Source organism: Kitasatospora aureofaciens (genome assembly GCF_019192735.1).
Lineage (GTDB): Bacteria > Actinomycetota > Actinomycetes > Streptomycetales > Streptomycetaceae > Kitasatospora > Kitasatospora aureofaciens_A.
This window is the reverse complement of record NZ_JAHTKP010000049.1, coordinates 1-56,375: the sequence shown is the minus strand read 5'-3', so window position 1 is coordinate 56,375 and position 56,375 is coordinate 1. Positions and strand designations below refer to the sequence as shown.

The window sequence follows — 56,375 nt, the reverse complement described above, 5'->3', positions numbered from 1 at the left end:
CAGGCAGTTCAGTGACCCCGATGCAGTGGTGGATGCCCTCACCGAAGACGTCGTCCACTGGACCGAGGGCAAACGCAACGACGACATGGCCATCCTGGTGGTCACCCGGCGCCACCGCCCTCCCCGCAGCGCCTGATCAGGAAGCGAACTCCCACAGCGCCGCCTCGCCCCACGGCTCCAATACGGGAGAGGTGTGCCGCGGCCGGGGGTGGTCAGCGGCTGGTCGGCGGCGTAAGGAGGGCCCACGAGGCCGACATGATCCTCGCCCGGCTCGGCGACTGCACCAGCCTCCAGGACCACCTCCGCCACGCAGGCTCTACAGCAACATCGCCTCGAACTGGAACTCGGGTGCGGTCAGCGGTTGCTCCGACCAGATGACCTTGCCGCGGGCCGTGTATCTGGTCCCCCATCGTTCGGCCAGCTGGGCCACCAGGAACAGGCCCCGGCCACCCTCGTCCGTGGCGTCGGCGTAGCGCAGGTGGGGGGCGGTGCTGCTGCCGTCGGAGACCTCGCAGACCAGGCTGGTGTCGCGCAGCATGCGGACGCGGATGGGCTCGGTGCCGTAGCGGAGGGCGTTGGTGATCAGTTCGCTGAGGATCAGCTCGGCGGTGAAGCTCAGTTCCTCCAGGCCCCAGGCGGTCAGCTGGTTGCCGCATGCGTTGCGGATGCGGGAGACGGCGGCGAAGTCGTCGGGTACGTCCCAGGTAGCCACCTGAGACGGCTCGAACAGGCGGGTGCGGGCGACGAGGAGGGCGATGTCGTCACTCGGGTGTGGCGGGACCAGCGCGTCGAACACGGCCCGGCAGGTCTCCTCCGGGGATGCGTCGGCATGGGCCTCCGCCAGGGAACGGCGCAGCGCGGCGAGTCCGGTCTCCAGGTCGCGCTCGCGGTTCGTGACCAGCCCGTCGGTGTAGAGGACCAGTGTGGTGCCGGGTGCCAGCTGGAGTTCGGTGGTTTCGAAGGGCAGGCCGCCCACGCCGAGTGGCGGGCCGGCGGGCAGGTCGACGAACTCCACGCTGCCGTCGGTGTGTACCAGGGCGGGCGGGGGGTGGCCCGCCCGTGCCATGGCGCAGTGTCCGGAGACCGGGTCGTAGATCGCGTACAGGCAGGTGGCGCCCGTGACCGTCCCCGTCTTGTCGTCTTCTGCGGGTTCGCCCTGGTCGAGGTGGGCGACCAGTTCGTCGAGGCGGGCGAGCAGTTCGTCCGGGGGCAGGTCGAGGGCGGAGAAGTTGAGGACGGCGGTGCGCAGCCGGCCCATGGTGGCGGCGGCGTGCAGGCCGTGGCCGACGACGTCGCCGACGACCAGTGCCACGCGGAAACCGGGCAGCGGGATGACGTCGAACCAGTCCCCGCCCACCCCTCGCTGGGCCGGCCGGTAGCGGTAGGCCGCCTCCAGGGCGCTCTGCTCGGGCAGTCCCCGGGGCAGCAGGCTGCGCTGCAGCGTCTCGGCCATCCGGTGCTCACGGGTGTAGCGGCGGGCGTTGTCGATGCTGATCGCCGCGCGGGCGACCAGTTCCTCGGCGAAGGTGACGTCCTCCGGCCCGAACGGCTCGGACTCCCCCGCGCGCCAGATCGTGGCCGTGCCCAGGGTCAGGCCGCGCGCCTTGAGCGGCGCGGAGATCAGCGAGTGGACCCCGTACGCGAGGATCCGGTCGGCGGTCTGCGGGTCGCGTGCCCGCCAGGCGTGTGCCTGACGCAGATCGGCCGCCAGCGTGGCCCGCCCGCTCTCCAGGGCAGTGGCCTCCGGTGTGCCGGGCAGCGGGCTGATCTGCGAGCCCACCGGGTAGAACGGCCGGTCCTCGCGGATGCCGCCGGCGGCCACCCGGCGGATCCGCGGGCCTCCCGCAGTGCCCGTGCCCGGGAGCGGCTCGTCACCGCGCAGCACCGACTCGGCCAGCTCGACCGTGGCGAAGTCCGCGAAGCGCGGCACCACCGCGTCGACCAGCTCCTGGGCGGTCCGCTCCACGTCCAGGGTGGTGCCGACCCGCAGCCCCGCGTCGTAGAGCAGCTTCAGCCGGGCCCGCGCCGCCTCGGCCTGCCCGGCCAGCGCCCGCAGCTCGGTGGTGTCCCGGATCGTCGCGACGCTGCCGGGCCCGCCGCCGAACGGCGCGGTGGGGCGGTTGTTCACGGCGAGCAGCCGGTCCTCGGCCGGGTACACCTCGTCGGTGGCGGCCCGCCCCGACACCAGCAGTGCCGCCAGCCCCGGATCGAGCCCCAGCTCGGTGACCGGCCGCCCCTCCACCTCCGGAGGCAGCTCCAGCAGCCGCCGGGCCTCGTCGTTCGCCAGCACCACCCGCCCGTCCCCGCCGACGATCAGCACGCCCTCACGTACCGCGTGCAGCACCGCGTCGTGGTGCTCGTACATCCGCGTCATCTCGGCCGGGCCCAGACCGTGCGTCTGGCGGCGCAGCCGCCGACGCACCAGCACCGCCCCGCCCGTGCCCACGGCGACCGCGGCGACCGCGCCGCCGAACAGGACCGGCAACTGCCGGCTCACCGCGCCGCCTGTGTTCTTGACGTAGTACCCCACCGAGAGAAAACCGGCGACCGAACCATCCGGCCTGGTGATCGCCACGGTGGTGTCCACGTCGGGTCCCAGCGGTATGTTCTCGGTCACGGTGTACGGGCCCTTCAGGGCCGGCTGGTAGTTGCCGTAGACGTGCTTTCCGATCAGCTCGGGATGGGCGGTCTGGGCGTAGCGGGTCCCGTCGGTGCCGAAGATCACGATGTAGTCGAAGCCGCCACTCTTCTGCACGTCCACGGCCAGCGGCTGCAGCACCGCGGTCGGATCGGCGCTGTCGAGAGCAGCCGCCAACCCGGGATAGCGCGACAACGTGACGGCCGCAGCGCGCGTGCTGTGCGCCGCATCACTCGTGGCGAAGCCGTGGGCCTGCAGGATAAGCGTCGTCAGGGCCGCGCCGACCAGCAGCACCACGACGACCAGCAGCCACAGGAACACCTGCCCAGCGACACTGCGTACCCGCAGCCGCGAGCGCAGCCGCCCCCAGGCGGACCGGTGTTCCCCCGGTCCGTCCTGTGCCTTGCTCAAGGGCATGCTCCCTGTGTGCATCCGGGCTGTCCCCGCGCGCATCCGGGTCCCCTCCTCCACGCTGCCACCCTGCCCGAAGATGCGCACGCGCGAGGCCCACGGCGGGCAGGACGGATCGCCGGCCAGGAACTGGTGGCTGCGGTGAGGACACCACCGAGGACGCCCCCAGGGGGGAGGTGGACTGTCTGCGTCATCGTCGCGGATCCGGCCTGACCGGGAACCGTGTGCAGAACCCCGACCGCCAGCTCCGCGCGTGGTCTCATTTTTGGTCTCGTACACCGCCGTTCAGGCTGGTTCAATCGCCACCCCAGCAACTAGAAAACCGCAGGTCAGAATGTATGCGAACGCTCCCGGACAGTACCGAGGAGAATTGGAAAGCGTGTTGGGGGCAACCCCTCACGAGTTCGAATCTCGTATCCTCCGCACCCGCCCACCAGGGCGGACGAGGGCCCCGACCGGTTTCCGCTCGGGGCCCTCGTCGTTCCGCAGATGCGGTTGCGCTTTCGGCGCCGCGGTGGGGGTCCGCCCTCCGTTGGGGGGCGAGGCCTCGGCCGGTCATTCGGGCCGCTCAGGTCCGCCGCGCCGCCCGCTTCGACTCGGTGGCACCGACGCAGCGGATCACCACCGGTCGTGGACCTGCGGACGGATCAGTTCGTCGTAGAGGTCCTGCACGGTCCAGCCATCGGCCCATCTTCGTCGCCACGGTCGGCGCCTTGGCGCCCGTCCGTGCGAGCGACCGCAGGACCGAGCCGACGATCTGCTCGCTGCGTCCGTCCCCGTACTCGTCGGCGGTGTCGATGAAGTTCACGCCCGCTTCCAGCGCAGCGTGCCGAGGGTGTCCGCCTCGTCCACCCGCCCCCAGTCCGCGCCGAACTGCCAGGGCCCGAGCCCGATCACCCCGACCTGCCGATCCGTACGTCCCAGTCTCCTGTTCTCCATGACCTCTTCTCCCTGAGAGCTAGGGCCGGACCCGGCGCACCCGATGGGTCCCCGTCACCGCCATGACGAGCGAGTACACCGAGGTGGACGCGGTGATGAAGAGGCGGTTGTTCTTCGGCCCGCCGAAGGCGAGGTTCGAGACGGACTCGGGGACGAGGATGCGTCCGATGAGCGTGCCGTCTGGGTCGTAGCAGTGGATGCCGTCGCCGAATGCCGCCGCCCAAAGCCGGCCGCCGTCGTCGAAGCGGATGTTGTCGAAGCTGCTGTCCGGCGCCTCCGCGAAGACCTTGCCGTCTGAGAGGGTGCCGTCCTCGCGGACGTCGAAGACGCGGATGTGCCGGGCGCGGCTGTCCGCCACGAACAACTGCCGCTCGTCGAGTGAGAAGACGAGTCCGTTGGGGCCGGTGAAGCCGTCCGCGACGAGCTGCACCTCACCGCTGCCGGGGTCGATGCGGTAGACGTTGCAGGCGCCGATCTCGCTGTCGGCGCGATGGCCCTCGTAGTCGCTGGTGATGCCGAAGTCCGGGTCGGAGAACCACACCGAGCCGTCGGAGTGCACCACCGCGTCGTTGGGCGAGTTGAGCCGCTTGCCCTGGTAGCGGTCTGCGAGCACGGTGACCGAGCCGTCGTGCTCGGTACGGGTCACCTGGCGGTTGCCCTGCTCGCAGGTGATGAGGCGGCCCTCGCGGTCCAGGGTGTTGCCGTTGCTGTGGCCGGCCGGGGCGCGGAACTGACCGACCCTCCCCGTGGCCTCGTCCCAGCGGAGCATCCGGTCGTTGGGGATGTCACTGAAGACGAGTTGGCGCCAGGCCGGGAGGTAGACCGGCCCTTCGGCCCAGCGGCAGTCTCCGTACAGCTTCTCCAGCCGGTGGTCGCCGTTGGCGCACTTCCCGGCACGGAAGCGCTCGTCCAGGATCTCGTACAGGCCATGCTTGATCTCACCAGACACAGTCCACCCCTTGAAGCCATTATGCCGAATGTCATTCGGTTCTTCTTGAGTATGGCAGAAGCCGATATGGTTGCTACATGGCATCGGAGAACCTCGACGAGATCGACCGCGCGCTGGTCGCGCTGCTGCAGCAGGACGCCGGGCAGGCCTACGCCACCCTGGGCAAGGCGGTCGGGCTCTCGGCCGGCGCCACACACGAGCGGGTCCGCAAGCTCCGAGAGCGCGGGGTCGTCCGGCGCACAACGGTCGAGGTCGATCCGAAGGCGCTCGGGCTCGGCGTGCTCGCGTTCGTGATGGTCGAGTCCTCGGCCTGGATGGGGGACTCCGCCGCGGCCTTCGCCGCGATCCCGGAGATCGAAGAGGCCCACGTCATCGCCGGCAGCGCCTCGGTCCTGGTGAAGGTGCGCTCGACCACTACGGAGCAACTACAGGACGTGCTGCGCCGGTTGTACGCGATCGACGGGGTGAGCGGCACCCAGGCGACAGTCTCCCTGGAGACCTTCTTCGAACGCCCGCCGTCGCCCACCCTGTAGAACCTTCGATGCCGCCCAGCGAGCAGGGTGGCATCGGCAGGTCCTCCCGTCCTGCCGGCCACTGCACCGCGCGGGGCAGGAGCGCTGCAGGCGTCCCGGATGGTCAGCGATGGCGGGTGCCCTGCGGCGCTGCTCGGCGTCGGTCGGGGCGGGTGGGCTGCGGTCGATGTCCGCAGGGTTGAGAGTGACACCGGGCGGGACGTACTACCTTCTCGGTGGTCCTGCTTCCGATCCGGCCTGTCGTCGAACGGCGACCGTCGGACGGCCACGAGACGGACGCGATCACCGCAGAGCTCGGCCATGCCGTCGATGTCCGAGGTCAGCACGACGACCGGCCGCTGCTGCCGCAACGCCATCTCGGCCACTGCCGCGTCGATCGCGTACTTGTGGCTGTGGAGACCTGCGGCGATCAGCATCGCGGAAGCCGCTCGGGCCTCCTCGTCCCCCACGTGCACGATCCGCAGTCCAGAGAGAATCCACCGGAGGCGAGGGCGGCCAGGACGGCCGGCAGGGTGGCGAAGGGTGGGCGAGGCCGCCGACGGCGCCGACGCGGTCGAACTCGCCCGCCGACCAAGCCCGGACGTGTGCCTGGTCGACATCCGGATGCCGGGGCTGGACGGCATCGGCGTCACCCGCGCCCCGTGTCGGGATCGCCGCCCGGGCCTGGGAGAGCGGCCTCCTGGACTCCCCCGAACCACGCCAGTGCAACAGACCCGGCTCGGGCGATCATTCCCCTCAAGCCGGCCCCGCTCTCAGGAGGCCAGGGCTGCGAGCCAAGGATCAGCCGGACAGAGCCCTCCACACGCTCCAGCTCACCGGGAGCCTTGTCAGCGGACGACCTCGAACACGTTCTTCTGCAAGCCGTTGGCGTAGGCCTCGTGCTCGACCAGCTTCAGCTTCTGGGTGTCCTTGTCCGTGGTGCTGAACAGACGCTTGCCCGCGCCGAGCAGGAGTGGGAAGACGAGCAGGTGGTAACGGTCGATCAGGCCGGCGTCGGCGAGGCTCTGGTTCAGGGCGGCGCTGCCGTGGACGATGATCGGGCCGCCCTCGGTCTCCTTCAGCGCGGCGACGTCGTCGAGCGAGCGCAGGATCGTGGTCTCGCCCCAGTTCGTGACCAGGTCATCCTCGGTGAGCGTGGAGGAGACGACGTACTTCGGCATCACCTTGTAGTCGGCGAAGTCCGCCATGTCCGGCCACACCGGGCTGAACACCTCGTAGCTGGCCCGGCCCAGCAGCATCGCGGTGGCTTCCTTCTGCTCCCGACCCTTGATGTCGAATGCCTCGGGGAGGAACTCGACATCCTTGAAGGTCCACCCGGAGTTCCGGTAACCGGGCTCACCGCCCGGGCCCTCCACGACACCATCGAGCGAGATGAAGGCAGTGCTGATCAGGGTACGCATCTAAGGTTCCTCGGTGTCTCGATCTGGTTCTCAGCAGGTCAAGTCGGTGCACGCTTCGACCGTACTCGCGACCCGCAGCGTACCTACCACTGTTTCTGACTGTGGATCACGGAGAAAGTCATCGGTCCTCGCCCAATCCTTTTCGGCGGCCTCGACCACCGACCACCTCGGGGAGCCTCACACCCGCCCGGCTGCGGGACCTACCAGCAGCGCAACAGCGACGAGCGTGACATGACCCGCCCCAACCGGTGAGTCGGGCGCAGTGATCCAGACGAAACGGCCTAGCGCGGGGTGGAGTCGTCGGCCTTGAACGGGCCGCCGTGGCCGGGCACGATCAGGTCTGCCTCAGCCAGCACACGCAGCCGGGAGGCGCGCAGCACTTCGCGATCGGGTGCTACCGGATCGTCCGCCGGGCCGCTCGCGTGCCACCACAGGTCGCCGGCGAAGGCGACCACGCCCGAGTCCGTGCCCGCCAGCAGCGTGATGTCCTCGGGGCTGTGGCCGGGGGTGCGGATCAGGCGCAGCGAGGGGGTGAGTTCGTAGCCTTCGGCGTCCCGGTTCGTCCACTGGTCACCCTGGTACTCGACCTTGTGGTCGTGCACCCGGGCGCGGCCGAAGAGGCCGACGTTCATGGTGTTGTCCGGGTGGTGGTGGCTGAGCACCACGTCGGTGATGTCCTCGGGGCCGAGGCCCAGCTCCGCGAGCGGGGCGAGGATGTGGTCGGGGCTTGCCACCATGCCAGGGTCGAAGATCACGTGCCGTCCTGCGTCGGATACGTAGGAGACGGTCGCGGCGACCCCGGGGCCGGTGGAGCCCACGTAGCCGGTGGTCAGGACCTTGTATACGGCGCTGCGGCCGAGCGGTGCGTCTGTCATGGCCTCAATCCTTCCGGGCACGGTGGCGGTTCACGAGTGGCACTACTGCCCTTGATCGCAGGATTCGTGCCACCCGTGTGCCACACTGCCGCCGTGCCGCCTTTCAGAACCGTCGCCGCGTACGCCCCTCCCGGCGTCGGCATGCTCGCTGCCGGCATCGTCACCGAGGTGTTCGGTCCCCACGGAGCGGAGCTGCCCGGTTTCGACTTCGTCCTGTGTGCCGACCGGCCCGGACCAGTGCCCACGGACTGCGGCGTGCCGCTGTCCCTCGCGCACGGACTGGACCGGCTCGCCGGCGCCGATCTGGTCATTGCCCTGCCCGGGGCCGGATTCCGCACACCGCCGGCCCCCGCCGTACTCGACGCGCTGAGGGCCGCGCACGAGCGCGGCGCCGTGGTCGCGGCCCACTGCGTCGGCACGTTCGCGCTCGCCGCCGCCGGACTGCTCGACGGCCTACGGGCGACCACCCACTGGCGGTTCGCCGCACTCCTCGCCGACCGCCACCCGCAGGTCACCGTGGAAGCCCACGCGCTCTACATCGACGAAGGGAGCACCGTCACGGGCGCCGGAGCAGCTGCGGGCTTCGACCTGTGCCTCCACCTGCTGAGGCGGGAGTACGGCGCCGCGCTCGCCAACGCCGTCGCCCGGGACATGGTGCTGCCCTCCCACCGCGACGGCGGGCAAGCCCAGTACCTGGCCGCGCCCGTTCCCGAGGACGGCCGGGACGAACGGCTCGCAGGGGTCCTCGGCTGGGCCCGCGAGCACCTCCACGAGCCGCTGCCCGTCACGGAACTGGCCCGCCGCGCCATGATGAGCAAACGCTCCTTCGCCCGCCGCTTCACCGCCGCGACCGGTACCACCCCGCACGCCTGGCTGCGAAGCCTGCGACTGAGCAGAGCCGAGGAACTCCTCGAAACCACAGACCTCCCCGTCGAGGAGATCGCCCGCCGGGTCGGTTACGCAAGCGCGGCCGTGCTGCGCGAGCAGTTCGTGCGGCGCCGAGGTGTGCCTCCCCGCTCCTACCGGCGCGCCTTCACCAGCACGCCGTAGCGAACCGGGCAAGCCATCGCCGGCCAGGCCCGTGCGGTGGTCGGTCATCTGGTGGGGGACTCCGTTCCGGGTGGGGGTGGCAGGAAGTCGGTGAGTGTGGCGTCGGCGGTGGTGAGGGCCTGGGGGCCGGCGCTCAGCGAGTTGTGGACGAGAGACACGGTGGCGTCGTCGATGCCGCAGAACTCGGATATTCCGACCCGGAGTTGGCGGTCGAGCAGGGAGTCCCAGCCGAGCTGGGCGAACTGCTCGTGGGAGTAGCTGGACAGTCCGAGCCAGAGCATCCGTTTGGCGCTCAGGCGGGGGCGGCTGCGGCCGTAGGCGAAGCCGTAGTTCCAGACCCGGTCGATCCAGCCCTTGAGGATGGCCGGGAGTCCGAACCACCAGACGGGGAAGACCACAACCAGGGTGTCGGCGGCGTCGATCCGGTCCATGTGGGCGCGGACCTCGGGCGAGTACTGCTTCTCCCGGTCCGTCCAGTCCGGCTCGTCCTCGGGGCCGGTGCGCGGGTCGAAGTCCTCGGCGTAGAGGTCCAGCAGGTCGACGGTGTATCCGGCGGCGGCCAGGCGTTCGCGGGTGCGGTGGGCGATCTGCGCGGTGAGGGAGTCGCCGCGCGGGTGGGCGAGGACCAGCAGAGCGTGCTGCTTCATGGCGGTCAGCCCTCCAAGCGGACGAGCATCTTGCCGGTGTTGGCGCCGCGCAGCACGCCGAGGAAGGCGGCCGGCGCCTGGTCGATGCCCTCGAAGACGGTCTCGGCGGAGCGGAGCGTGCCGTCGGCGAGCCAGCCCGCGGCGCGCTCGATCCACTCGGGGAAGAGGTGGAACTGGTTGCTGACGAACATGCCCCGCAGGGTCAGCTCCCGGGAGACCGCCTGGAACAGGTTGTCGGGGCCGGGAGCGGGCACGGTGTCGTTGTAGCCGCTGATCGCGCCGACCAGGGCGATCCGGCCGCTGCTTCGCATCGCGCCGATGGCCGCCCGCAGGTGGTCGCCGCCGACGCTGTCCAGGTACACGTCGATGCCGTCCGGCGCGGCCTCGGCGAGCTGCTCGTCCAGCGAGCCCGCGCGGTAGTCGATCGCGGCGTCGTACCCGAAGTCCGTCACCAGCTTCTTCGCCTTCTCCGGGCCGCCGGCCGAGCCGATCACCCGGGAGGCCCCGAGCTTGCGGGCCAGCTGGCCCGCGATGCTTCCCACGGCGCCGGCGGCGGCGGAGATGAACACCACGTCGCCCTCGCGCACCGGGGCGGTCACGGTCAGCGCCGCGTACGCGCTCAGGCCGGTGGTGCCCAGCGGGCCCAGGTACGCCGGCGCCGGGGCGATGCCGGTGTCGACGACGGTCGCGGCGGAGGCGTCCAGCACGGCGTACTCGCGCCAGCCCAGCCAGTGGGAGACGGTCGCGCCGACCGGCACCGCCGCGGAGCGCGAGGCGACGACCACGCCGATCGAGCTGCCCTCCAGCGCCTCGCCGATCCGGAACGGCGGGAGGTACGAGGGGACGTCGTCCATCCGGCCGCGCATGTACGGGTCCACCGACATCCAGGTGTTGCGGACGACGATCTCGCCCTCGGCCGGCTCCGGCACCGTGGTGCGGACCAGTTCGAAGTTGTCAGCGGTGGGCTCGCCGACCGGGCGCGAGGCGAGGCGGATCTCGGCGGAGACGATGGTGGTCGGGTTCGTGGTCGGGTTCGTCATGATGGGCTTCCTCTTTCGTTCCGTGGTGCCGTTCTCGGTCACGGGGAAGACTCTGCCGGGAGCCGCGCACGATCGGCTGACGGTCCGCGCACGGGCTCCCACGACTGCCGTGTCGGGGCGGGAGTTAACGTGGCGTCATGCGCTTCGAGGTGTTGGGTTCGCTGCAGGTCCGTACCGACGCGGGGGCTCCGGTCGCCGTCCGCGAGCCGAAGGTCCGCGCCCTGCTGGCCGATCTGCTGGTGCACCACGGGCAACCGGTCTCGACGGACCGCCTGGTCGACGACCTGTGGGGCGAGGCGTTGCCCGGGAACCCGGCCAACACGCTCCAGACCAAGGTCTCGCAGCTGCGCCGGGCCCTGGAGTCGGCCGAGCCCGGCGGCCGGGAGCTGGTCGCCCACCGGCCGGCCGGCTATCTGCTGCAGGTGCCGCAGGAGGCGGTGGACAGCGCCCGGTTCGCCGCGCTGATCATTCAGGCACGCCGCACCGCGGACCCGCGCGCCCGGATCCCGCTGCTCTCGGACGCCCTGGCGCTGTGGCGCGGGCCGGCCTTCGCCGAGTTCCGCGACCACGAGTTCGCCGCGGCGACCGCCACCGGACTCGACGAGCAACGGCTGACCGCACTGGAGGACCTGGCCGACGGGCGCCTGGAGCTGGGCGAACACCTGGCGCTGGCTGACGAGTTGGGTGGACTCACCCGGGAGCACCCGCTGCGGGAGCGGCTGCGGGCGGTACACATGCGCGCGCTCTACCGCTCCGGCCGGCAGACCGAGGCGCTGGACGGCTACCGCGCGCTGACGGAACGCCTGGCCGAGGAACTCGGGCTGGACCCCGGCCCCGAGCTGGTTGCCCTGCACCGCGCGATCCTCCGTCAGGACCCGGCACTGACGCCCTCCACCGTCACCCTCGCGGCTCCCCCACCAGACCAGCCCGACCCGCCACGTACCAACCTGCCGGCCGGGTTGACCGATCTGATCGGGCGAGGCCGGGACGTCGCCCGGATCGGTGAACTGCTCGAAGCCTGGCGATTGGTGACCCTCACCGGGCCCGGCGGCGCCGGCAAGACACGGCTCGCCCTGGAAGCCGCCGCCCGGGCTTGCGGCGCGCTCTCCTTCCCCGACGGGGTCTGGCTGGTCGAACTCGCGGCCGAAACGGGCGGGAACACCGGTACGGCCGAGGTTGCCTCGGCCGTGACCGCCGCGCTGGGCATCCGCGACCACGCCGGCGCCGGCCCGGCAGCGGACCGGCTCACCCACGCGCTCGGCCCCCGGCGCATGCTGCTGGTCCTGGACAACTGCGAGCACCTCGTCCAGCCGGTCGCCGAACTGACCGAGCGGCTGCTGCGGCACGCGCCCGGCCTGCGTGTCCTGGCCACCAGCCGGGAGCCGCTGGCGATCTCCGGCGAGGCACTGCACGCGGTCGAGCCGCTGCCGGAGTCCGACGCGGTGCGACTCTTCGCGGCGCGGGCGGCGGCCGCCGCCCCGGGATTCGCCCTTGGCCCCGCCAACGCCGACGCGGTGGCCTTGGTCTGCGAGCGCCTCGACGGGATCCCGCTGGCGCTGGAACTCGCCGCCGCCCGGGTGCGGGCGCTGGGCGTCCACGAGCTGTCCGAGCGCCTGAGCGACCGGTTCCGCCTGCTGAACGCGGGGCGCCGGGGCGCACCCGCCCGACAGCAGACCCTGCGCGCGGTGATCGACTGGAGCTGGGAGCTGCTGACCGACCCCGAGCGCGCCGTGCTGCGCCGACTGGCCGTCTTCGCCGGCGGCTGCACGCTGGCCGCCGCCGAGGAGGTCTGCTCCGCACCGGACGTACCCGCCGACGCCGTCCTCGACGTGGTCACCCGCCTGGTGGACCGCTCGCTGGTCACCGTGCAGGACGACGAGGGCGGCCCGCGGTACCGGATGCTGGAGTCGGTCGCCGCCTATAGCCTCGAACAGCTCGACGATGCAGGCGAGTTGCGGCTCGCACGGGAACGGCACCGGGTTCACTACACCGAGCTGGCCGAACGGGCGCAGCCGTGGCTGTACGGACCCGACCAGCGCCGATGGCTGCGTCGACTCGACCACGAGAGCGCCAATCTGCGCGCCGCGCTCGCCGACGCGGCCGCCGACGGCGATGCCGCGCCGGCCGTGCGGCAGGTCAACGCACTGGCCTGGTACTGGTTCCTGCGCGGACGGCTCGGCGAGGCCCGGCGTTCGTTCGGTCTGGCGCTCGGCACCGGCCCGCTCGGTCGCGACGACGGCTCTGCGTCGCATGACTCCACAGCCCGGGCCGGCGCGCTGGTCAGGCAGGCGGCGTTCGCGCTGCTGGCCGGCGACCGCACGCGACCGGACCATCCGATCGACGGTGCGGACACCCGGGCCCGGTGGTTCCTGGCCCTCGCCCGGTGCGGGTTCGCAGAGGCGTCCGACGAGGAGCACACCGCCGGCCTGGTGACCGAGTTCCGTGCCTGCGACGACCGTTGGGGCATAGCCGCGACGCAGAGCACCCTCGCCACCCTGGCCATGTACCGGGGCGACCTGGGCGGCCTGAGGCGGCACGCCGTCGACAGCGCGGAGCGCTTCGCCGAGCTCGGTGACCGATGGGGGCAGCTGCGGGCCGCCGAACAGCTGGGCGTGCTGGCCGAGATCGCCGGCGACTACCAGGAGGCCGCCCGGCTGCACCGCGACGGCGTGCGCATCGCGGAGGAACTGGAACTCTGGACGGACGTCTCGTTCTTCCTGTCCAGGCTCGGCCGGATCGCGCTGCTCACCGGCGAGTTCGGCCCTGCCAGGGAGCTCCACGAGCGGGCGCAGCGGCTGGCCGCCGAGCAGTCCCACCGGCCCGCGGAGCAGTTCGCCGAGACCGGGCTCGCCCTCGGGGCCCGCCGGCAGGGCGAGCTCGAAGCCGCCGAAGCGCATCTGCGACCCTGGCTGGACTGGAACCGCAGGCTGGGCGTGGATTCCGGCATGGCCCTGATCCTCGCGGAACTCGGTTTCGTCGCCGAGCAACGCGGTGACGCCCGGCAGGCGCGCGAGCTTCATTTGGAGGGCCTGACCGCCGCCCGCCGGACCGGCGATCGCCGGGCGATCGCGCTCGCGCTCGAAGGGCTGGCCGGTGCGCAGGCCCTCACGGGCCGACCCGACCACGCCGCCCGGCTGCTCGGCACGGCCGCCGCCGTCCGGGAGTCGGTCGGCGCACCGCTTCCCCGGGCCGAGCGCGGTGATGTCGACCGCGTCACCGAGCGCGCGAGCGAAGTCCTGGGCGAGGACGCCTTCGCAGCGGCCTTCCAGCAGGGTCGCGAGCTGGAACCCGCCGACCACCTGCGGGAGTTGCCCGTACCCGCCGCGAGCGGCCCAGACGCCGCGGCGGCGGAGCCGTTCAGTACTCGCTGAGGGCTCAGTACTCGCTGAGGGTGATGGCGGTGGCCGCCTTGTGGATGGGCTCGATGAGCTTGGCCATGATGCGCTCCTTGCCGGGCAGCCGCGCCATCAGCGAGAGCATCACCATCGAGAACCGGACCTGGCCGCTGGTGCGCATGACCATCCGCTTGACGTTCGCCGGCCCGAGCTTCTGGTTCTGCTCGGCGAAGGGCCGCAACTGCCGTTCGTAGCCTGCGAACCCGGCCTCGTACTCACCGCCGGCCGCGGCCAGTTCCCCCGCCAGGACGTAGGCGGCCACCAGGGCGAGACCGGTCCCCTGCCCCGACGCGGGGGAGGCGCAGCAGGCCGCGTCTCCGACCAGGGCCACGCGCCCCTGGGACCAGCGGTCCATGTGCACCTGGCTGAGCGAGTCGAAGTAGAAGTCGGGGGCGCTCGCCATGCCTTCGAGCAGGCCGGGCACCTGCCATCCCTCTCCCGCGTAGGCGTTCGCCAGCAGGCGCTGCTGCTCGGCGCGGTCACGGTGGTCGTAGGTCAGCGGCTCGGAGGCGAAGAGGAACATCGCCTTGGCTCCGGTGTCCCGGGCGGTGCTGTAGGTCAGTACCGTGCGGCCGGCACCGACGTAGGTGAGCTCCTCGCGGTCCAGGTCCAGCCGGTTGGGGACACTGAAGATCGAGATGTAGTGGCCGAGGTCGCGGACGAACCGGCTCTCCGGGCCGAAGACCAGGCCACGGGTCCGGGAGTGCAGCCCGTCGGCGCCGAGGACGAGGTCGAAGACCTCGATGCGGCCGCTGTCGAAGGTGACCTTCACTCCGTCGGAACCGTCGGTGAGCGAGGCGATGGAGTCGTCGAAGAGGTACTCGACGTCGTTCTTGGTCAGCTCGTACAGGATGCGGTTCAGGTCGCCGCGCAGGATCTCGGCGTCGCCGTGGACGCGCCCTCCGAAGGTGTCGCCGTCCATGCTCGCCACCCGCTTGCCGGTGGCGTCGACCACGGACCCCGCTCGCACGTCGGTGCGCAACTGACGGATCTCGTCCAGCACGCCCATGCGTCGGACCACCTCCAGCGCCGCGCCACGGATGTCGACCTTGTAGCCGCCCTCCCGGATCTCGGAAGCCCGCTCCACCACCGTGGGAGTGAAACCGTGGCGTCGCAGCCAGTAGGCAAGGGCCGTACCCGCGATGCCGGCACCGGAGATCAGGACATTCGTGTTCTTCATCTTCTTCATTGGAAGCCCCCCGAGTCAGGTCTGAACCGGCACTGACAGTACGCCAGCATCAGACGCTTGTGCAAGACACTTGTTCAAAGCGGGGTTCGGGCGATAGCTTCGGCGAGTCGCTTACGGCCCACCTGACGGGCCGGCGGCTTTCTTGACCGTGGACGTCGTGCTGTAGCGCGCACTTGATCACGGTTCAGTTCACCGTGGGGCGCCGCGACCATTGGGGTGGCGCGCGCGAGGGAGAAGGGGGAAGTGCCATGTCGCAGTCGCAGGAGTCGCTGGCCGCGTTCGTCGAGGCGACGGCCGAGGAGTACGGTCTGCCCGGCGTCGCCGTCGGGGTATGGGCCGGCGGGAGGGAGATCTACGCCTGCCACGGCGTGACGAGCGTCGACAACCCGCTGCCCGTCGACGAGCGGACGCTGTTCGTACTGGGCTCGGTCTCCAAGACGTTCACGGCGACCGTGCTGATGCGTCTGGTCGCCGAGGGGCGCGTCGAACTGGACGCGCCGGTGCGCCGCTACGTGCCCGAGCTGGTGCTTCCGGACGAGCAGGCCGCGGCCGAGATCACCGTCCTCAACCTGCTCAACCACACCGCCGGGCTGGACTGGCGGATGAACGTCGACACCGGCGAGGGAGACGATGCCCTGGCCGCGTACGTGGCGAAGATGTCCGAGTCGCAGCCGATCGCGCCGCCCGGCGCCCGGGCCTCCTACAGCCAGATGGCGTTCAACCTGGCCGGGCGGATCATCGAGAAGGTCACCGGCCTGACCTACGAACAGGCCGTCACCTCGCTCCTGTTCGAGCCGCTCGGGCTGTCGCACACCTCCTTCACGGCCAACGACGTCATGACCCGGCGCTTCGCCGTCGGACACACCGTCGGCGAGGACGGCACGCCCACCGTCGCGCGGAAGTGGAAGGACACCCGCGCCAACAACCCCGGCGGGGGCGGCGCGTCCTCGGTGGCGGACCTGCTCCGCTGGGCCCGCTTCCACCTCGGTGACGGCCGCGCCCAGGACGGCACCCAGGTCCTGCCCGCCGAGGCCCTGCAGAGAATGCGGCAGCAGACCGTAGAACTGCACGGCAGTACGCTCGGCGACGCCTTCGGCATCTGCTGGTTCCTGCGTGACGTGGACGGCGTGCACACCATCGGCCACGGCGGCTCCACCAATGGCCAGTTCGCCGAACTCCTCATCGTCCCCGAACACGACTTCGCCGTCGCCGCCCTGTCCAACGCCGGCCCCGACGGCGGCCTCGCCTTCAACCGGGCCGCCCTCCGGTGGGCGCTCGAACACCACCTGGGGGTGGTCGAGCAGGACCCGGAGCCTCTCCCCTTCGACGAGGCCCGAGCCCAGGAGGTCGCCGGGACCTACGAGAACGACGTGATGGCGCTCACCATCGCCACCGACGGCGCCGGGCTGACGATCGCCTGCAACATCAAGCCGGAGATCCGTGCGGCGGCCGACACCGAACTGCCCGCGGACCTGCCCCCGGCCGACCTCGGCCTGCTGCCAGGCAACGGAGACGAGTACATCGTCACCAGCGGCGGCCTCACGGGACAGCGCGGCTTCTTCACCCGCGACGACACCGGCACGATCACCGGAGCCGACCTCGCCGGCCGCCTCTTCACCCGGGCCCCGGCAGACCGGTAACCCGACCGCAACAACGTCGCCCCGGCCGGTCAGGCCACATGGCGAGCCGGACAGCGACCAGCCGCCAGGCCGAACCCAGTCGGCGCTGGTTGCAGTTCTGGTTGCAGTCACCCCTGTCCAGCTACGTTCAGAGCCGGAGCACGGGACCGCTCAGTCGCAGGTCAGAACGCCTGTGGCCGTCCCCGGACAGTCGGACGAACATTTGGAAAGCGTGTTGGGAGCAATCCCTCACGAGTTCGAATCTCGTATCCTCCGCCACGGCTGACCAGCCGAAACGAAGACCCCGACTGCGATGCGGCCGGGGTCTTCGCCGTTTCCTGGTCTCAGTAGTCCGCAGGCTTGCTCCCCGCACTCAGGATGCGGACTACGGGACGGGGGCGGGCTCCTCCGGCGCTCGGGTGTCGGTGGGTGTTTCGTCGGGGCCGACGGTGATGCTGCGGCGTTTGGAGATCCACACTGCGGTGATGACGACGGCCAGGGCCACCAGGGCGATAGTCAGCCGGAGGCCGAGGTTGGCGTGCGAGCCGAAGCTGAGTTTGACGATGGCTGGGGCGACCAGAAGGGAGACCAGGTTCATCACCTTCAGCAGCGGGTTGATGGCGGGTCCTGCGGTGTCCTTGAAGGGATCCCCTACGGTGTCACCGATGACGGTGGCGGCGTGGGCGGGGCTGCCCTTGCCTCCGTGGTGGCCGTCCTCGACCAGTTTCTTGGCGTTGTCCCAGGCGCCACCGGAGGTGGCCAGGAAGACGGCCATCAGGGTGCCGGTGCCGATGGCGCCGGCCAGGTAGGAGCCGAGCGAGCCGACGCCGAGGAGGAAGCCCACGGCGATCGGGGCCAGCACGGCGAGCAGACCCGGGGTGGCCAGTTCGCGCAGTGCATCGCGGGTGCAGATGTCCACCACCCGGCCGTACTCGGGCCGCTCGGTGCCGTCCATGATGCCGGGGCGGGTGCGGAACTGGCGACGGACCTCGTAGACCACTGCGCCGGCGGAGCGCGAGACGGCGTTGATGGCCAGGCCGGAGAAGAGGAAGACGACGGCAGCGCCGAGCAGCAGGCCGACCAGGTCGTTGGGCTGGTCGATGGACAGGCTCAGGCTCGAACCGTGGGCGGCCGGGCCGATCTGCGCCTCGGTGGTGTTGATGGCGTCGGTGTAGGAGCCGAACAGCGCGGTGGCGGCAAGCACCGCCGTGGCAATGGCGATGCCCTTGGTGATCGCCTTGGTGGTGTTGCCGACCGCGTCCAGCTCGGTGAGCACCTGCGCGCCGACGCCGGTGACGTCGCCGGACATCTCGGCGATGCCCTGGGCGTTGTCGGAGACGGGGCCGAACGTGTCCATGGCCACGATCACGCCCACGGTGGTCAGCAGCCCGGTGCCGGCCAGCGCGACCGCGAACAGGGACAGGATCAGGGAGCCGCCGCCGAGGAGGTAGGCGCCGTAGACGGCGGCGCCGATGGCCACGGCGGAGTACACGGCCGCTTCCAGGCCGAGCGCGATACCGGAGAGCACCACGGTGGCCGGCCCGGTGAGTGAGGTCTTGCCCACGTCCCGCACCGGTCGGCGGGTGGTCTCGGTGAAGTAGCCGGTCAGCTGCTGGATGGCGGCGGCCAGCACGATCCCGATGGCCACCGCGGCCAGGGCGAAAAGCCGCGGACTGCCCGCGTGCCGGGTGATCTCGGCCGGTACCCCGTGCAGACCGGAGAAGTGGGCCGGCAGGAACGCGAAGACCGCGCCGGCCACCAGGGCGAGCGAGACCACCGCGGAGGCGAAGAACCCGCGGTTGATGGCGGTCATGCCGCTGCGGTCCCCGGGCCGCGGGGAGACCGCCACGATGCCCAGCACTGCGGTGAGCACCCCGATCCCGGGTACTACCAGCGGGAAGGCCAGCCCGAGGTCACCGAAGGCGGCCCTGCCCAGGATCAGCGCGGCGACCAGGGTCACCGCGTAGGACTCGAACAGGTCGGCCGCCATCCCCGCGCAGTCCCCCACGTTGTCGCCCACGTTGTCGGCGATCGTCGCCGCGTTGCGCGGATCGTCCTCCGGGATTCCCTGCTCCACCTTGCCCACCAGGTCCGCGCCGACGTCTGCGGCCTTGGTGAAGATCCCTCCGCCCACCCGCATGAACATCGCCAGCAACGCCGCACCGAAACCGAACCCCTCCAGCACCTTCGGCGCGTTCGTCTGATAGATCAGCACCACTGCGGCCGCCCCCAGCAATCCCAGCCCCACGGTGAACATGCCCACCACCCCGCCGGTGCGGAAGCCGATCCGCATCGCGCGATGCGAGACCGTACGCACCAGCGGTGCCGCCGTCGGCCCCTCCCAATCGCCTGCCGCAGGAACCGGCGGTGTTCCCGCCCGCGCCGCTGCTGCTACCCGCACATTGCTGCGTACGGCCAACTGCATCCCCACGTACCCGGTCGTCGCCGAGAACGCCGCCCCGACCAGGAAGAACACCGAACGCCCCACCCGCTGCCCCCAGTTGTCCGCCGGGAGCAACAGCAGCACGAAAGGCACCACCCCGGCGAACACCCCCAGGGTGCGGAACTGGCGCGCCAGATACGCGTTCGCGCCCTCCTGGATCGCCGCGGCGATCCGCCGCATCGCCGGCGTGCCCTCGTCCGCGGCCAGCACCTGCCTCACCAACACCCAGGCCACCACCAGTGCACCGGCCGCGATCAGCGCGACCACCACCACCAGGGTTCGGCCCGACCCGGTCAGCACAGGTGCCACTTCGGCTGGAGCACCGAGCCGGCTCCGCCCAGGGACAAGCGCGGCGGTGTACTGCACAGCGGATGCGCCGGCGAGATCGAACCCAGCCATTCCGTCCTCCTCGACGTCGTGCTGGTGCGCCGGGCGCACTGAACCGCTCGGCTGCGCGGGCGAGTCGCGCGATCTGCGAATAGCCTGGCTCACTTCGACCGGATCGCTGCCGGAGAATCCCTCGGTGTCGACTCCTGCGGAGTGGCTCTGGCGAACGCGCCGCCCGGGGACAAAGCGGACGAAGCCCTGTTCAGACAGAGGCTAACCCGGGGCGTTGAAGGTCTGCAGAGCTGGAGAGTGCAACCGGGTGGCCGCGATGCGGCCGCGGCTGATCCGCCGGAGAATGAAGACCTGGAGTCGTCGCGGCACCGGACGCCCGGGATCGCGGGAGGAGGCCGACATGGACTTCGAGGTGATCGTCGAGATCCCCCAAGGCTCGCGCAACAAGTACGAGATGGACCATGCAGCCGGGCGGATCCGCCTGGACCGGATGCTGTTCACGGCCACCCGCTACCCAGCGGACTACGGGTTCATCGAAGACACCCTCGGTGGGGACGGCGACCCTCTCGACGCCCTCGTCCTCGTCGGCGAGCCCACCTTTCCGGGATGCGGCATCACGTGTCGCGCCATCGGCATGTTCGTCATGACCGACGAGAAAGGGCCGGACGAGAAAGTGCTCTGCGTGCCCGCTCACGACCCGCGCTTCGCACGGCTGCAGGACATCGACGACATGCCTCCGTTCGACCTGCAGGAGATCACCCACTTCTTCGAGGTCTACAAGGACCTCGAACCCGGAAAATCCGTCGAGGGCTCCCACTGGGAGAACAAGGCCGGCGCCTACGCCGAGATCGAAGCCTCCCGTTCCCGAGCCGCCGCCGCGTAGCGGGTGATCTCCGCCGGTGTCACGGGGAAGCTCTCTGGGTCCTCGGTTCAGCAGCCCGGCGGGCTTGTGCACGGCCGGAAATCTCGTATCCGCCGCCTTTGATCGAAGGCCCGGACCGCTACTTGCGGTCCGGGCCTTCGTCGCTAGTGGCGGGTGATGAGGGCCTGGACGCCGTCGAGGATGCGGTCGAGGCCGAATTGGAGGGAGTCGGTGGCGGCCGGGTCGGCGGTGTCGGGGGCGAAGGCGCCGCCGGTGATGGCGGCGGTGAGGGCGGGGAAGCGGTCGGGGTGGCGGGCGAGGAGGTCGCCGGTGAGGCGGGCCCACTCGCGGCTGTGTTCCTCGTCGAAGTCGAGCAGCTGCTGGACGTGGGTGCGGACGAAGCCGGCGACGAGGACGAAGACCCGGTGCTGCTGGGGGGCGGTCAGGCCGGTGGGGGCGAGGGCGGCGAGGGCGGCGTCGAGCCAGCCGAGCTGGTTGGGGCCCATGAGTTGACGGCGCATCGCGGTGGCGGCGAGCAGCCAGGGGTGGGCGCGGTGGACGGCCTCGGAGCGGCGGGCCCACTCGACGATCTGCGGGCGCCAGCCGGGGCCGGCCGCTGACAGGTCGGGAGCGTCGGCGAGGACGGCCTCCACCATCAGCTCGACCAGTTCGGCCTTGCCGGGCACGTAGCGGTAGAGCGCCATGGCGGACACGCCGAACCGGGCGGCCACCTTGTTCATGGAGACGGCGTCCAGGCCTTCGGCGTCCGCGAGGGCGACCGCGGCCTCGGCGATCCGTCCGGGGGTCAGGCTCGGCTTGGGGCCGCGGGTGGGCCTCTCCTGTTCTCCCCACAGCAGTGCGACGCCCGCGCGCAGGTCGCGCGCCTTCTCCTTGGGCATGAGGCCCTCCCTCTCTGTTCCGGTCCGCCGGGTCCGTTGACACCGACGAGAACTGTATATACCTTAAACGCATCGAACTGCTGACGCCATAAACAGTTGGGGGAACCACCATGCTCGCCACCGTCCTCACCGCCTCCGCCGCCGCCCTCGCCGCCCCGGTCGCCGGTCTGCTCGGCTACCGCGCGCTGAAGCGCCACGCCAACGCCGAGCGGCTGCGCATCACCACGCCGAACGGCATCGACGAGTCCGGGTTCGTCCGCATCGGCGGCATCGACCAGTGGGTCTCGGTCCGCGGCGAGAGCCTCGACAACCCGGTGATCCTGGAGATCCACGGCGGTCCCGGCGCCTCCAACCTGCCCTTCGTCCCGCGGACCCGCGCCTGGGAGCGGCACTTCACGATCGTGCGCTGGGACATCCGCGGCGGCGGCAAGACCTTCGGCCACGGCGGTCCGGCCGGGCAGGGCGAGATGACCCTCGACCGGGTGTACCGGGACGCCCTGGAGGTCACCGAGTACGTCCGCGCCCGGCTCGGCGTCCCGAAGGTGCTGCTGGTCGCCAACTCGATCGGGACCGTCCTCGGCCTCCGCCTCGCCCGCAACCACCCCGAGCTGTACTCGGCCTACGTCGGCACCGACCAGAACGTCCTCGCCGGGGGCCACCGGCACCCCGCGTACGACGCCCTGCTCGACCGCCTCCAGCAGGCCGGCAAGCGCAAGGAGCTGGCCGCCGTCACCGCGATGGGCCCGGACGCCACGGCCTGGAGCACCCACCAGTGGTCGGAGTTCAACAAGCTCGTCGTCACCACCGACCCGCTGACCTTCGACACCATGAAGACGGTGGTGGTCCGCTCGCTCTGGTTCTCGCCCCTGCACACCCTGCGCGAGCTGCGGACCTACCTGAAGGGCATGACCTTCGCCGAGCAGCTCGGCCCGCAGGCGGTGGCGGTCGACGAGTGGGCCGAGGGCACGGAGTTCGCGCTCCCGTTCTTCGTCTTCCAGGGTGACAGCGACGTCCTCACCCCGCCGGAGCCGGCCCGCCGCCTCTTCGACGCCGTCCGCGCCCCGGTCAAGGACTTCGCGCTGATCCGGAACGCCAGCCACTTCGCGTCGTTCCGGGAGCCGGAGCAGTTCCTCGACCTCATGCTCGCCAAGGTCCGCCCGGTCGTCACCGGTGAGCTCGCGGCCCGCTGAGGCAGGGCCGGCCGGAGGGCGCGGGTGTCCGTTTTCTTCAAGACGGACACCCGCGCCCTCCCTACGCTGGCGATCATGAACGCCACACCAGCACCGCAATTCGCCGTCGTCGGCCTCGCCGTCTCCGACCTGGCCGCCTCGATCGCCTTCTACCGGCGGCTCGGGATCGAGTTCCCCGAGGGCGCGGAGCACGAGCCGCACGTCGAGGCCGAGCTGCCGGGCGGGCTGCGCCTGACCCTCGACCCCGAGTCCACCATCCGCGCCTTCCACCCGGCCTGGCGGGCGCCGACCGGCGGCGGGCGGGTCGGACTGGCGTTCCGGTGCGAGAGCCCGGCGCACGTGGACGCGGTGTACGAGGACCTCGTCGGTGCCGGGCACCACGGGGAGTTGAAGCCGTGGGACGCCTTCTGGGGCCAGCGGTACGCCTCCGTGCACGATCCGGACGGCAACGGCGTCGACCTGTTCGCACCGCTGCCCGAGACGGCGGGGTGAGGCGGCACCACTACCCGAGACGGCGGAGCGAGCCGGCGCCGCACCTAGCCCCGCACCAGCGCCGTGAGCGTCATGCCGGCCGACTCCCGTACGTCCCGCGCCAGATGGGCCTGGTCGGCGTAGCCCGTCCGAGCCGCCGTCTCCGCGAAGGGCACGCCGGACCGGGCCAGCGCGAGGGCCCGTTGCAGGCGGAGGATCCGGGCCAGGGTCTTCGGCTCGTAGCCGAAGGCGGCCAGCGAGCGGCGGTGCAGCTGCCGCTCCCCGAGGCCCACCCGCTCGGCCGTGGCCGTGACGGAGCGGCCGGCCGCCAGGGCCGCGACGACCGCCCGGACCAGCGGGTCCGCAGGCTCCGCGTCGGCCGCGAGTCGCAGGGCCAGTTCCTCCAGGGCGGCGGCCGGGTCGGGCGCCGCGTCGATGCGCCCGGTGAGGCGACGCACCTCGGCGCCGGGCCGCAGGTCCGCCAGATCGACCCGCCGGTCCCGCAGCTCGTGCGCGGGCACGCCGAGCAGCGCGGGGGCCGTACCGGGGTAGAAACGGACGCCCGCCCACGGGCCCGGCAGCCCGGGTCCGGGGCGGTACGCGCGGGTGTCCGGCCCGGCGACGAGGAGCCTGCCCTCCGTCCACAGCAGGTCCATGCAGCCGTCGGGCAGCACGGTCGGCCCGGTGTCCCCGGCCGCCCCGCCGTCCGTGCGCCCGACGGCTCGGCGCGTCCACACGACCGCGCCCGGCAGCCGGGACGCGCGCTCTGCGTACGCGGGGGCGCGCTCGGGGACGTACTCGGGAGGCACGTGTCGAGGCTATCCCCGACACCCGCCGGTCAGCCCCGCAGGTGCCGCAGGACCGAGGCGGACGCCCGGGTGAGGGCATCGCGGACCTCGTCGATGTGGTCGACCACCTCGAAGCCGTGGTGGCCGTTCGGGACGTCGATCAGCTCCAGCTCGGCCTTGTGCTCCTGCGCCGCCGCCACGAACTGCTCGACGGTCACCGCGAAGGCCGCCGCCTCCAGCCCGGCCCGGGTCAGGACGATCGGCAGCCGGCCCGCCCCCGCGACCGCCTCGACCGGACGGAAGCGCCGGTCGACGGCCTCCCAGCCGGGCATGGGCGCGAGGATCGGGTAGCTCGCGGCGAGGCAGCGCAGCCAGGACGGCGGCGCGGCCAGCCAGTCGGTGGTCAGCAGGCCGCCGCCGGAGAAGAACCAGATCGCGATCCGGTCGCCGTCCACTCGCGGGTGCGCGCGCAGCGCCTCGACGGCCGTGGCGAGGTCCTCGGCGGCCTGCGGGTAGGAGTGCAGGTCGTGCAGCCGATGCTCGACGGTCGCCCCGACGACGCCGAGGCTCGCCGCGTACCGGCCGTAGCCGACGTAAATCGGCCAGTCGCGCGGGGTGGGGTCGAGGTCGGCGGGGACGGGGCCGCCGTGGACGAACAGCACGGCGGGCTGCGGGGTGTCGGTGCCGGAAGTCTCCGGCAGGTACAGGTCGAGGTTGCCGATCCGCTCGTGCGCGCTGTCCGGCAGCGGGTGCTCCGGCGTGTCCAGGATGTGCGGGCGCACGAAGGCGGGCATCTCGGTGGCAGGCGGCGGGGCGATCCGGTGCCCCTCGCCGGCGGCGGCCCGGAGCAGGACGTCGGCCAGTTCGTCGGGGCGGGAGAGCATCGGCCAGTGGCCGGTGTCGAGGTCGAAGAAGCCCACCCGGGGGTCGGCCAGGAACCTGAACTGCGGCATGCCGGAGCCGACGATGGCCTCGATGGTGGCGATGCTGGTGCCGCCCGCGGTGCAGAGGATGCCGGAGGTCGGCACCGCGGCGACCGCGCCGGACAGCCGCAGCGGCTCGGTGAGGGTGGCGACCGGCTGCGCGGCGGCCAGCCCGGTGAGCCGGTCCAGCGCCTCGGCGGAGAGGCCCGCGATGCTCCCCCAGCGGTGCCACTCGCCGCGGCCGGGGGCCGGGAGGAGACCGTCCGCGGGCGTGCGGGCCGGGTCGAGCAGCAGCTCGCGGACCGTCTGGTCCGGGACCAGCTGGACGGCCCGGTCGCCGTCCTGCGGCAGGCCGGCGTCCAGGTAGACGATCCGGGTGAGCCGGTCCGCCCGCCGGTCGGCGGCGCCGAGCACCGGGTGGATGCCGTACTCGTGGCCGACCAGGACGAGTTCGGGGTCGGCCGCCGCGTCGATCAGGCGGAGAACGTCCTCGATGTGGGTCTCCAGGCCGATCCGGGTCTCCGGGCGGGCGTCACCGTTGTTGGTGAGGTTCGCCTCGTGCACCTCGGCGCCCGCCTCCCGGAGCCGGGCGCTCACCTCCCGCCAGATCCAGCCCCCGGTGAAGTGGCCCGGTACCAGCACGAATGCAGTCATGATCGTCTCCTCGTGGTTCGTGATCACCCGTCCGACCCCCGTGCGGCCGGGCTCGCAGGTACCGTAGGAACTCCCCCTGAGGGAGGTTCAAGCCGTGCCACCAGCCATCCTGTGGAGCATCGGTGAACTCGCGGAACACGCGGGCGTCACCGTCAAGACCGTCCGCTTCTACTCCGACCGCGGCCTGCTGCCCGAGGCCGGCCGCAGCTCCGGCGGCCACCGCCGGTACGGGCCCGAGGCGCTCGACCGGCTGCGGCTGATCCGTTCCCTGCGCACGCTCGACCTGCCGGTCCCCGAGGTGGGCCGGTTGCTGGAGCAGGACGAGGTGCTGGGGGACGCCCTGGAGGACGCGGTGGCCCGGCAGTTGCGTGAGCTCGGTTCCCAACTCACCGCCCTGCGCTGGCGGGAGGCCGCCCTGCAGCTGCTGCGCGACTGCCCGCCCGAGGAGCGCGCCGACCGGCTCACCCTGATCGGCGGGCTGACCACCCCGCCCGACACCACCGCGCTGGCCCGGTTCTGGCGCCGCGCGCTGCCACCCAGGATGCCGGCCGAACTGACGGCCGCGATCGTCGATGCCGCCGTCCCGCAGCCCCCGGCCGACCCGGCGCCCACCCAGGTGCTGGCCTTCGCCCGGCTGAACGCGCTCGCCGCCCGCGGCTGCTCCGGCGGCAGCCACTCCCCCACCGGCAAGACCAGCTGCCCGAACGAACTCGCCCGCACCGACGCCGAGTACCGGCCCGCCGTGCTCTACCAGGGCCTCGCCGAGGCGTACGACCTGGCCTCGGCGGAACTGCGGGCCGGACAGGACCCGCGCGACGGCGCGGCGCTCGACAGCTTCGTCGCCGCCCACGCCGCCTCCCGCTCCACCCGGGACACCCCGGCGTTCCGCCGCCGGCTCGGGGTCATGCTCACCGTCACCGACGATCCGGTGATCGCCCGGTACTGGGAGCTCGCCGGCGAGCTCACCACGCCGGACGACCCCACCCTCGGCAGCGCGCACACGTGGCTGCGCACCGCGCTGGACGGGCAGTTGACGGCGACGCCCGACGAGCCGATGGCCCCGGCCGCGTGAAGCAGCCGGGGCCATACGGGAGTTCGGGGATCAGCGGGTGGCCTGCACCGGCTGTACGCGACCGAGGTGAACCCGGACACCACCGATGCCCGGGACACCGGCTTCGCGGCGGCGTGCGGCTGATCCTGGACGGGATCGAGGCCACCCGGCAGGCGCGGCAGGCAGGTTGAGCGCCAGGCCTAACCCATCGTCTTCGCGCCGTCCAGCGACTCCCGGATGATGTCCGCGTGCCCGGCGTGCTGCGCGGTCTCGGCGATCACGTGCAGCAGCACCCGCCGCACCGACCAGCTCGCCCCGGGCTCGAACCAGGGCGCCTGCGGCAGCGGGTGGGCGAGATCGAGGTCGGGCAGGGTCAGGACCAGCGCGTCGGTCTCCCGCGTCACCCGCTCGTAGTCGGCGAGCAGCCCGGCCAGCGTCTCCCCGTCCGTCATCCGGAACTGGGCCGCCCAGTCGCCGTGCCCACTGCCGCCGCGCCGCATCCCCTCGGCGCCGCCGACCGCGAACCGCAGCCAGCGCGCCTCGACCCCGGCGACGTGCTTGATCAGGCCGCCCAGGCACAGCCCACTGGCCGTGGTGCACCGGGCGGCCTGCTCGTCGGTGAGGTCGCGGACGGTGAACCGCAGGAAGCCCCGGTGCTTGCCGAGCGTCTCGACCAGGTCCTCCCGCTCGCCCATCAGGCGTCCGCCAGGGTGGGCAGGTCGCCGGCGGTCCTGCCGACGTCGATGATCCCGAAGGCCGCGCCCTGCGGGTCGCCGACCACCGCGAACCGGCCGAACGGGCTGTCCATCGGCTCCATGTGCACCGTGCCGCCGCCCGCCCGCAGCCGCTCGATCGCCGCGTCGGTGTCGTCCACCGCGAAGTACACGCTCACGTACGAGGGCACCTCGGGCGGCAGGTCGTCCGGGCCCATGGCCATCCGGCCGAGCACCGGCTGCTCGCCGACCCGGAAGATCTTGTAGTCGACCTGCTCGGTGTCCATCTTCTGCACGCCGTACGGGAAGACCGCCGGGAAGAACCCGTCCGCCTTGGCCGGGTCGCGGGTCACCACCTCGGCCCAGGTGTACGAGCCGGGCGCGCCCTGCTTCTCGAAGCCCTCGTGCGTACCGGCCTGCCAGACGCCGAACGCGACGCCACCCGGGTCCTTGGCGATCACCATCGTGCCGAACTCGCCTACCTGCATCGGGCCCATCAGCACCTCGCCGCCGTTGCCGCGGATCTTCTCGGCGGTGGCGGCGGCGTCCGGCGAGGAGAGGTACAGGCACCAGGCGGACGGGGCCTGCCCGCCGTCCGGGCCGGGCATCGGCGGCACGATGGCGGCGACCGCCTTGCCGTCCGAGTAGGCCTGCGTGTAGTTGCCGTACTCCGACGAGCTCTCGCCGAAGGTCCAGCCCAGGACGTCGCCGTAGAAGGTCTTGGCGCCCTCCAGGTCGGTGAACATCGCGTCGGCCCAGCAGGGTGTGCCCTCAGGTAGCGCGGCCATCTCTCTGCCCTCTCATGTGGCGGAATGCGCGTTTTGCCCCCGTTCGGCCACCCTAGCCAGTCCGCTGCTCCTCCGCTCCTCCGCGCGCCCGTGTCTTCCGCGCGCCCATAGCGGCCCACGCGCGCCCGTGAACGCCTCCGCACGCCCGCGGACGCAGCGCGGCCCGCCGGGTCGTCCCCGGCGGGCCGCGCACCTCCGTACCCCGTGCCGCTACCCGAGCGCCACCTATCCGAGCGCCGCCACCCCGGCGGCCGAAGCGGGCAGCAGCGGGCGGGCACCGGCCGTCCCCAGCCCGGTCGGCCCGAGCGACAGGCTTCCCGCCGGGCCGGCACTCACCGGCTCCGCCACCTCACCCAGGAAGTGCCGCTTCAGGGCCTCCTCGGTGTACCGGTGGCACTCCTTGTGCCAGATCAGGATGCCCGCGAGCCAGTTCTCCAGCTCCTTCACGTACCCGTCGAGCATCTCCCTGGCCGCCGGCTCCAGCGCGAAGTCGTCGTACAGGACGGGGAGTTCCTTCCGGGCGACGTGCTGGAACTGCGCGAGCCGCGAGTGCATCAGGTCGTCGACGATCCGGACGGCCGACGGGTAGTCGCAGTTGAAGAAGTTCTGCACCACCAGGACCGAGTTGTGCACCTCGCCCTCGTACTCGATCTCCTTCTGGTACGAGAAGAGGTCGTTCATCATGCAGGCGTAGTCGGCGGCCGAGTTCTCCAGCGAGCGCATCGAGCCGTGCTCGTAGACGGCGGGCGGGACGACCTGCCCGTGGCCGATCCGGCTCAGGCTCATGGTGAGGTCGGAGCCGAAGGTGGCCCGGCGCATCTCCAGGTAGTCCACCGGGTCCGGGATGCGGTTCTGCACCTGGTTGTTGAGCTCCCAGATCCAGCTGAGCGTCATGTCCTCGACGGCCTTGCGGAAGGTCCGCCGGGCGCCGACGGTCATCGGGCCGGCGGTCCGCTCCCAGACGTCGGCCAGGCCGCGCTCCAGCGCGTTGGCCGGCTCCGCGGCGGGGCTGTCGCCGTCGACCGGCATGAACAGCGACAGCCGCTCGTTGGCGACCTTGGCGCCGGCGAGGTCGCGGGTGCGTCCGTAGACCTTCGGGAAGTAGTCGTCGGCCCAGGTGCCCCAGAGCAACCAGGCCGAGCCGATGTCGAGTTGGTCGGCGGTGGCGTCCGGGTGGATGCCTGCCGCGCAGAGCGGGAGGTCGTAGTCGCGCGTGGACTCGACGGTCCAGACGGCGGACCCGGGCAGGCCCGGCAGGTCGTCCAGGAGGCCCATCCGCTGGGCCCATGCGACCGCGCGGTCCCGTGCGCCGTCCAGGTGCGGGCTCAACGCGACGGAGAACGGCAGGTCGAACGTGGGCAGTTGGGACGGTCCGACACGCTGGAACGGCACGTGGCTGTGCGAACGGGCCCGCCGCACCGCCGGATCGACGACGCCCGGCCCGACGCCCGGCCCGGCGGGGGCACTGCTCATCGCCCCGGTGCGCAGGATGTCCAGCGCCGAGGTGCCGATCCCGCCGATCGCGAACGGGTCCCACCAGTTGCCCGCCTCGGCCGGCGTGTCCGCCCCGGCCGCCGCGCCGGCGCCGTTCATGCCCGCGCCGTTCATGTAGCGGCTGGACCGCATGTGCCACTCGTGGCCGCCGGACTGCCAGTCCTGCAGACCCTTGACGTACGCCATCACCCGGGCGCGGCCCTCCGGGTCGAGCCCGGTCTCGGCGAACAGCACGGGCAGCTCGGTGAACACGGTGTTCTCGAACTGCTGGAGCCGCGAGGTGAGCAGGTCGTTGACGGCCTCGGCGGCCTCCTGGGTGGAGCACTCCAGGAACTTCTCCAGCACCAGGATCCCGTTGCTGAGCTCGCCCTCGTCCTCCACCTCCCGCTGGTACGAGAAGATGTCGTTGCGCAGGTGCACGCCGTCGGCGAAGGCGTCCATCAGCACCCGCAGCGCGCGCGTACCCGAAACCTCCTTCGGCACCTCGGCGTTGGCCGCGTACTCGACCAGCTGGGCGGACCACGGCGCGCCGCCGACCTTGCGGCGCATCTCGATGTACTCGACCGGGTTGGCGACCCGCCCGGCGTCGATGTTGGCGAGCTCCCACAGCGACTCGTTGAGCAGGTTCCGGGTGCTGGTGGCGAACCGGATCCGCCAGTCCTCGCCCATCGCCGGCACGGTGCGCCGCCACAGGTCGGCCAGGCCCGCCTCGACCGGGTTCGCCGGCTCGGGCATCGGGGCGGCCGGGTCGGCCGGCATGAACAGCGGCAGCCGGTCGAGGTGCGCCTTGCCGCCCTCGCGGTCGTTGGTGCGCTTGTACATGTCGAGGAAGTGGTCGTCGAAGAAGAAGACCCACACGTACCAGTCGGTGACCAGCGACAGCGCCTCGGCGGAGGCGTCGGGGTGGGTGTAGGCACAGAGCAGGCCGTAGTCGTGGGCGTCCAGGTCGGCCCGTTCCCAGATGCCGGACCCCTCCAGCATGCCCATCTCCCCGGCCCACACGGAGGAGTGGGCCCGGGCCTGGTCGAGATGGGGGTTGCGGCGTGCCGGGTGCGGCACGTAGAAGGACGGCAGTTCGAACGGCTGGGTCACGGCGGGCGAGCCTTTCTGGACGCGTCGATTGGACCAAGAATGACCCGCGGCCCCCGCCCGGCATCGACACAACAGGAACAGTCATATGAGATGACCCACTTGCTCGAACCCTCGGTCGAACTGCCGCCCGAGCGAACGGTTCACGGTGGCTCATCTGTACGGAGGTTGCCCGCCCCCACCCGCGACCCCACTCAGAACCACCCGCCCGGCCGAGCGTGAGCAATCATCCCGAGCGCCGCCCTTCCCCCACGCACACCGTCCCGCCGACGGTCCGGCCCTCCCGATGCGGGGGCAAAAATGCTCCTCCCACAGCGCGAGTTGGGGCCGGGCGGGCCCAACAACCGCTACGCCAACGAACAAACCAGCTGCGCCAAGGCACCGATCATCAAGACTTCCCCTCCTACGGGCGTGTTGACCGCCGCCGCCCCCGCCGCTTCGACCAGACTGGGCGCCGACCCGAGTCATCAACTCCGAGGAGGGCCCATGAACGTCACCGTTCGGCTCGCACAGCAGCCCGAGGCCGACGAACTGCTCGGACGCAGTGCGCTCGCCGCGCTCGTCGGCATGCTGTTGGACCAACAGGTGCCCATGGAATGGGCGTTCACCGGTCCGCTGACGATCGCTCAGCGGCTCAAACGGGACGACCTGGACGCCCACGAGATCGCCACGTACAACCCCGAGGAGTTCGTCGCCCTGCTCTCCGCGAAGCCGGCCGTGCACCGCTACCCGGCGGCGATGGCCAAGCGGGTGCAGCAGCTCTGCCAGTTCCTCGTGGCGCAGTACGACGGCGACGCCGCCGCGCTGTGGAAGAACGTCAGGACCGGCAAGGAGCTGCTCAGCCGGCTCAACGCCCTGCCCGGATTCGGCAAGCAGAAGTCGCAGATCTTCCTCGCGCTCCTCGGCAAGCAGTACGGCGTGCGCCCCGAGGGCTGGCGCGAGGCGGCGGGCGCGTACGGCGACGAGGGCTCGCACCGCTCGGTCGCGGACATCACCGGCCCCGAATCCCTGGACCTGGTACGGGCGTTCAAGCAGGAGGTGAAGCGCGCCGCGAAGGAGGCGAAGGCCACCGCCAAGGTCCGTTGAGCCGGCCTCAGGCCGCGAGCCTGCGCTCGTCCGCGTCCGCCAGCCAGAAGTACACCGGCGGCAGGCCGAGTTCGAGCGCGGCCAGCACCGCCTGGAACGCGCCCGGCCAACCCGTCGCGGCGAGCGACAGCAGCCGCCCGATCCCGCCGAGCAGGAAGACGCCGGCCAGCCACCGGACCGCCCGCGCCGGGATAGGCGCCTGCCGTACGGCCCACAGCCAGGCGGCGCCGTACCCGGCGAAGACCGCGCCCATGAAGCGGCCCCAGCTGTCGATCGTCGCGCCGGCGTGTTCCTCGCCGGGGAGCGCGAGGTTGCCCAGCAGCACGTGTTCGAGGCCGATGGCCACGCACGCGATCCCCATCGTCCAGGCGAGCACCCGCAGTGCCTTGGCCATGTCGCACCCACCCCATCGCCTTAGTTGACATGCGTCTACTAAATTAGGGACCCGCTAGTAGACACGTGTCAAGTAGCCTGAACCCGTGCCACCACGCCAGCGCCTCACCCCAGCCGACCGCCGTGCCCAGCTCCTCGCCGTCGGCGCCCGGCTCTTCGCCGCCCGCCCGTACGAGGAGGTGCTGATGGAGGACGTCGCCGAGCAGGCGGGCGTCTCGCGCGCCCTGCTCTACCGGCACTTCCCCGGCAAGCGCGACCTCTTCGCCACGGTCTACCGGGAGGCCGCCGACCGGCTCCTCGCCAAGTCCCGCTTCGACCCGGCCGACACGCTGGTCGAGCAGCTCGTCGAGGGCATGGACGCGCACCTCGACTACTTCGTCGAGAATCGCCACGCCGTCCTCGCCGCCAACCGTGTGCTGGCCGGCGACCCGGTGATCCAGACGATCACGACGAACGAACTCGACGCCCTCCGCGCCCGCCTGCTCGGCGTACTCCCCCTCGCGGACGAGAGCTCGCGCGCGGCCGTGTCCCAAGTCCTGCGCAGCTGGCTGGTGTTCGTCCAGGTGCTGGTCGTCGACTGGCTCACCAAGGAGACCTGCACCCGCACCGAACTGCGCGACGCCTGCATCGGCGCGTGCATCGGCGCCCTCCGCCCGCTGCTCCCGGTCGACCCGGCCCCGGACTGGCCACACTGACAGACCCGAAAACCGATGAACAGCACCGGGCCCCGGCCGCGCATCGCGACCGGGGCCCACCAGCATCCGTCGGACCGGCTCAGGCCAGCGCCGGCTCCCGCTCCTCCGCCGCCTCGCCCGAAGCAGCCACCGCGACCGCCTTCCGCCGCGGCAGCGCGAACATCAGCAGGAACACCACCACCAGCACCCCCGCGACCCACCACATCGCGTGGACGAAGGCCCCACCGAACGCGTCCCCCACCGCCTGCGGCGCGACCACGTCGTCCATCGCGCCGAAGAACGCCACCGACACCAGTCCGAGCCCGAGCGCGTTCCCCACCTGCTGCACGGTGTTGATCAGGCCCGACGCCGACCCGGCGTGCTCGCGCGGCACCTCCGCCAGGATCGCGTCCGTGATCGGCGCGACGATCAGCCCCATCCCGAGGCCCATCACCACCAGCGGCAGCGCCATCTGCCAGGGCGCGATCGCCGTCCCGTACCGGTCCGCCTCCCAGATGTACGTCAGCACGCCCGCCGCCATCACCAGCGCGCCCGCCTGGAGCACCTTCCGCCCGAACCGCGGCACCAGCTTCTGCACGGACAGCCCGGCCGCCGTGGAGACCGCGAGCGAGAACGGGATGCCGGTGGTCCCGGCCTTCAGCGGGCTCCAGCCGAGTCCCATCTGCATGTAGAGGGTCCACACCAGGAAGAAGATCCCGCAGACCACGCCGAAGGTGAGCTGGACCCCGATGCCGGCCGCGAAGGACTTGACCCGGAACAGCGACAGCTCCACCAGCGGCGAGCCGTCCCGCCGCGCCTTGACCTTCTCGTACGCCACGAACAGCGCGAACACCACCAGGCTGCCGGCCATCGACAGATACCCCCAGAGCGGCCAGCCGGCCTCCCGCCCGTGCGTCAGCGGGTAGATCAGCATCAGCAGGCCGAGGCTCGCCAGGGCCACGCCCACCAGGTCCAGCTTCAGCGCCTGCTCGGCCTTGGACTCGCTGATGAAGCGGCGGCCGAGCAGCACGCCGGCGAGGCCCACCGGCAGGTTGATCAGGAAGATCGGCCGCCAGGCCAGGCCGAACAGGTCCCACTCGGTGAGCAGCGCGCCGATCAGCGGGCCGGACACGGCGCCCAGCCCGACCACCGCGCCGAACATCCCGAACACCTTGCCGCGCTCCTCCGCCGGGAAGGTCGCGTGGATGATCGAGAGCACCTGCGGCACCATCAGCGACGCCGTCAGGCCCTGCAGCACCCGCATCCCGACCAGCATCTCCGGGCCGGCGGCCAGGCCGCACAGCGCGGACGCGAGCGTGAACCCGCCGATCCCGATCAGGAACAGCCGCTTCCGGCCGTAGATGTCCCCCAGCCGGCCACCAGTGATCAGCCCGATCGCGAAGGCCAGCGCGTACCCGCCGGTCACCCACTGGATGGCGCTGAAGGAGGCGCCGGTGTCCTGCTGGATGCTCGGGATGGCGATGTTGACGATGGTCACGTCCACCAGGTCCATGAAGGAGGCGACCATCACGATCGCCAGCGCGATCCACCTCCGCCGGTCGGCGTCCACGGTCTTCATCACTTGCTCCTCGTTCGTCCTGCGGATCCCGCTCGTCCTGCGGATCCCGCTCGTTTTGCGCGTCTCGCTCGTCCTGCGCGTCTCGCTCGTCGGCACGTCTGCGACGGTAGAGGGCATGTAGGCCAGATCCTGTCCCACTTCTCCGGCATCCTGGACGGCATGACCGACACCCCGGCCCGGCTGCTGAACCTGCTGTCCCTCCTCCAGGCGCCGCGCGAGTGGCCCGGCAGCGAACTGGCCGAGCGGCTCGGCGTCAGCCCCCGGACGATCCGGCGCGACATCGACCGGCTGCGGGACCTCGGCTACCCGGTGCAGGCGACCATGGGCGCGGTCGGCGGCTACCGGCTGGTCGCCGGGACGGCGATGCCGCCGCTGCTGCTGGACGACGAGGAGGCGGTCGCCATCGCGGTCGGGCTGCGGGCGGCGGCCGGGCACGCGGTGGTCGGCATCGAGGAGGCGTCCGTCCGGGCGCTCGGCAAACTGCTCCAGGTGCTGCCCGGCCGGCTGCGCCACCGGGTGGGCGCACTCAACACGGCCACCCTGCCGCTGCTCAGCGGGGACGGCCCGACCGTCGACCCGGACGACCTCACCGTGCTCGCCGGCGCCGTCACCAACCACGAGCGCCTGCGCTTCGCCTACCGGGCCCGCGACGGCGCCGAGACCCGCCGCCACGTCGAGCCCGAGCGCCTCGTCTCGGCCGGCCGCCGCTGGTACCTGGTCGGCTACGACCTGGACCGGGACGACTGGCGGCTCTTCCGCGTCGACCGCCTCAGCAAGCCCTTCGCCACCGGCGCCCGCTTCACCCCCCGCCCCCTCCCCGCCGAGGACGCCGCCATGTACGTGGCGAGCAAGCTGCGCCCCCGGTCACCGACGCACACCATGGTCGCCACCGTGCACCGCCCCGCCGCCGAGGTCGAGACCTGGATGCCCTGGACCGGGCAGTACCAGGTCGAGCCGATCGACGACGAGAGCTGCCTGCTCCGCTCCCACGCGGACTCGCTGCGGTGGCTGGCGACCGGACTGCTGCTCCTCGACTGCGAGTTCGAGGTGCACGAGCCCCCCGAGCTGATCACCCACCTGCGCACCCTCGCCGCCCGCGCCAACCGCGCCGCCGACCGGGCGGGTTGAGCCGGCGACCGGCCGGGGCCGCGGGTGGCCCCGACCGGTGAGGAGGGCAGGGCCTCAGACCCCGTACTCGGCGGTGAGCAGGGCCCGGCCGAGGGTGTGGAAGGTGAGGTGGAAGCCGACCTGGGCCGGCGGGGTGTCGGCGGAGACGTGCAGCTTCTCGATGTCGAGTGCGTGGACGGCGAAGACGTACCGGTGCGGGGCACCGGGCGGCGGGGCGGCGCCGTCGTACTTGTTGCCCGGGAAGTCGTTGCGGCCGTGGAAGGAGGCCGCGCCGGGCAGGGCGGCGTCCGAGGATCCGGCTCCGCGCGGCAGGGAGGTGGTGTCGGCGGGCAGGTTGAGGGCGAGCCAGTGCCACCAGCCGGAGGCGGTCGGCGCGTCCGGGTCGTAGCAGGTGACGGCGATGCCGCGGGTGCCTTCGGGGAGGCCCGACCAGGCCAGCTGCGGCGAGAGGTTGCCGCCGCCGTGGATGAACTCCTTGGCCAGCGTGCCGCCTTCGGTGATGTCCTCGCTGGTCAGCGGGAAGGACGGCACCTTCGGCAGGAACTCGTACGGCAGCGGCGCGCGAACACTCATGCGCCCACCTCGCTGCGCTCGGCGAGGGCATTCGCCCACACGCGCCTCTTGATGATTCGCTCGCTTCGCTCGCTCATGCGGTGGTCACCTCTCAACGGGCCTGGGGACGGCCTCGGACTGAATGACACGATTCACTGTAACGGGGTGCACGTCCGATTCCGTGGCCCCTACAGTCGGGTCATGGCCTCCAACCTCGCCCGCCTGCTCGCCGATTCCCGCCGCGCGCTGTTCACGATGCTCGGCTTCCTGACCGTCATCTGGGCGGTCCAGGTGGTCAACTGGCTGGACGACTACCGCCTCTCCTACGACTACGGGCTGCGCTCGGGGCGGATCGACGAGCTGCCCGAGATGTTCACCATGCCGTTCCTGCACTTCGGCTGGGACCACATCGAGGCCAACTCCTGGCCGCTGTTCGCGTTCGGCTTCGTCGCGGCCTACCGGGGCATGAGGAAGTTCCTGCTGGCCAGCCTGCTGATCACGGTGGCCGGCGGCCTGACGGTCTGGCTGCTGGAGCGCCCGGAGGCAGTGACGGCGGGCGCGAGCGGCATGGTCTACGGGTACTTCGGCTACGTGGTGCTGCGCGGGATCCTCGACCGCAACCTGCTGGACGCCGCCATCGGCATCGTCATCGCCGCGCTCTACTCCTACCTCCTGCTGGGCGTGCTGCCGGTCGCCGAGGGCGTCAGCTGGCTGGGCCACCTGGGCGGGCTGATCGGCGGCCTGGCCGCCGCCTGGCTGCTCCGCAACCGCGCCCCGGAGCCCGCATCCGCCGCGCCCGCGAAGACCGCCGCGAACACCACCGTGAACAGCACCGAGGGCACCAGCCCCAACGCCGCCCTGCTCAAGCAGCTGGACGACCTGGGCCTGTGAGCCGCCCGGGCTATCAGGTATAGACCAATCCTGCCCCTCCGGCTAGCGTGAGCAGCGCACCCGCCCCCTGCTCCGGAGCCGCACCGTGGAGTCGTCCGTCCTCGCCTTCGCCACCGACCTGCTCGACGAGGGCCCCGACACCTTCTTCGGCAACCTCACCGACCGCGCCGGGGTCGGCGGCGTCACCCTCGCCTCCGTCTACCACGAGGCCCGGGACGTCTTCCCGCACAACCCCCGCCGGGTGATCCAGTACCTGGAGCCGGGTGCCGCGTACTTCCGCCCCGACCCGGCCCGCTGGCAGGACCGCCGCCTCGCCCCCGTCCCGTCCACCGCGATCGGCGACCGCGACCCCTTCGCCGAGGCCGCCGCCGAGGCGCGCCGCCGCGGACTGAAGCTGCACGCCTGGACGGTCTTCTGCCACAACGACCGGCTCGGCTTCGCCCACCCCGACTGCGCCCCGGCCAACGCCTTCGGCGACCGCCACCGCACCGAGCTGTGCCCGGCCCACCCGGAGGTCCGCGAGTACGCCCGGACGCTGGTCACCGAGCTGGCCCGCTACGGCGTCGACGCGATCCGGGCCGAGTCGCTGCACTTCCACGGGCTGCGCCACGGCTACCACCACGAGCGCTACTTCGAGGAGCTGGGCCCGGCCGCCGAGGCCCTGCTCGGCATCTGCTTCTGCACGCACTGCCGCACGGCCGCCGCCGACGCGGGCGTCCCGGCCGACGACGTGGCCGAGGCCGTACGCACCGAGCTTCGCCGCCGCCTCGCCGACGAGACGGCCGCCGCCGAGCCCGCCGCCCTGGACGAACTCGCGGGCGGGTCCCTGGCCGCCTACGTGGACGCCTCCTCCGCCACGGTCACCTCGCTCGCCGCCGACCTGTCCGAGGAGGCCCGCCGCCACGGCATGCGGCTGAGCTTCATGGACGGCGGCGGCCCCGGCAAGGGCTGGCTGTCCGGGATCGACCTGCCCGCCCTCGCGAAGGCGGCCGACCGGATCGAGACGTTCGGCTACGCGAAGACCCCGGAGGCGGTCCGGGAGAAGATCGCCGCCTTCGCCCTGCACGGCGTCCGCCCGCAGGACATGGCGGTGATCCTGCGCCCGATGGCCTCGGACTGCGACGGCCCGGAGAACCTCGCCGCCAAGATCACCGTCCTGCGCGAACTGGGTGTCCCCGAGGTCGAGTTCTACAACTACGGCCTGATGCGGCTCTCATCGCTGGACCGGATCGGCGCCGCGCTCGCAACGTAGCGGCTACCGCCGCCGCTTCGACGTCCCGAACAGACTCCGCGAGATCTCCTGCCCGAGCTGCTTGCCCGCCGAACGCGCCGACTCCGGGACGGGCGCCGGCGCGGGCTCGGCCGGGCAGAGCGGGATCGGGCAGAGCGGGATCGGGCAGCGCCAAACGGGCAGAAGGCGATCGGAGTCGGGGGCGATGTTCGCGACATTTCCCATCAAACAGCCGCAATCGTCCACCCGCAGTTCACACCGGCACGCGTGGCGGCGTCGCGGCTGCTGCGCCATCCGCCATCCGAACGGTAGGCTTTCCGTGTGATCTTCAAGCGCATCGGCAACGGGCGGCCGTACCCGGATCACGGCCGGACCAGCACCCGCCAGTGGGCTGACGTCGCCCCACGCCCGGTGCGGCTCGACCAGCTGGTGACCACCAAGGGACAACTCGATCTCGAAACCCTGCTGGCCGAGGACTCGACCTTCTACGGGGACCTCTTCGCCCACGTGGTGAAGTGGCACGGCGACCTCTACCTGGAGGACGGGCTGCACCGGGCCGTCAGAGCCGCGCTGCAGCAGCGCCAGGTGCTGCACGCCCGTGTCCTCGAAGTGGAGTGACGGACGCCGTCCGCCCTCTTCCGGACCGCCCCCTCGCCGACCCGGCGGAGGGCGGTCCCGTCGTACCCGGGCACCCGCGGGTCCCGGGGACAGCTCCGGGTACCTCCTTTCGGGTACCGAGATACGCCAGATGATGATCCTTTAGTACCTTCACAGGCATCCGGCACTAATCTGCTGACTACGGCCGCGACCTGGGGATCCGCCCATCGCCGGCCGACCCGTCGTCATCCCGACCCCGCCCTGGCACGAGGGGGAGACAAACCGTGAGCATGTTGACTCCCCAAGGCCTCAAGGGGAAGCAGTACCGCATCACCGGCAACGCCTATCCGCGCCTCGGCCGGCCGCCGAAGAAGAGCCGCAAGGTGATCGCCGGCCTCGCGGCACTGCTCGCCCTGGCCCTGATCGGTCTCGGCGGCGTGCAGCTCTACGACATCTTCACCGGCAAGAACAGGAACAGCACCGCCCAGGCCTGCGCGACCCCGTCCGGCAAGGCGCTGGCCGCCCCCACCCCGGGCGCCTCGCCGGGCGCGCCCGGCGCCTCCGGCGCCCCCGCGGCCGCCCAGGGCGACCCGCACGCGATCCCGCAGCCGGCCGCCATCACGGTGAACGTCTACAACGCCACCACCAAGGCCGGCCTGGCCGGGCGGACCGCCGAGGAACTCAAGAAGCGCGGCTTCACCATCGGCAAGGTCGGCAACGCCCCGGCCGAGCTGGACAAGAAGGTGCCCGGCACCGCCCAGGTGATCGCCGGCCCGGCCGGCGCCGGCGCGTCCACCCTGGTGGGCTCCCAGATCGCCGGAGCCACCGCCACCGCCGACGCCCGGACCGACACCAGCGTGGACTTCGTCATCGGCGACAGCTACAACGCGCTGCTGGACGAGACCCAGGCGGCCGCCGCCCTCGCCCTGGCCACCAAGCCCTCCCCCACCCCGAGCGCCACCGGCAGCTGCTGAGCCCGGCGCGCAGCCGGAGAGTGCGGAGGCAGAAAGAACGCAAAGAGAGCCCCCCGGCAGTGCGCCGGGGGGCTCTCGGCCGTTCGGGGGAGGTGGCTCAGCCGGCGGTGCCGTACAGGCGGTCGCCCGCGTCGCCGAGGCCGGGGACGATGTAGCCGTTCGCGTTGAGCCGCTCGTCCAGGGCGGCGGTGACCACGGTGACCGGCAGGTCGGCCAGCTCGCGCTTCATCACCTCGACGCCCTCGGGCGCGGCCAGCAGCACCACGGCGGTGACGTCGGTGGCGCCGCGCTCGATCAGCATCTTGATCGCCGCGACCAGGGTGCCGCCGGTGGCCAGCATCGGGTCGAGCACGTAGACCTGGCGGCCGGAGAGGTCGTCCGGCATCCGGGTGGCGTAGGTGGAGGCCTCCAGGGTCTCCTCGTTGCGCACCATGCCGAGGAAGCCCACCTCGGCGGTCGGCAGCAGGCGGGTCATCCCGTCCAGCATGCCGAGGCCGGCCCGCAGGATCGGCACCACCAGCGGGCGCGGGTAGCTCAGTCGGGTGCCGATGGTGACCGCCACGGGCGTGGTGATCTCCACCTCGTCGGTGCGGACGTCCCGGGTGGCCTCGTAGGCGAGGAGGGTCACCAGCTCGTCGGTAAGGCGACGGAAGGTCGGCGAGTCGGTGCGCTCGTCGCGCAGGGTGGAGAGCTTGTGGGCGACCAGGGGGTGGTCGACGACGTGGAGACGCATGTACCGAGGTTAGCCCGGTCCTGGACGCCTGTACGACTCGCCGCGGGCCCGCCGCGCGGTCGGAGCGGCGTACCGGGGCCCGGCCGGGCTCACTCCGGCGTGACACGCCGTGACGTACCGCGAATGGCCGGACGGAAGCGGCCGCTGTGGTATCAACCGGACCGTTCTGGGAATGTCACCTCTTATGACGAGCAACCCGAAGGCCGGGGACGGCTCGGCGGAGGCGCCCAGGGGCCCGTCGGGCAGCCGCCCGGGCCCGCCCCAGGACCCCCCGGAGACCGAGGCGGAACGCCGCAAGCGGCGGGCCGTCTTCCTCCGCGAACTCGCCGAGGCGCGCGAGCTGCGCGAGCGGGTCCAACCCCGGCGGACCAAGGAGCGTCGGATGCGTGAGGCCATGCGGATGCGAACGTTCCGGATCTGAGACGGCTCCGACGCGACTCCGGTGGACGTCCGCCCGTCATTCGACGGGCTTCGGACCGTCCCGGCGGCGCCGCACCGGCCGCCGGCCAACCCTTCCGACACGACCTGCAAAGACGCGCTGCCGAACACCCCCCGGAAGGGCGGGCTTTCTGTCACGATTCCGATGGGACGGTCCGAACAGCGGACCGCCTCTGGCGCGGGGGCGGCCAGATGTTCGCGTCGCCCTGCGCGCCGACAGCCGAGACCGATGATCTTGGGAGTGTCCCTGGTGGCGTACTTCGCTGCAGTGCTTGCTCGCACCGAGGACGGGTGGGATGTGAGCGAGACGGAGCTCGACGACGTCGAAACCCTGGCCGATCTGACGGACCTGGCTCGCGACGCCGCGCAGGACGACGACAGCGTCCTGATCTTCATCGAACAGGAGGACGCCTGGTTCGCCATCGTCCGGGTGGACGGCGAGGAGGATCCGCGGATCTTCGTGTCGGACGGCGCCGCCGCCGCCCGTAGCTCGTACGGCTCCGTCCTCACCGACGAGCTGGTCGACCAGGCGGGCGAGAGCGAGTTCGGCGACCTCGACCATCTGGTGGTGGAGCTGGAGGACAGCGAGGAGGCCGAGGACCTGGACGAGGAGGCCGCCGAGGACACGGCCCCGCACGGCGGCGTCCCGGTCGGCCCGCTCGGCGACTCCCACCTGCTCACCGAGTTCGGCCTGCCCTCGGACGAGCTGCTCGCCCTCAGCGGCGAGGGCGCGGTCCCGGGCGACGCCCTGGAGGAGATCGCCGAGGCCCTGGGCTGCGGCGAGGTCCTGGAGGCGGTCCGGTAGCGGCCACGGGCGCGTAGCCGTGTCCGCCGTCGGATGCCCGACACTGGATGCCATGCAGTCCGCCACCCCCGCAGCCCCCCCGATCGCCCCGCTGCCCGCCCCCGTCCGCCCCGACCCGGTCCGCGACCGCTGGGCGGCGCCGATGCGCCTCGCCATCGCCGAGGCCGCCCTGGCGCCGGCCACCGGGGACGTCCCGGTCGGGGCGCTCGTCCTGGGCCCGGGCGGCGAGGTGATCGGGCGCGGCCACAACGAACGCGAGGCGGTCGGCGACCCGACCGCGCACGCCGAGGTGGTCGCGATCCGGCAGGCGGCGGAGCAGGTCGGAGAGTGGCGGCTCAGCGGCTGCACTCTGGTCGTCACGCTGGAGCCCTGCACGATGTGCGCGGGCGCCATCGTGCTGTCCCGGATCGACCGGGTGGTCTACGGCGCCCTCGACGAGAAGGCCGGCGCCGCCGGCTCGCTCTTCGACGTGATGCGCGACCGGCGGCTCAACCACCGGCCCGAGGTGATCTGGGGCGTGCTCGCCGACGAGTGCGGCGAGCAGCTGCGCGAGTTCTTCGACACCCACCGCTGACCCCACCGCCCGACCCCACTCCGACCCCACTGCCGAAAGCCGTGGGATACGGATTTCGTGACCGCGCCACCCGTCCGGTAGAGTTCCCCTCGGTAGCGTGTCCGAGCGGCCAAAGGAGCACGCCTCGAAAGCGTGTGTGGGGGCAACTCCACCGTGGGTTCGAATCCCACCGCTACCGCCAGAAAGCCCGAGGGCCCGTCCGATCCGGACGGGCCCTCGGCGTTTCCGCGCACCCTCGGACGCGGAAAGGGCTCCGCACCCGGGGCGGATGACCACCAACGCCCATGTCGAGTACGGAGCCTGGAGGGGGGAGCGGTTCGGGGGGACCAACCGCTCCCCCGGCGGAGTCCCACAACCGGTGCCGCGTCGGGGGAAAGCCACGGCGCCCGGTCCCACAGCGGGGAGCTCCGGATCCACGTACCGGGGATTCCTGCCAGATCCTCGGCACATCAACCATCCTGCCGCCCGGGTCGCGCCCGGGCACCCGGAGAAAGGCCCCACTCGCGGGGACCTTCGTCCCGCCGGGCGAACGCGTCGCACACTTGATAGCCCGTCCGGTGGATAAGCTGCCTCTGCAGGGCCGCTCGGGGACCCGAATGGCGGCGGCCCACAGCAGGGAGGAAGGTCACCCGATGGCGCAGGCGAAGAAGATCGGCATGGTCCTCCTGCTCATCTTCGTCCTCTACTCGATCATCACCTCACCCGCCCGGTCCGCCGAACTCGTCCAGCTGGGCTTCGAGGGCATCTCGAACGCCGCCAAGGCGGTCGGCACCTTCATGACCGGGCTGATCAAGTAACCGGGCCGATCACGTGGCGGACGGCGGTGATCCCGTCCCGTCGCACCGGCTACGGTGGGCGGGACCCTCAACCCCCGTCCGCGAGGAGCGGCATCGTGATCCGGCACCTGGTCCTGTTCAAGCTCAACGAAGGCGTCAGCAAGGACGACGAGCGCGCGCTCGCCGGCGCCGAGGCGTTCGCCGAGCTCGGCGCGGTGATCCCCGAGCTGCGCGCGTGGGAGTGCGGCTGGAACACCACCGAGCGCGACATCGCGTACGACTACGCGATCAACAGCCTGGTCGAGGACCGCGACGCGCTCCAGGCCTACCTGACCCACCCGGCCCATCAGGCCGCGGCCGGCCAGTGGCGCGAGTTCGCCACCTGGGTGATCGCCGACATCGAGGTCTGATAGGGCCATCCGCCCCGGGGCCGTCCCCCGGACGGACCGCGGCGCCCCGTCCGGGACCCGGGCGGGGCGCCGTTCTCCGTCCCGGAACGGCCCTTGCGGCGCCTCACCGGCAGGCCCGGTCAAGGCCCGGCAGCGCACCAACACACCTCCACCGGGTACTTGCCCGACCTGCGCCCGCCTTGTGATGCTATGACCGGTTTTGCCGGACATGGCGAGGTGGTGCACGAGTCGCGACACCCGCTCCTCAGGTCCCGCCATAGTCGAACTTGGGAGGGGTGACGTGTCCGTGGACGAAGTGCTGGCGGGGATCATCAGCCCGGCCGGCGAGCTTCGGCCGGACGGCCTGCGCGGCCCCGGCGGCCGCCCGGTGGTGGACGTCCGGACGCTGACCCGGGTGCTGTTCGAGCGCCTCGCCGAGCTGCCCCCGGACGCCCCCGAGCGGGAGCGGGTCCGGGCCGCGCTGATCGAGATCAACATCCCGCTGGTCCGCTACGCGGCCGCCCGCTTCCGCAGCCGCAGCGAGCCGATGGAGGACGTCGTCCAGGTCGGCACGATCGGCCTGATCAACGCGATCGACCGGTTCGACCCCAGCCGGGGGGTGCAGTTCCCCACCTACGCACTGCCGACCATCCTCGGCGAGATCAAGCGCTACTTCCGGGACAACGTCCGCACCATGCACGTCCCCCGTCGGCTCCAGGAGCTGTGGGTGCAGGTCAGCGGCGCGATGGAGGAGCTGACGGTGCTCCACGGGCGGGTCCCCAAGGTGCCCGAGATCGCCGCCAGCCTGCGCATCCCCGAGGAGGACGTCCGGGCCTGCCTGGACGCCGGGCGGGCCTACAACGCGGCCTCCCTGGAGGCGGCCCAGGAGCACGAGGGCGGGCTGGCCCTGCTCGACCGGCTCGGCTACGAGGACTCCGCGCTGGCCGAGGTCGAGCACCGGGACATGGTCCGCCACCTGCTGGTCCAGCTGCCCGAGCGGGAGCGCCGGATCGTCATGCTGCGGTTCTTCGCCAACCTGACCCAGTCCCAGATCAGCACCGAGCTGGGGATGTCCCAGATGCACGTCTCCCGGCTGCTCTCGCGCATCCTGACGAGGCTTCGGACCGGAAACTCATGGGAAGAATGAGATCGCTCCGCGTTACCGCCGCGTGACATCTTGCGACGTTCGGGTTTGCCGGGGATCGTGTGCCGGTATGGAGGGGGAGGGCCTTCGCCGGGAACCTCCGCGCGTCGACGCCCGTTCAACCGTCAGTCACAAGGGGGTGGGTGCATGTCCGGAGAGCTGGGCACTGCGGAGATCCACGCTGGTCAGGCCAACGGCACCGCGGTCGCCGAGGCCCGGATCCCGCTGCAGCGAGTACCGTCCACCGCACCGCCCGTCCCCGAGGCGCCAGCGGGCGCACCGCCCGGCTCCGGGCTGGACACCCGGACGCTCTCCCGCTCGCTCTTCCTGCGGCTGGCCGCGCTGGAGCCCGGCACCGCGGAGCACACCTACGTCCGCGACACCCTGATCGAGCTCAACCTGCCGCTGGTCCGGTACGCCTCGGCGCGCTTCCGCAGCCGCAACGAGCCGATGGAGGACATCGTCCAGGTCGGCACGATCGGGCTGATCAAGGCGATCGACCGGTTCGACCCGGAGCGCGGGGTGGAGTTCCCCACCTTCGCGATGCCTACCGTGGTCGGCGAGATCAAGCGCTTCTTCCGGGACACCAGCTGGTCGGTCCGGGTGCCGCGGCGGCTCCAGGAGCTGCGGCTGGCGCTCACCAAGGCCGGCGACGAGCTGGCCCAGCGGCTGGACCGCTCCCCCACCGTCGCCGAGCTGGCCGCCTGCCTCGGCGTCAGCGAGGAGGACGTGGTCGAGGGCCTCGCGGTGGGCAACGCGTACACCGCCAGCTCGCTCGACTCCAGCCCCAGCGAGGAGGACGGCGACGGGCCGCTGGCCGAACGGCTCGGCTACGAGGACCTCGCGCTGGAGGGCGTGGAGTACCGGGAGTCGCTCAAGCCGCTGCTGGCCAAGCTGCCGCCGCGCGAGCGCCGGATCATCATGCTGCGGTTCTTCGGCAACCTGACGCAGTCGCAGATCGGCGAGGAGATCGGGATCTCCCAGATGCACGTCTCGCGGCTGCTCACCAAGACCCTCACCCAGCTCCGCGAGGGCCTGATCAGCGAGGGCTGATCAGGGTCGACTCCCGCTGCCGTCCAGCAGGTTGGCGCGCAGGCCGGCCAGCACGTCGTCGTCCAGTCCGAGACCGTCCCGCCAGAACGCCCCGAAGTCGGACCAGCCGGCCTCGACCTCGCCGAAGGCCGCTGCCAGGTAGCCGGGTTCGGCCCGGAACACCGGGAGGAGCAGCTCCGGCTCCCGCATCAGGCCGCGGGTGCCGAAGTCGTCCATCACCCGGCCGACGACCGGGGCTGACCGCTCGTTGGTGAGCAGGTAGTCGGCGAGGACGGTCTCGCGGTCGACGCCGAGGGCGGTCAGCAGCAGGGCCGCCGCCCAGCCGGTGCGGTCCTTGCCGGCCGAGCAGTGGAACAGCAGCGGCGGGCCGTCCGGGGCGGCCAGCAGGCGCAGCACGGTGGCGAAGCGCTCCCGCGCCACCGGGTCCGTGACGAACCAGCGGTAGAGGCCGGTCATCATCGCGGCGGCCCGGCCGTCGCCGAGCAGGGCGTGCTGCGTCTCGGGGCTGCGGTCCGCCAGGGCGTCGCGCAGCGTGACGTAGATGTCGAAGTCCCGGGCGAACACCGGGAGATGGTGCAGGGTCACGCCGTCCGCGGTGGCCGGTTCGAGGGTCACCTCGGCGCCCGCGGGGAGGTCGCGGGCGAACTCGGCGGCCGGGAGGCCGGGCAGCCGGTCCGGGCCTGCCTCGCGGACCTCGTCGAGGCTGCGGAAGTCGACCACCCGGCGCAGTCCGAGGGCCCGGAGCGAAATCAGGTCGTCCACGGTGACATGGTTCAGGCCATCGCTGCGCAGGGCCGTACCGGCACGGAGGACCCGTCCGTCAGTGGTCCGGTAGCCGCCCAGATCGCGGGCGTTGACCGCGCCGCGCAGTCCGAGACTGCGCCCGACCTGGGGCATTCCGCAGGACTCCGGCGCCGCATTCCGATCGCCCCCGATTGCCCCGGCCTCGGTCTGTTGATCGGCCACGCGGGTGCCTCCATTGCATATTCGGACTGTCACATGACACAGCGGTGCCTGATATTGCATGAACCTGCCCAAGGGAACGGCAAGATGTGCAAGAGTGTCGTGTGCAACGCCACAGTGTAGGCGCCCGGCGAGCCCCACCACGTCGCCCCGGTTGGTAAGCACGGTTGGTAACCAGGTGTAGCACTCAGGTTCCGGTTTTTCATTTTCAATTCATCATTTGCATGGCCGGTACAGTTCCGGTCAGAATCAGCGCCTCCATGGCTACGCCATGAACGTTGGTAACAGGTTTGCTGCACTCTCGCCCAATTGGTCCCTAACGGAGCCGACCCTCGACCAGGATGGGCGCCGGGCAGCCTGCTGCCCGCGAACAGCTACAGGGCAGGCGACCGCCGAGCAGCGAAGCGCCTTGCCCCAAGGGGAGGATCACCATGGGTCGAGCGACCCGAAGAGTTGCCGCCTGCGCGGCGGCAGTTCTGCTGGCCAGCGGCCTGCAGACCACCCTGGCCCACGGCGACACCACGCCGCCCAGGATCGATCTCGCCGTCCTGGTCATCGACGACGGGGGCCCGTCCGTCGCAGCGATCACCGCCGAGCTCAAGAGCCAGGGCACCCCGTACAAGGTCGTCACCCTCAGCGACCCCAACCGCCCGGTGATCAACGCCGCTTTCCTCAGCGACACGATCAACGGACAGCCCCGGGGGAAGTACCAGGGCATCGTGCTGCCCAACGAAAACCCCTTCACCAACTCCGCCGCCGAGATGACGGCGATCGCGACGTACGAGGCGGCATTCAACGTCCGCCAGATCGACGCGTACACGTTCGCCAGCCCGGCGGTGGGACTGAACTGGGCGCAAAATCCCGGTTACATAGGCACGTTGGACGGTTTCCAGGCCGCCACCACCACGGCCGGCACTTCGGGCCCGTTCAGCTACCTCAAGGGCAGCGTCCCGTTCGAGGACAACGACCCGAACGTCAGCGAGAGCTACGGCTACCTGGCCACCCCGCTGGCCGGCCTCCCGTCCGGTGCCTCGTTCACGCCGCTCGTGGACGCTCCGATCCCGAACAGCAGCTCGCGCGGCTCGCTGGTCGGCGAGTACAGCCACGACGGCCGCAAGGAACTGGTCGTCACGTTCGTCTACAACCAGTACCAGCAGCAGTACCGCCTGCTGGCCCGCGGCATGGTCGACTGGATCACCCAGGGTGTCCACCTCGGCTACGACCGCAACTACTTCGCGGCCCACGTGGACGACGTCTTCCTGGCGGACGACCGCTGGTCCACCACGCTGAAGTGCACCCCCGGTGACGTGACCTGCCCGCCCGGCACCCCCGGCACCACCAACCCGATCCGGATGACCTCCGCTGACGCGCAGTACGCGAAGCAGTGGGAGGCCGCCAACAACTTCACCCTGGACATGGTGTTCAACGGTGGCGGCAGCGAGGACTGGAAGGCCAACAACAACACCACGGTCGACCCGACGGCGAACCAGATGATCGCCGACCAGAACAGCTACCGCTGGGTCAACCACACCTTCACCCACCCGTACCTGGGCTGCGTCCAGGACGTCACCGTGGTGCCGTGGCGCTGCACCAAGGACGCCACGGGCAACACGGTCTGGGTCGACGGGAACACCATCAACACCCAGATCAAGAACAACTTCGACTGGGCCGCCAAGAACGGCCTGAAGCCCGACCCGCAGGTCCTCGTCACCGGCGAGCACTCCGGTCTGCTGACCGCCCCGCAGGAGACCAGCGACAACCCGAACCTGGCGCCGGCGCTCGCCGCCAACGGCATCAAGTTCACCGGCAGCGACGCCTCCCGCGAGCCCGCCCAGCGGGCCGTCGGCTCGTCGACGCTGACCGTGCCGCGCTACCCGATGAACGTCTTCTACAACGCCGGCTCGGCGGTGGAGGAGGCCGACGAGTACAACTGGATCTACACCAGCAAGGCCAACGGCGGCAGCGGGATCTGCGAGAACAACCCCGCGTCCACCTGCCTGCCCAAGCCCCTGGACGTGAACACCGGCTTCCAGTCGTACATCGTGCCGCTGGAGGCCAGGATCGACCTCGGCCACGTGATGAACAACGACCCGCGGCCGCACTTCATCCACCAGTCGAACCTCTCCGAGGACCGGATCCTGTACCCGGTGCTGGAGAAGATCCTCGGCACCTACCGCAACCTGTACGCCGCCAACGCCCCGATCGTGAACCTCGGCGAGCGCGAGATCGGCCAGGAGTTCCAGAAGCGCGCGGCCTGGAACGCGGCCGTCGCCTCCGGCCAGGTCACCGCGTACAAGGTGGGCAACACCGTCACGGTCAGCGCGCCGGCCGGTGTTCAGGTCCAGGCCACCATGCCGACGGGAACTACTCAGAAGCTGGCCATCGGATCGACGGCCTTCGGTTCCGCGTACGCCGGTACGCTCTCCGGGTGGGTGGCACCGGGCGCGCTGCAGAGCTCCGTCACGCTGCAGCTGTCCTCGGGCTCCACCCCGGCGGCTCCGGCCGCCGTCGCACCGAGCGTCGCGGCCAAGTCCGTCCCGGCCCCGGCGCCGGCCGACAAGAAGGTGGTCCCCCAGGGGGTCGCCACTCCGGTCCCCGTCGGCCCCAGCGACAACTCCCGGACCAAGGCTCCGACCCTGGTCCCGGGCAGCGGAACCCCGGTGCCCGGTAAGGGCGTCGAGAAGAACAGCACCGGCAGCGTCGCCGGTGTGGCGATGAGCGCCAAGGCCTCCGGGGGGGCGGCCGAGCTCGACAGGAAGCACGCCGGCAAGCCCGGCGCCCGGTAACTCGTAAGACCCGATGGCGGGGCCGGGCCGGGCGACCCGGCCCGGCCCTGCCACGGCTCCCGTTCCGGCCACCCAGGCCGGACAACCGACGCAAGAACAGGAGGGGGGACAGGAGATGCGCGTCACCCTGCTCACCGAGGGGACGTATCCGCACCAGCACGGCGGCGTGAGCGTCTGGTGCGACCAGCTCGTTCAAGGCATGCCCGACGTCGACTTCGACGTCATCGCCGTCACCGGAACCGGTCACGAACCACTGGCCTGGGAGCTGCCCGCCAACGTGCGGTCCGTCACCACCGCACCGCTGTGGGGCCCGGCCTCCGAGGCCAGGGCACCGCGCGGCAGCGAGATGCGGCGCTTCCTCAACGCGTACGAGCGGTTCCTCCACTCCATCCTCGATCCGGTCTACACCACCCACTTCGGCACCGAGCTGTACGGCTTCGCCGACCTCGCCCGGCGCGGGCTGCTCAGCCCCGCGCTGCGCAGCGAGCGCGCCCTGCGCACCCTCCAGCACGTCTGGACCCGCGACTACCTCCCCACGGCCGTCTCCCGGCCGACCCTCCACGACGCCCTGAACGCCACCGACCTGCTGGAGCACGCGCTGCGTCCGCTCTCGGTCGAGCCGCCGACGGACGGTGTCGCCCACGCGGCCAGCGGCGGCCTCGCCACCCTCCCCGGGCTGATCGCCGCTCAGCAGTACGGCGTCCCGTTCCTGCTCACCGAGCACGGCATCTACCTGCGCGAGCGCTACCTCGGCTACCGCACCGGCCCGTACCGCTGGCCGGTCAAGGCGCTGCTGCTCGGCTTCTACCGGATGCTCGCCGAGGAGAGCTACCGGCAGGCCGCCCTCGTCACCCCCGGCAACCGGTACAACCGGCGCTGGGAGGAGCGCGGCGGCACCCCGTCCGAGAACATCCGGACCGTCTACAACGGCGTGGACCCGGCGGCCTTCCCGCCCGCCGGACCCGAGCCGGAGACCCCGACCCTCAGCTGGGCCGGCCGGGTCGACCCGATCAAGGACCTGGAGACGCTGATCCGGGCCTTCGCCATCGTCCGGCGCGAGATCCCCGAGGCGCGACTGCGGCTCTTCGGGGGCACGCCCAAGGGCGGCGAGGCGTACCGGGACGGCTGCATAGCCCTGGCCGCCGAGCTCGGCATCGCCGACGCGGTGGCGTTCGAGGGCCGCGTCGCCGACATCACCGACGCGTACGCGGCCGGCAACGTGGTCATGCTCTCCAGCATCAGCGAGGGCTTCCCGTTCACCCTGATCGAGGCGATGTCCTGCGGCCGCGCGACCGTCTCCACCGACGTGGGCGGCGTGCGCGAGGCCGTCGGCGACACCGGGCTGGTCGTCCCGCCGCGCGAGCCCGAGCCGATGGCCGCCGCCGCGATCGAGCTGCTGCGCGACACCGAGCGGCGCGGCCGGCTCGGCGAGCAGGCCCGGCTGCGGGTCATCGAGCAGTTCACGCTCCGCCAGAACATCGACGGCTTCCGCGGCATCTACACCGAACTCCTCGGCACCGCCCGGTGGATGCCGAACGGCATGGTGGCCGTCACCGACAACGTCCCCACCGACTGGGACCAGCAGCTCGCCGCCGCCCGGCCCCAGCCCAGCGAGGTGGGCGCGTGAGCGGTCCCATTCGTCTGGTTCCCGACGAGGCCGGCGCCGACCGGACGATGCAGCTGCGCACCCTGCCGCTCAAGCGCCGCCGTCCGGTGCTGCCGGCCCAGCCGGAGCCCGCGGAGGAGCTCGGCCTCTCCGCGGACCCGCTGGACGAACTCGCCGAGCGGCTGCACGACATCTGCGCCGATGCCGTCCACCCCTTCGAGATCGCGGCCTTCCTGGAGTCCGACGGCCTCTCCGACGAGCAGGCCGCACTCCTGTACGGCCGGCCCGACGCGTTCACCGTCGCCGAGGAGCTGTTCGAGAAGGTCGAGCGGCGCTACCCCGGCCCGAGCTCCGAGTTCGCCAACCCCTGGCGGGCCGATCCCTGGCGCTGCGTCGTGCGCGGCCTGGTGTTCGCCCTGCCAGGGCTCGGCTACCTGCTCGGCGCCAACCTGTTCGCGGCCACTCGGATGCGCTTCGGCCTGCCCTCCGGCATGCTCGCGCTCACGGTCGCGACGGTCGCCAGCTGGGCCTTCAACCAGGCGCTCGCGCACCGCGCGTACCGCTGGCTCAGCCGGCTACGGCGCCGGGAGTCCGCGATCTGCCTGAGCATCGGTGCCCCGATCGGCGCGCTGATCGCCGCCACCGCGGCGTACGTGGTCGGCGGGCCGCGCGGCTCGCTGTACTTCGCCGCCGGGCAGTCCGCCTACCTGGGCGCGGCGACCGTGCTGCTGGTGCTCGGGCGGGAGAAGTTCCTGCTGCTGGCGCTGGCGCCGGCCTCCGTCGGCGCGGGCGTGGTGCTCGCGGTGGACGTCCCGCAGGTCGTCCGGACCGTGGTGCTGCTGTCCTCGCTGGTGCTCGCGGTCGGCCTGGCCGTCCGGGAGCTGGTCGACTGCATCCGCGGCGACAAGGACGCCAAGGACAAGGACGCCGTCACGGTGAGGCTGCAGCTCCGCCAGGAGATCCCGCACCTGCTGTTCGGCCTGGCCTGCGGCACCCTCACCCTGATCGCCGGCCTCGGCGTGACCATCCACGAGGCGGTCAAAACCGGTGCCGCGCACGGCGCGCACACCACGCCGACCGGCCCGGCCATGATCGCGCTGACGCTCAGCCTCGGGCTCGCCGAGTGGCTGCTCTTCCGCTACCGGGCGATGGCCGTCGCCGCGCTGCGGGTCAGCCACACCTCGGGCGAGTTCGTCCGCCGGACCGGCGGAGTGCTGCTCGGCTGCCTCTTCATCTACCTCACCACCGTGGCCGCGCTGGACGCCGCCGCGACCGTCCTGTGGCCCGGCGCCCCCGCGCTCGGCGTCCCGCAGCTCGGCGCGCTGCTCCTCCTCGGCGGCTCACTCTGGCTGGCGCTGCTGCTGAACGCCTTCGGGCTGAGCTGGAGCACCGCCCTCATCTGTCTGGCCGCCGCGGGTGCCGAGAGCGCCGGGCTGCTGACCGGTGTGGATCCGACCCTCCTGCAGCTGATCGGCTGCGGGGCGGCCGCCTTCGTCCTCACCGCCATCGCCGGGCCCGTGCTCGGCCGCACCACCCAGCACCGCTGAACACCGGAACACACGCACGACCGAACCACGTGCACAGCTGAACACCTGTCACCGGCGAGAGCCGGTTCACGCCGGCCGGGCCACCACAGAGCGCCCGGCCGCCCCCGAGAACGAGAAAGCGAATCACGCATGAGCAGCGTCGCGGTTACCGGAGCCGAGGGCTTCATCGGCTCCCACCTCGTCGAGACCCTGGTCGCCGACGGTCACCACGTCCGCGCGATGGTCCAGTACAACTCCTTCTCCTCCTTCGGCTGGCTGGAGACCCTGTCCAAGGAGGTCCTGGACTCGGTCGAGATCGTCCTCGGCGACGTCCGGGACCCGGGCTCGGTCAACGACCTGGTCAAGGGCACCGAGGCGGTGTACCACCTGGCCGCCCTGATCGCCATCCCGTACTCCTACCGAGCCCCGCACTCGTACGTCGACACCAACGTCACCGGCACCCTGAACGTGCTGGAGGCGGTGCGCCACCTGGAGATCCCGCGCCTGGTGCACACCTCCACCAGCGAGACCTACGGCACCGCGCAGACCGTGCCGATCACCGAGGAACACCCGATCAACACCCAGTCCCCGTACGCCGCCTCGAAGGCCGGTGGGGACCGGCTGGCCGACAGCTACCACGCCAGCTTCGAGACCCCGGTCGTCACCCTGCGCCCGTTCAACACCTTCGGCCCGCGCCAGTCGATGCGCGCCGTCATCCCGACCGTGATCGCCCAGGTCGCGGCCGGCGAGACCGAGATCACCCTCGGCGACCTGCGTCCGACCCGTGACTTCATGTTCGTGAAGGACACCGCGAACGCCTTCCGCACGGTCGGCACCGCGCCTGCCGACACCGTGGTCGGCAAGACCTTCAACGCCGGCACCGGCGGCGAGATCTCGGTCGGCGACCTGGTCACCCTGGTCGGCAAGCTGATGGGCGTCGACCTGGTGGTGAAGGAGGACGAGCAGCGCATCCGTCCGACCAACTCCGAGGTCATGCGCCTGGTCGCGGACGCCACCAAGCTGCGGGGCGCCACCGGCTGGGCGCCCCGGTTCACGCTGGAGCAGGGCCTGGAGCAGACCATCGAGTTCTTCCGGGACCCGGCCAACCTGGCCCGCTACAAGACCGACATCTACAACGTCTGACCGCTGTACCGATCTTGCCAGCCCTGGTTTTCAAGGTTCGCGTCCTGCACTTCTTTCCGTGGGGGAAACACCATGCATGCAGTGATCCTGGCCGGCGGTAAGGGCGTCCGTCTCCGCCCGTACACCACCGCGCTCCCCAAGCCGCTCGTCCCGATCGGCGACCAGCACGCGATCCTGGAGATCGTGATGCGCCAGCTCGCCGCCGCGGGCTTCAAGACCGTCACCCTGGCCATCGGCCACCTCGGCCACATCATCCGCGCGTACGTCGGCAACGGCTCCCAGTGGGGCCTGCGGGTCGGCTACGCCGTCGAGGACAGCCCGCTCGGCACCATGGGCCCGCTGCTCACCATGCAGGACCGGCTGCCCGAGCACTTCCTGGTGATGAACGGCGACATCCTGACCGACCTGGACTTCGCCGGGGTGCTCAAGCACCACGAGGGGTCCGGCGCGCCGCTGACCATCGCCACCTACGCCCGCCAGGTCAAGATCGACTTCGGTGTGCTGACCACCGAAGCCGGCAGCATCACCGGCTTCCAGGAGAAGCCGAGCATCGACTACCGCGTCTCGATGGGCGTGTACGGCGTGTCCCGCTCCGCGCTCGCCAAGTACACCCCCGGCCTGCCGCTGGGCTTCGACGAGCTGGTGCTCGACCTGCTGGCCGCCAAGACCCCGCCGTCCTCCTACGACTTCGGCGGCTACTGGCTGGACATCGGCCGCCCGGACGACTACGACCGGGCCAACTCCGAGTTCGCGACCAACCGTTCGGTCCTCATGCCCTTCGAGACCACCGGCGCCGCCTTGAGCGTCGCGGAGCTGCCGATCCCGGCCGCCCGCACCGCCCAGGACGACGTCGAGGCGCCCGCCACCGCGGGCACCGAGAGCGACGGACGGGCCGCGTGAGGATCCTGCTTCTCGGCGGCGACGGCTTCCTCGGCCGCCACGCCACCGCCGTCCTGCGGTCACTGCCCGGCGCCACCGTGCTGACCGCGGGCCGGCGGCCCACTCACGACCTCCGGCTGGACCTGGCCACCGCCCAGGCCGGCCTGCTCGGCGAGGAACTGGCCGCGCTGGCCCCCGACGTGGTGGTCAACTTCGCCGGCGCGGTGGCCGGCAGCGCGGTCAAGCTCGCCGAGGTGAACGCACGCGGTCCGGCCGTGCTCTGCGAGGCGCTGCAGCTCGGCGCCCCGAAGACCCGGCTGGTGCACATCGGTTCGGCCGGCGAGTACGGCGTCTGCGAGTCGGGCAGCTCGCTGTCCGAGGAGGCCGACGCCCGCCCTGTCGGCGTGTACGGCGCGACCAAGCTGGCCGGCTCCCTCGCGGTGGCCGGCGCGCCGCTGGACGCGGTGGTGCTGCGGGTGTTCAACCCGGTCGGCCCGGGGGCACCGGCGGGCTCGCTGCCCGGCCGGCTCGCCGCCGAGCTGCGCCGGGTGGCCCCGGAGGGCGCCGACGGCGTCGTGAAGGTCGGGGACCTCTCCGCCTACCGCGACTTCGTCGACGCCCGGGACATCGCCCGCGCGGTCGGCCTGGCCACCGCCGCGGACCGTCCGCTCCCCCGGGTGCTCAACCTCGCCTCCGGGCAGGCCAAGCCGGTCCGGGCGATCGCCGACGGCCTGGTCGCGGCGGCCGGCTTCACCGGCCGGATCGACGAGAGCGGGGCGGGCTCCGAGCGTTCGGCCGCGGTCTCCTGGCAGCAGGCCGACGTGTCGGCCGCCGCCCGGGAGCTCGGCTGGCACCCGGAGACCGACCTCGCCGACACCCTGCGCGACCTCTGGCTCAGCACCGAGCCCGGCTCCGACCCGGTCGTCGGATGACCGGGACCACCTCCGACGGCCGCCTGCTGGTGCCGCTGTACGTCCACCCCGCGGTGGACCCGGCGGCCTGGCGGGCGGTCGCCGCCGCCGACCCCGGCCGGATCGCCGCCGTCGTGCTCAACCTCGCCGACGGCCCGGGCGAGACCCCGGACAACGTCTTCGCCGAAGCCGCGGAGGAACTCCGCGCGGCCGGCCTGCCGTTGGTCGGCTACACCGACACCGATTACGGCCGACGGCCCCACGCGGCCGTGGTGGCCGACATTTTGACGTATCGTCAGCGACATGGCATCACCGGCGTCTATTTCGATCAAGTCGCCTGCCACCCGGGCGCGTTGGCGCACTACCGGCGGCTGGCCACGGCGGCCAGGGCGGCCGGCTGCGGCACCGTCGTGTTCGGCCACGGCCAGCACCCGGACCCGGGGTACGCCGAGGTCGGTCTGGCCGACCTGCTGGTCACCTTCGAGGGCACCTGGGAGTCCTATCGCGAGATGACCCTCCCGCTGTGGACCGGCCGCCACGCGGCCTCCCGCTTCTGCCACCTGGTGTACGACGTCCCGGCCTACCAGGCACCGGACGTCACCGCGCTGATCGCCGCCCGACGGGCCGGCGTCGGCTGCGCCGTCCCGGGCTCCGGGGAGAACCCCTGGAGCACCCTTCCCCACGGTCTGACCGCCGCTGAACTGACCTGACCAGATCCGGAGTTCGACAACCGTGAACCGCCGTACCCGGCCCTTACTGGCCGCCGTCGCCCTCACCACCGCCCTGCTGGCCACCTCGTGCAGCAGCTCCGGCTCGGGGGACGACAACAGCCCGTCGGCCGAGGACTCCCCGAGCAACTCGCCCGTGGCAACAGCCCCCGGTACACCCGGGACCCCGAGCGCCACCGACGCCCCCAGCACCCCGGCCACCCCCGGCACGCCCACCACGCCCGCGGCGACCGGCACGCCGTCCGCCCCGGCCACGTCCTCGGCCCCGGGCACCCCGGGCAGCACCACCGCCCCGCCGCCGTCCGGCGCCCGCTGGCAGCCCACCCCGGGCCTCGCCTGGCAGTGGCAGCTCGGCGGCGGCGTGGACCAGTCGGTGGACGTCCCGGTCTACGACATCGACGGCTTCGAGAACGACGCCTCGGTGGTC

The 56,375-nt window shown here is 71.8% G+C and carries 49 protein-coding genes, 1 tRNA gene and 4 pseudogenes; 32 read left to right on the top strand and 22 right to left on the bottom strand.

Annotated elements, in window-relative coordinates:
• Nucleotides 1-316: 316 nt before the first annotated feature.
• From KV557_RS31795 to KV557_RS31785, 4 genes are all read right to left on the bottom strand, one after another.
• Nucleotides 317-3,055 (bottom strand): SpoIIE family protein phosphatase, encoded by a 2,739-nt coding sequence (locus KV557_RS31795; protein WP_218205017.1) that lies wholly within the window; start codon nt 3,053-3,055, stop codon nt 317-319.
• A 562-nt stretch (nt 3,056-3,617) separates the two neighbouring features.
• Nucleotides 3,618-3,857 carry an aldo/keto reductase gene (locus tag KV557_RS44985; protein WP_374106698.1) on the bottom strand — a complete coding sequence of 80 codons (240 nt, stop codon included), beginning with the start codon at nt 3,855-3,857 and terminating at the stop codon, nt 3,618-3,620.
• The gene (locus KV557_RS44980; RefSeq protein WP_374106697.1) at nt 3,854-3,988 is read right to left on the bottom strand and encodes a hypothetical protein; all 135 of its coding nucleotides are present in this window, start codon (nt 3,986-3,988) and stop codon (nt 3,854-3,856) included. The genes KV557_RS44985 and KV557_RS44980 overlap by 4 nt, the downstream gene beginning before the upstream one ends.
• A 19-nt stretch (nt 3,989-4,007) precedes the next feature.
• Nucleotides 4,008-4,937: an SMP-30/gluconolactonase/LRE family protein gene (locus tag KV557_RS31785; RefSeq protein ID WP_308130170.1), complete on the bottom strand. Its 930-nt coding sequence runs from the start codon at nt 4,935-4,937 to the stop codon at nt 4,008-4,010.
• Nucleotides 4,938-5,014: 77 nt separating this feature from the next.
• Here KV557_RS31785 and KV557_RS31780 point away from each other — a divergent pair, with 77 nt between their 5' ends.
• Complete coding sequence (locus KV557_RS31780) at nt 5,015-5,470, top strand: Lrp/AsnC family transcriptional regulator (protein WP_218205015.1); 456 nt, start codon at nt 5,015-5,017, stop codon at nt 5,468-5,470.
• 260 nt (nt 5,471-5,730) lie between these two features.
• On the opposite strand, the pseudogene KV557_RS43275 reads toward KV557_RS31780, so the two are convergent.
• Nucleotides 5,731-5,958 (bottom strand): annotated as a pseudogene (locus KV557_RS43275) (DNA-binding protein); the annotation flags it as partial.
• Between the two features lie 34 nt (nt 5,959-5,992).
• Here KV557_RS43275 and KV557_RS43270 point away from each other — a divergent pair.
• Nucleotides 5,993-6,109: pseudogene (locus KV557_RS43270) on the top strand (response regulator); the annotation flags it as partial.
• 188 nt (nt 6,110-6,297) lie between these two features.
• Here KV557_RS43270 and KV557_RS31770 read toward each other — a convergent pair.
• Nucleotides 6,298-6,870, bottom strand: coding sequence for a dihydrofolate reductase family protein (locus KV557_RS31770; RefSeq protein WP_218205014.1), 573 nt, complete (start codon nt 6,868-6,870; stop codon nt 6,298-6,300).
• Between the two features lie 281 nt (nt 6,871-7,151).
• Nucleotides 7,152-7,745 carry an MBL fold metallo-hydrolase gene (locus KV557_RS31765; RefSeq protein ID WP_218205013.1) on the bottom strand — a complete coding sequence of 198 codons (594 nt, stop codon included), beginning with the start codon at nt 7,743-7,745 and terminating at the stop codon, nt 7,152-7,154.
• A 141-nt stretch (nt 7,746-7,886) separates the two neighbouring features.
• Between KV557_RS31765 and KV557_RS31760 the strand changes: the two genes are divergently transcribed.
• Complete coding sequence (locus KV557_RS31760; RefSeq protein ID WP_218205020.1) at nt 7,887-8,795, top strand: GlxA family transcriptional regulator; 909 nt, start codon at nt 7,887-7,889, stop codon at nt 8,793-8,795.
• A 44-nt stretch (nt 8,796-8,839) separates the two neighbouring features.
• Here KV557_RS31760 and KV557_RS31755 read toward each other — a convergent pair whose 3' ends face one another.
• Both KV557_RS31755 and KV557_RS31750 read right to left on the bottom strand, forming a co-directional pair.
• On the bottom strand, nt 8,840-9,442 hold the full coding sequence (locus tag KV557_RS31755) for an NAD(P)H oxidoreductase (RefSeq protein ID WP_218205012.1): 603 nt from the start codon (nt 9,440-9,442) through the stop codon (nt 8,840-8,842).
• A 5-nt stretch (nt 9,443-9,447) separates the two neighbouring features.
• On the bottom strand, nt 9,448-10,482 hold the full coding sequence (locus tag KV557_RS31750) for an NADP-dependent oxidoreductase (RefSeq protein ID WP_218205011.1): 1,035 nt from the start codon (nt 10,480-10,482) through the stop codon (nt 9,448-9,450).
• A gap of 137 nt (nt 10,483-10,619) precedes the next feature.
• On the opposite strand from KV557_RS31750, the gene KV557_RS31745 reads away from it, so the two are divergent.
• Nucleotides 10,620-13,853 carry a BTAD domain-containing putative transcriptional regulator gene (locus KV557_RS31745; protein WP_218205010.1) on the top strand — a complete coding sequence of 1,078 codons (3,234 nt, stop codon included), beginning with the start codon at nt 10,620-10,622 and terminating at the stop codon, nt 13,851-13,853.
• Nucleotides 13,854-13,857: 4 nt separating this feature from the next.
• Here KV557_RS31745 and KV557_RS31740 read toward each other — a convergent pair whose 3' ends face one another.
• Nucleotides 13,858-15,057 (bottom strand): FAD-dependent monooxygenase, encoded by a 1,200-nt coding sequence (locus KV557_RS31740; RefSeq protein WP_256178250.1) that lies wholly within the window; start codon nt 15,055-15,057, stop codon nt 13,858-13,860.
• Between the two features lie 257 nt (nt 15,058-15,314).
• Here KV557_RS31740 and KV557_RS31735 point away from each other — a divergent pair, with 257 nt between their 5' ends.
• Nucleotides 15,315-16,706 (top strand): serine hydrolase domain-containing protein, encoded by a 1,392-nt coding sequence (locus tag KV557_RS31735; RefSeq protein ID WP_218205008.1) that lies wholly within the window; start codon nt 15,315-15,317, stop codon nt 16,704-16,706.
• Nucleotides 16,707-17,070: 364 nt separating this feature from the next.
• Here KV557_RS31735 and KV557_RS31730 read toward each other — a convergent pair whose 3' ends face one another.
• A complete protein-coding gene (locus KV557_RS31730; RefSeq protein ID WP_218205007.1) occupies nt 17,071-19,527 on the bottom strand; it encodes a sodium-translocating pyrophosphatase in 2,457 nt (818 codons plus the stop codon).
• Nucleotides 19,528-19,867: 340 nt separating this feature from the next.
• On the opposite strand from KV557_RS31730, the gene KV557_RS31725 reads away from it, so the two are divergent.
• The gene (locus KV557_RS31725; RefSeq protein ID WP_218205006.1) at nt 19,868-20,350 is read left to right on the top strand and encodes an inorganic diphosphatase; all 483 of its coding nucleotides are present in this window, start codon (nt 19,868-19,870) and stop codon (nt 20,348-20,350) included.
• A 143-nt stretch (nt 20,351-20,493) separates the two neighbouring features.
• Here KV557_RS31725 and KV557_RS31720 read toward each other — a convergent pair whose 3' ends face one another.
• A complete protein-coding gene (locus tag KV557_RS31720; RefSeq protein WP_218205005.1) occupies nt 20,494-21,228 on the bottom strand; it encodes a TetR/AcrR family transcriptional regulator in 735 nt (244 codons plus the stop codon).
• A 110-nt stretch (nt 21,229-21,338) separates the two neighbouring features.
• On the opposite strand from KV557_RS31720, the gene KV557_RS31715 reads away from it, so the two are divergent.
• Nucleotides 21,339-22,418, top strand: coding sequence for an alpha/beta hydrolase (locus KV557_RS31715; protein ID WP_218205004.1), 1,080 nt, complete (start codon nt 21,339-21,341; stop codon nt 22,416-22,418).
• A gap of 75 nt (nt 22,419-22,493) precedes the next feature.
• Nucleotides 22,494-22,910 (top strand): VOC family protein, encoded by a 417-nt coding sequence (locus KV557_RS31710; RefSeq protein ID WP_218205003.1) that lies wholly within the window; start codon nt 22,494-22,496, stop codon nt 22,908-22,910.
• Between the two features lie 44 nt (nt 22,911-22,954).
• Here KV557_RS31710 and KV557_RS31705 read toward each other — a convergent pair whose 3' ends face one another.
• Both KV557_RS31705 and KV557_RS31700 read right to left on the bottom strand, forming a co-directional pair.
• The gene (locus KV557_RS31705) at nt 22,955-23,698 is read right to left on the bottom strand and encodes a helix-turn-helix domain-containing protein (RefSeq protein ID WP_218205002.1); all 744 of its coding nucleotides are present in this window, start codon (nt 23,696-23,698) and stop codon (nt 22,955-22,957) included.
• Between the two features lie 29 nt (nt 23,699-23,727).
• Nucleotides 23,728-25,254, bottom strand: a complete 1,527-nt coding sequence (locus KV557_RS31700) for an alpha/beta hydrolase (RefSeq protein WP_218205001.1) — start codon at nt 25,252-25,254, stop codon at nt 23,728-23,730.
• A 94-nt stretch (nt 25,255-25,348) separates the two neighbouring features.
• Here KV557_RS31700 and KV557_RS31695 point away from each other — a divergent pair, with 94 nt between their 5' ends.
• Complete coding sequence (locus KV557_RS31695; RefSeq protein ID WP_308130168.1) at nt 25,349-26,326, top strand: helix-turn-helix domain-containing protein; 978 nt, start codon at nt 25,349-25,351, stop codon at nt 26,324-26,326.
• A 179-nt stretch (nt 26,327-26,505) separates the two neighbouring features.
• On the opposite strand, the gene KV557_RS31690 is transcribed toward KV557_RS31695, so the two are convergent.
• The 3 genes from KV557_RS31690 to KV557_RS31680 all read right to left on the bottom strand — a co-directional run bounded on the left by KV557_RS31690 (nt 26,506) and on the right by KV557_RS31680 (nt 30,392).
• Nucleotides 26,506-27,000 carry a DinB family protein gene (locus KV557_RS31690; protein WP_218205000.1) on the bottom strand — a complete coding sequence of 165 codons (495 nt, stop codon included), beginning with the start codon at nt 26,998-27,000 and terminating at the stop codon, nt 26,506-26,508.
• A complete protein-coding gene (locus KV557_RS31685) occupies nt 27,000-27,806 on the bottom strand; it encodes a VOC family protein (RefSeq protein WP_218204999.1) in 807 nt (268 codons plus the stop codon). Before KV557_RS31685 ends, KV557_RS31690 begins: the two co-directional genes overlap by 1 nt.
• Before the next feature lie 225 nt (nt 27,807-28,031).
• The gene (locus KV557_RS31680) at nt 28,032-30,392 is read right to left on the bottom strand and encodes a terpene synthase family protein (RefSeq protein WP_218204998.1); all 2,361 of its coding nucleotides are present in this window, start codon (nt 30,390-30,392) and stop codon (nt 28,032-28,034) included.
• Between the two features lie 483 nt (nt 30,393-30,875).
• Here KV557_RS31680 and KV557_RS31675 point away from each other — a divergent pair, with 483 nt between their 5' ends.
• The gene (locus tag KV557_RS31675; protein ID WP_218204997.1) at nt 30,876-31,475 is read left to right on the top strand and encodes an HhH-GPD-type base excision DNA repair protein; all 600 of its coding nucleotides are present in this window, start codon (nt 30,876-30,878) and stop codon (nt 31,473-31,475) included.
• Between the two features lie 7 nt (nt 31,476-31,482).
• Here KV557_RS31675 and KV557_RS31670 read toward each other — a convergent pair whose 3' ends face one another.
• Complete coding sequence (locus KV557_RS31670) at nt 31,483-31,869, bottom strand: DUF4345 domain-containing protein (protein WP_218204996.1); 387 nt, start codon at nt 31,867-31,869, stop codon at nt 31,483-31,485.
• A gap of 85 nt (nt 31,870-31,954) precedes the next feature.
• On the opposite strand from KV557_RS31670, the gene KV557_RS31665 reads away from it, so the two are divergent.
• The gene (locus tag KV557_RS31665; protein WP_218204995.1) at nt 31,955-32,563 is read left to right on the top strand and encodes a TetR/AcrR family transcriptional regulator; all 609 of its coding nucleotides are present in this window, start codon (nt 31,955-31,957) and stop codon (nt 32,561-32,563) included.
• A 79-nt stretch (nt 32,564-32,642) separates the two neighbouring features.
• On the opposite strand, the gene KV557_RS31660 is transcribed toward KV557_RS31665, so the two are convergent.
• On the bottom strand, nt 32,643-34,121 hold the full coding sequence (locus KV557_RS31660) for an MFS transporter (RefSeq protein ID WP_218204994.1): 1,479 nt from the start codon (nt 34,119-34,121) through the stop codon (nt 32,643-32,645).
• A gap of 159 nt (nt 34,122-34,280) precedes the next feature.
• On the opposite strand from KV557_RS31660, the gene KV557_RS31655 reads away from it, so the two are divergent.
• Nucleotides 34,281-35,249: a helix-turn-helix transcriptional regulator gene (locus KV557_RS31655; RefSeq protein WP_218204993.1), complete on the top strand. Its 969-nt coding sequence runs from the start codon at nt 34,281-34,283 to the stop codon at nt 35,247-35,249.
• 54 nt (nt 35,250-35,303) lie between these two features.
• Here the strand turns inward: KV557_RS31655 and KV557_RS31650 are convergent, their stop codons facing one another.
• Entirely contained in the window at nt 35,304-35,822 is a 519-nt protein-coding gene (locus tag KV557_RS31650; protein WP_218204992.1) for a YbhB/YbcL family Raf kinase inhibitor-like protein, read from the bottom strand.
• A 180-nt stretch (nt 35,823-36,002) separates the two neighbouring features.
• Between KV557_RS31650 and KV557_RS31645 the strand changes: the two genes are divergently transcribed.
• The 4 genes from KV557_RS31645 to KV557_RS31630 all read left to right on the top strand — a co-directional run bounded on the left by KV557_RS31645 (nt 36,003) and on the right by KV557_RS31630 (nt 39,494).
• Nucleotides 36,003-36,692, top strand: coding sequence for a rhomboid family intramembrane serine protease (locus KV557_RS31645; RefSeq protein ID WP_218204991.1), 690 nt, complete (start codon nt 36,003-36,005; stop codon nt 36,690-36,692).
• Nucleotides 36,693-36,777: 85 nt separating this feature from the next.
• Entirely contained in the window at nt 36,778-37,944 is a 1,167-nt protein-coding gene (locus tag KV557_RS31640; protein ID WP_218204990.1) for a hypothetical protein, read from the top strand.
• Between the two features lie 300 nt (nt 37,945-38,244).
• Nucleotides 38,245-38,541: a type II toxin-antitoxin system VapB family antitoxin gene (locus tag KV557_RS31635; RefSeq protein ID WP_218204989.1), complete on the top strand. Its 297-nt coding sequence runs from the start codon at nt 38,245-38,247 to the stop codon at nt 38,539-38,541.
• A gap of 269 nt (nt 38,542-38,810) precedes the next feature.
• The gene (locus KV557_RS31630) at nt 38,811-39,494 is read left to right on the top strand and encodes a LytR C-terminal domain-containing protein (RefSeq protein WP_256178256.1); all 684 of its coding nucleotides are present in this window, start codon (nt 38,811-38,813) and stop codon (nt 39,492-39,494) included.
• A 97-nt stretch (nt 39,495-39,591) separates the two neighbouring features.
• On the opposite strand, the gene upp is transcribed toward KV557_RS31630, so the two are convergent.
• Entirely contained in the window at nt 39,592-40,227 is a 636-nt protein-coding gene (gene upp, locus KV557_RS31625; RefSeq protein WP_218204987.1) for a uracil phosphoribosyltransferase, read from the bottom strand.
• 184 nt (nt 40,228-40,411) lie between these two features.
• Here upp and KV557_RS31620 point away from each other — a divergent pair, with 184 nt between their 5' ends.
• From KV557_RS31620 to KV557_RS31585, 8 genes are all read left to right on the top strand, one after another.
• Complete coding sequence (locus tag KV557_RS31620; RefSeq protein WP_218205021.1) at nt 40,412-40,648, top strand: hypothetical protein; 237 nt, start codon at nt 40,412-40,414, stop codon at nt 40,646-40,648.
• A 246-nt stretch (nt 40,649-40,894) separates the two neighbouring features.
• Nucleotides 40,895-41,470: a tRNA adenosine deaminase-associated protein gene (locus KV557_RS31615; protein ID WP_218204986.1), complete on the top strand. Its 576-nt coding sequence runs from the start codon at nt 40,895-40,897 to the stop codon at nt 41,468-41,470.
• Between the two features lie 52 nt (nt 41,471-41,522).
• On the top strand, nt 41,523-42,044 hold the full coding sequence (gene tadA / locus KV557_RS31610) for a tRNA adenosine(34) deaminase TadA (RefSeq protein WP_218204985.1): 522 nt from the start codon (nt 41,523-41,525) through the stop codon (nt 42,042-42,044).
• Between the two features lie 91 nt (nt 42,045-42,135).
• Nucleotides 42,136-42,225 (top strand) — tRNA-Ser (locus KV557_RS31605).
• 451 nt (nt 42,226-42,676) lie between these two features.
• Nucleotides 42,677-42,841, top strand: coding sequence for a hypothetical protein (locus KV557_RS31600; RefSeq protein WP_167344920.1), 165 nt, complete (start codon nt 42,677-42,679; stop codon nt 42,839-42,841).
• Nucleotides 42,842-42,936: 95 nt separating this feature from the next.
• Nucleotides 42,937-43,230 (top strand): Dabb family protein, encoded by a 294-nt coding sequence (locus KV557_RS31595; RefSeq protein WP_218204984.1) that lies wholly within the window; start codon nt 42,937-42,939, stop codon nt 43,228-43,230.
• A gap of 343 nt (nt 43,231-43,573) precedes the next feature.
• The gene (locus KV557_RS31590; protein ID WP_256178254.1) at nt 43,574-44,356 is read left to right on the top strand and encodes an RNA polymerase sigma factor SigF; all 783 of its coding nucleotides are present in this window, start codon (nt 43,574-43,576) and stop codon (nt 44,354-44,356) included.
• A 144-nt stretch (nt 44,357-44,500) separates the two neighbouring features.
• Nucleotides 44,501-45,406 carry an RNA polymerase sigma factor SigF gene (locus KV557_RS31585; RefSeq protein ID WP_218204983.1) on the top strand — a complete coding sequence of 302 codons (906 nt, stop codon included), beginning with the start codon at nt 44,501-44,503 and terminating at the stop codon, nt 45,404-45,406.
• Here KV557_RS31585 and KV557_RS31580 read toward each other — a convergent pair whose 3' ends face one another.
• Nucleotides 45,407-46,303 carry a tyrosine-protein phosphatase gene (locus KV557_RS31580; protein WP_218204982.1) on the bottom strand — a complete coding sequence of 299 codons (897 nt, stop codon included), beginning with the start codon at nt 46,301-46,303 and terminating at the stop codon, nt 45,407-45,409.
• Nucleotides 46,304-46,800: 497 nt separating this feature from the next.
• On the opposite strand from KV557_RS31580, the gene KV557_RS31575 reads away from it, so the two are divergent.
• From KV557_RS31575 to KV557_RS43265, 8 genes and pseudogenes are all read left to right on the top strand, one after another.
• Nucleotides 46,801-49,155: a hypothetical protein gene (locus tag KV557_RS31575; RefSeq protein WP_256178249.1), complete on the top strand. Its 2,355-nt coding sequence runs from the start codon at nt 46,801-46,803 to the stop codon at nt 49,153-49,155.
• Between the two features lie 115 nt (nt 49,156-49,270).
• Complete coding sequence (gene pelF, locus KV557_RS31570; protein ID WP_218204981.1) at nt 49,271-50,782, top strand: GT4 family glycosyltransferase PelF; 1,512 nt, start codon at nt 49,271-49,273, stop codon at nt 50,780-50,782.
• Nucleotides 50,779-52,308: a hypothetical protein gene (locus KV557_RS31565; RefSeq protein WP_218204980.1), complete on the top strand. Its 1,530-nt coding sequence runs from the start codon at nt 50,779-50,781 to the stop codon at nt 52,306-52,308. The genes pelF and KV557_RS31565 overlap by 4 nt, the downstream gene beginning before the upstream one ends.
• Nucleotides 52,309-52,437: 129 nt before the next feature.
• Entirely contained in the window at nt 52,438-53,430 is a 993-nt protein-coding gene (locus KV557_RS31560; protein WP_218204979.1) for an SDR family NAD(P)-dependent oxidoreductase, read from the top strand.
• A gap of 72 nt (nt 53,431-53,502) precedes the next feature.
• A pseudogene (locus KV557_RS31555) lies at nt 53,503-54,204 on the top strand (nucleotidyltransferase family protein); the annotation flags it as partial.
• Between the two features lie 122 nt (nt 54,205-54,326).
• The gene (locus tag KV557_RS31550; protein ID WP_218204977.1) at nt 54,327-55,241 is read left to right on the top strand and encodes an NAD-dependent epimerase/dehydratase family protein; all 915 of its coding nucleotides are present in this window, start codon (nt 54,327-54,329) and stop codon (nt 55,239-55,241) included.
• Nucleotides 55,238-55,930, top strand: coding sequence for a spherulation-specific family 4 protein (locus KV557_RS31545; RefSeq protein ID WP_218204976.1), 693 nt, complete (start codon nt 55,238-55,240; stop codon nt 55,928-55,930). Before KV557_RS31550 ends, KV557_RS31545 begins: the two co-directional genes overlap by 4 nt.
• A 22-nt stretch (nt 55,931-55,952) precedes the next feature.
• Nucleotides 55,953-56,375 (top strand): annotated as a pseudogene (locus tag KV557_RS43265) (endo alpha-1,4 polygalactosaminidase); the annotation flags it as partial.

Coding starts and splice junctions, on each gene's coding strand:
- KV557_RS31795 (WP_218205017.1), bottom strand. CDS start 3,055: ATGCCCTTGAGCAAGGCACAGGACGGACCGGGGGAACACCGGTCCGCC.
- KV557_RS44980 (WP_374106697.1), bottom strand. CDS start 3,988: ATGGAGAACAGGAGACTGGGACGTACGGATCGGCAGGTCGGGGTGATC.
- KV557_RS31780 (WP_218205015.1), top strand. CDS start 5,015: ATGGCATCGGAGAACCTCGACGAGATCGACCGCGCGCTGGTCGCGCTG.
- KV557_RS31770 (WP_218205014.1), bottom strand. CDS start 6,870: ATGCGTACCCTGATCAGCACTGCCTTCATCTCGCTCGATGGTGTCGTG.
- KV557_RS31765 (WP_218205013.1), bottom strand. CDS start 7,745: ATGACAGACGCACCGCTCGGCCGCAGCGCCGTATACAAGGTCCTGACC.
- KV557_RS31760 (WP_218205020.1), top strand. CDS start 7,887: ATGCTCGCTGCCGGCATCGTCACCGAGGTGTTCGGTCCCCACGGAGCG.
- KV557_RS31755 (WP_218205012.1), bottom strand. CDS start 9,442: ATGAAGCAGCACGCTCTGCTGGTCCTCGCCCACCCGCGCGGCGACTCC.
- KV557_RS31750 (WP_218205011.1), bottom strand. CDS start 10,482: ATGACGAACCCGACCACGAACCCGACCACCATCGTCTCCGCCGAGATC.
- KV557_RS31745 (WP_218205010.1), top strand. CDS start 10,620: ATGCGCTTCGAGGTGTTGGGTTCGCTGCAGGTCCGTACCGACGCGGGG.
- KV557_RS31740 (WP_256178250.1), bottom strand. CDS start 15,057: ATGAAGAACACGAATGTCCTGATCTCCGGTGCCGGCATCGCGGGTACG.
- KV557_RS31735 (WP_218205008.1), top strand. CDS start 15,315: ATGTCGCAGTCGCAGGAGTCGCTGGCCGCGTTCGTCGAGGCGACGGCC.
- KV557_RS31730 (WP_218205007.1), bottom strand. CDS start 19,527: ATGGCTGGGTTCGATCTCGCCGGCGCATCCGCTGTGCAGTACACCGCC.
- KV557_RS31725 (WP_218205006.1), top strand. CDS start 19,868: ATGGACTTCGAGGTGATCGTCGAGATCCCCCAAGGCTCGCGCAACAAG.
- KV557_RS31720 (WP_218205005.1), bottom strand. CDS start 21,228: ATGCCCAAGGAGAAGGCGCGCGACCTGCGCGCGGGCGTCGCACTGCTG.
- KV557_RS31715 (WP_218205004.1), top strand. CDS start 21,339: ATGCTCGCCACCGTCCTCACCGCCTCCGCCGCCGCCCTCGCCGCCCCG.
- KV557_RS31710 (WP_218205003.1), top strand. CDS start 22,494: ATGAACGCCACACCAGCACCGCAATTCGCCGTCGTCGGCCTCGCCGTC.
- KV557_RS31700 (WP_218205001.1), bottom strand. CDS start 25,254: ATGACTGCATTCGTGCTGGTACCGGGCCACTTCACCGGGGGCTGGATC.
- KV557_RS31690 (WP_218205000.1), bottom strand. CDS start 27,000: ATGGGCGAGCGGGAGGACCTGGTCGAGACGCTCGGCAAGCACCGGGGC.
- KV557_RS31685 (WP_218204999.1), bottom strand. CDS start 27,806: ATGGCCGCGCTACCTGAGGGCACACCCTGCTGGGCCGACGCGATGTTC.
- KV557_RS31675 (WP_218204997.1), top strand. CDS start 30,876: ATGAACGTCACCGTTCGGCTCGCACAGCAGCCCGAGGCCGACGAACTG.
- KV557_RS31670 (WP_218204996.1), bottom strand. CDS start 31,869: ATGGCCAAGGCACTGCGGGTGCTCGCCTGGACGATGGGGATCGCGTGC.
- KV557_RS31660 (WP_218204994.1), bottom strand. CDS start 34,121: ATGAAGACCGTGGACGCCGACCGGCGGAGGTGGATCGCGCTGGCGATC.
- KV557_RS31655 (WP_218204993.1), top strand. CDS start 34,281: ATGACCGACACCCCGGCCCGGCTGCTGAACCTGCTGTCCCTCCTCCAG.
- KV557_RS31650 (WP_218204992.1), bottom strand. CDS start 35,822: ATGAGTGTTCGCGCGCCGCTGCCGTACGAGTTCCTGCCGAAGGTGCCG.
- KV557_RS31645 (WP_218204991.1), top strand. CDS start 36,003: ATGGCCTCCAACCTCGCCCGCCTGCTCGCCGATTCCCGCCGCGCGCTG.
- KV557_RS31630 (WP_256178256.1), top strand. CDS start 38,811: ATGTTGACTCCCCAAGGCCTCAAGGGGAAGCAGTACCGCATCACCGGC.
- upp (WP_218204987.1), bottom strand. CDS start 40,227: ATGCGTCTCCACGTCGTCGACCACCCCCTGGTCGCCCACAAGCTCTCC.
- KV557_RS31620 (WP_218205021.1), top strand. CDS start 40,412: ATGACGAGCAACCCGAAGGCCGGGGACGGCTCGGCGGAGGCGCCCAGG.
- KV557_RS31615 (WP_218204986.1), top strand. CDS start 40,895: ATGATCTTGGGAGTGTCCCTGGTGGCGTACTTCGCTGCAGTGCTTGCT.
- tadA (WP_218204985.1), top strand. CDS start 41,523: ATGCAGTCCGCCACCCCCGCAGCCCCCCCGATCGCCCCGCTGCCCGCC.
- KV557_RS31600 (WP_167344920.1), top strand. CDS start 42,677: ATGGCGCAGGCGAAGAAGATCGGCATGGTCCTCCTGCTCATCTTCGTC.
- KV557_RS31585 (WP_218204983.1), top strand. CDS start 44,501: ATGTCCGGAGAGCTGGGCACTGCGGAGATCCACGCTGGTCAGGCCAAC.
- KV557_RS31580 (WP_218204982.1), bottom strand. CDS start 46,303: ATGCCCCAGGTCGGGCGCAGTCTCGGACTGCGCGGCGCGGTCAACGCC.
- KV557_RS31575 (WP_256178249.1), top strand. CDS start 46,801: ATGGGTCGAGCGACCCGAAGAGTTGCCGCCTGCGCGGCGGCAGTTCTG.
- pelF (WP_218204981.1), top strand. CDS start 49,271: ATGCGCGTCACCCTGCTCACCGAGGGGACGTATCCGCACCAGCACGGC.
- KV557_RS31560 (WP_218204979.1), top strand. CDS start 52,438: ATGAGCAGCGTCGCGGTTACCGGAGCCGAGGGCTTCATCGGCTCCCAC.
- KV557_RS31545 (WP_218204976.1), top strand. CDS start 55,238: ATGACCGGGACCACCTCCGACGGCCGCCTGCTGGTGCCGCTGTACGTC.